Source organism: Klebsiella sp. MPUS7 (assembly GCF_009905335.1).
Classification (GTDB): domain Bacteria; phylum Pseudomonadota; class Gammaproteobacteria; order Enterobacterales; family Enterobacteriaceae; genus Klebsiella; species Klebsiella grimontii.
Window position 1 is genome coordinate 4,879,260 of sequence record NZ_CP047604.1, and the last position, 57,671, is coordinate 4,936,930.

Consider the following 57,671-nt stretch of genomic DNA (forward strand, 5'->3'; position numbering starts at 1 on the left):
ACCACTATCCGTAAAGGGGGGCTCGGTATTTCCCTGCGCAGCAAAGCGCCGATTTTCAATGACGCCGGCCGGGTGGTCGGTATTGTCTCCGTCGGCTATCTCACCAGCTATCTCGACAGCATCACGCTGGAAAAAGTCATCAACATCTTCGTCGCCGCGGTGCTGCTGCTTATCGCACTGTTTATCTTCTCCTGGTACTTCACCCGCAGCATTAAAAAGCAAATTTTCTCGCTGGAGCCGCGCGAAATCGGCCTGCTGGTGCGTCAGCAAAAAGCGATGATGGAGTCGATATACGAAGGGGTGATCGTGATTGACCATCACCGACGTATCGAAGTGATAAACCACGCCGCCCGCAGCCTGCTCGGCCTGAGCCAGCCCGCGCACCAGCTGCGCGGTAAGTCGATCGATAGCGTCATTACCCCGCAGCCGTTTTTCGCCAGCGGCGAGATGCTCGAAAACGATACCCACGATGAGCTATGCCGTTTTAATCAGCTTACCGTGCTCGCCAGCCGGGTGCGCATCATGCTGGAGAATTCGCTCCAGGGCTGGGTGATCACCTTCCGCGACCGCGATGAAATCAACTCGCTGAGCGCCCAGCTCAGCCAGGTGAAACGCTACGTCGATAATCTGCGCATCATGCGCCATGAACAGCTCAATCGGATGACCACCCTGTCCGGCCTGCTGCATATGGGCCACTATGATGAGGCGATTCGCTATATTCAGGCGCAGTCGGAGCATGCCCAGGAGCTACTGGACTTTATCTCATCGCACTTTAATTCGCCGACGCTGTGCGGCCTGCTGCTGGGCAAAGCCGCCCGCGCGCGGGAAAAAGGGGTCGAACTGAGCTTTGACCCGGCCTGCCGCATCGACCGTCCGCTGCCGTCGTTGATGGAGTCCGAGCTTATCTCTATCATCGGTAATCTGCTGGATAACGCCATTGAGGCCACCCAGCGCGCCGAACTGCCGCACGAACCGGTCGAGATCCTGATTCAGCTCAACGCCCGGGAATTAATGATTGAAGTCGCCGATCGCGGCGTCGGTATTCGCCCGGAGATCCGCGAGCATATCTTTGAGCGCGGCGTCACCACCAAAACTCGCGGCGATCACGGTATTGGACTGTATCTTATTGAACGCTATGTCACCCAGGCTGGCGGCACGATTGAAGTGGCCGACAACGCGCCGCGCGGGGCGATTTTCACGCTGTTTATTCCCGCCGACGGGCCAGCCCATCCGCAAGAAGAGAAGCACTATGCATCATGACCTGGTCGATGTTCTGATCGTTGAAGATGAAAGCGAACTGGCGCGGCTGCACGCCGAGCTTATCCAGAAACATCCGCGTATGCGGCTGGCGGGCACGGCGGCTTCTCTCGCCCAGGCGCGGCAGATACTCAACGCCAGGCCGCCGCAGCTGGTGCTGCTGGATAACTACCTGCCGGACGGCAAAGGGGTCACCTTGATGAACGACCCTATTATGGGCCACGCTGGCTGCTCGGTGATCTTTATCACCGCCGCCAGCGATATGGAAACCTGTAGCCAGGCAATTCGCAACGGCGCCTTCGACTACATTCTCAAACCGGTGTCGTGGAAGCGCCTGAGCCAGTCCCTTGAACGGTTCGTACAGTTCTACGACCAGCAGCGCGAATGGAAGATTGTCGACCAGCAGAACGTGGATTCGCTGTATCAGCTGCAGGCTAAAAACTACCGAGCCGATAGCGGCAGTAAAGGTATTGAAGAAAAAACGCTGGCGCTGGTGCAGAGTCTGTTTACCGGCGAAGATGAACGCTGCTTTTCGGTGGATGACGTGGTGAGCGAGGCTGGATTGAGCAAAACCACGGCCCGGCGCTATCTGGAGCACTGCGTGGAAATCGGTTTTCTGCAGGTGGAAATGCTGTACGGCAAGATAGGCCATCCGCGGCGCATGTACCGCCGCGCCGCCAGCGCATCGTGACGCCTCTCCCGTTCGGGAGAGGCCGGTCGTTTAGAAGCCGCGCTGCTCTTTAATCAGCTCCCAGGCTTTCTGGATCTCCTGCGCTTTCTGCTTAGCCATCTCCATCATTTCCGGCGGTAGCCCTTTCGCCACCAGCTTATCCGGATGGTGCTCGCTCATCAGCTTACGATAGGCGCGCTTGACGGTGGCGGCATCGTCGGTCGCTTTAACCCCCAGCACATTGCAGGCGTCTTCCAGGGTTGGCCCGCGCTGCGCCTGCTGCCAGCCGGCGTTACCGCCGCGCTGCCCGTAAGATTGCTGCTGCGAACCGCCGCCAAACTGCGCCCCGCCCTGCATCATGCGCAGGAACTGCTCGAACTGAGCGCGGGAGATGCCCAGCTCATCGGCAATCACAAACAGCACGTCGCGTTCGTTGGGATGCAGTTCGCCGTCGGCGAAAGCCGCCTGCAGCTGAATTTCCAGAAACATCCGAATTAAATCAAAACGCCCAAAACAGACGCTGCGCAGCTGGCGCATTTTCTCACGCAGCGGGTAATCATCTGATTTCCCTACCCGAAACGCGTGCTGCGCCGCGGTTCGCGCTTCGCCGTGCAGACTCATGCGATCCATCAGCAAATTGGCGACATGAATATCGGCTTCGGTGACGCGTCCTTTCGATTTGGTCAAATGCCCCATCACTTCAAAAGTGGTGGAGAAGAACAGCGACTGACGCTCCTGCTGGTTGGCGAAGACATTCAGCCGGCGACTGCGCGCACGATCAAACATATGCCCGACTAAGAACCCCAGCACCACGCCCCAGAAGCCGCCCCCCATCATCAACGCAACCGCAACGCCAATTATTTTACCCAAATACTGCATAGACTCCCCAATCTCTCTGCCGCCAGTTAAGCTATATCTGACCGCACGTTACAAAGCGTTTACGCCTCGGTCAATTGTGGGACATAGCCTATAATTTGCTTTATCATACTCGTCATTCTACACAGTGCCTAACGCTCGGGAAGTAAACGGGCAGGATTAACACTAGCGCGATTTAGACGAGTACGTTAGGCTCTGACCGTTTGCAAGCCGCTGCCACACGATGACGGAACAACAAATACAACGTATGAAAAAACGTATTCCCAGCCTCCTGGCCACTATGATTGCCAGCGCCTTGTATAGCCAACAGGGCCTCGCTGCCGATCTCGCCACGCAGTGTATGCTTGGCGTACCAAGCTACAATCGTCCTTTGGTTGAAGGGAAACCCAACGACCTGCCGGTGACGATCGATGCCGATCATGCGAAAGGCAACTATCCTGATAACGCCGTATTTACCGGCAACGTTGATATCAATCAGGGGAACAGCCGACTGCAGGCCGATGAAGTTCAGCTTCACCAGCAGCAGGCCGACGGCCAGCCGCAGCCGGTGCGTACGGTTGATGCCCTCGGCAACGTTCACTATGACGACAATCAGGTGATCCTCAAAGGGCCGAAAGCCTGGTCGAATCTGAACACCAAAGATACCAACGTCTGGCAGGGCGATTACCAAATGGTTGGCCGTCAGGGGCGCGGTACCGCTGACCTGATGAAACAGCGCGGCGAAAACCGCTACACCATTTTAGAAAACGGCAGCTTCACCTCGTGTCTGCCCGGCTCTGACACCTGGAGCGTGGTCGGCAGTGAAGTTATCCACGACCGCGAAGAACAGGTCGCTGAGATCTGGAACGCTCGCTTCAAGCTCGGTTCCGTACCGATTTTTTACAGTCCCTACCTGCAGCTGCCGGTGGGCGACAAGCGTCGTTCGGGCTTCCTGATCCCCAACGCCAAATACAGCACCAAAAACGGCGCAGAGTTCTATCTTCCTTACTACTGGAACATCGCTCCGAACTTCGACGCCACGCTGACCCCGCACTATATGAGCAAGCGCGGCGGCGTCATGTGGGAGAACGAATTCCGCTATCTGACCAAAGCAGGAACCGGCTTAATTGAGTTCGACTACCTGCCTTCGGATAAAATTTACCAGGACGATCACTCAGGCGACAGCAATAGCCGCCGCTGGCTGTTCTACTGGAACCATTCGGGCGTCGTAGACCAGGTGTGGCGCTTCAACGCCGACTACACCAAAGTCAGCGACCCGGACTACTTTAACGACTTCAGCTCGAAATACGGTTCCAGTACCGACGGCTACGCCACGCAGAAGCTCAGCGCCGGTTACGCTAATCAGAACTTTGATGCCACCGTATCGACCAAGCAGTTCCAGGTCTTTAACCGCGACTCAAGCAATGCCTATTCCGCCGAGCCGCAGCTGGACGTGAACTACTACCAGAACGATGTCGGCCCGTTTGATACCCATCTTTATGGCCAGGCGGTGCATTTTGTTAACTCGAACAGCAGAATGCCGGAAGCGACACGCGTTCACTTCGAGCCAACTATCAACCTGCCGCTGTCTAACGGTTGGGGAAGCATCAATACCGAGGCAAAACTGCTGGCAACCCATTACCAGCAAAGCAACCTTGATGACTACAACGCGGCCAACGGTACCGATTATAAAGACTCCGTTAACCGCGTGATGCCGCAGTTTAAAGTCGATGGCAAAATGGTTTTCGAGCGCGATATGCAGGAGAACTATACCCAGACGCTTGAACCGCGCATGCAGTACCTGTACATCCCGTATCGCGACCAGAGCAAAATCGGCACCTACGACTCAACGCTGCTGCAATCGGACTACAGCGGCCTGTTCCGCGACCGTTCGTACAGCGGTCTCGATCGCATTGCGTCCGCCAACCAGGTCTCCACCGGCATCACATCTCGCGTTTATGATGCCGCCGCCGTTGAACGTTTTAATATTTCCGTTGGTCAAATCTACTATTTCACCGAGGCGCGTACCGGTGACGACAACATCAACTGGGAGAACAACGACACGCGAGGTTCACTGGTATGGGCTGGCGATACCTACTGGCGCATCACCGACGACTGGGGTTTACGCGGGGGAATTCAGTACGATACGCGTCTGGATAACGTCGCTACCGGCAGCGGAACCGTGGAATACCGTCGCGACGAAAACCGTTTAGTACAACTTAACTATCGTTATGCGAGCCCGGAATACATTCAGGCGACCCTGCCGTCTTATTCCACCGCTAAGCAGTACAAAGATGGTATCTCGCAGGTGGGGATGACCGCCAGCTGGCCAATCGTCGATCGTTGGGCAGTCGTCGGCGCGTATTACTACGACACGAATACCAGAAAGTCAGCGAACCAGATGTTAGGGGTTCAGTATAGCTCCTGCTGCTACGCTATCCGCGTCGGCTATGAACGTAAGATCAACGGCTGGGATAACAGCAGCAGCGAAAGCAAATACGACAACACCTTCGGCTTTAACATTGAGCTGCGCGGCCTGAGCTCCAACTACGGTCTCGGCACCCAGCAGATGCTGCGTTCGAACATTTTACCGTACCAGAGCTCCCTGTGATGTGGCTGGTTTACACGTAATCCGCAATTGCGGTTAATTGAAATGGAAAAAGTATGAAGAACTGGAAAACGCTGCTTCTCGGTATCGCCATGATCGCGAATACCAGTTTCGCTGCCCCACAGGTTGTCGATAAAGTAGCGGCTGTCGTCAATAATGGCGTTGTTCTGGAAAGCGACGTCGATGGCTTGATGCAATCGGTAAAACTTAACGCCGGCCAGGCCGGGCAGCAGCTGCCGGATGACGCCACCCTGCGTCATCAGATCCTTGAGCGTCTGATCATGGACCAGATTGTCCTGCAGATGGGCCAGAAAATGGGCGTGAAGATCTCTGACGATCAGCTCGACCAGGCCATCGCCAACATTGCTAAACAAAACAACATGACCATGGATCAGATGCGCAGCCGTCTGGCCTATGACGGTATCAACTACAGCACCTACCGTAATCAGATTCGTAAAGAGATGCTGATTTCGGAAGTGCGTAACAACGAAGTTCGTCGTCGTATTACCGTTCTGCCCCAGGAAGTTGAAACCCTGGCCAAACAGATTGGCGATCAGAACGACGCCAGCACCGAGCTGAACCTCAGCCACATTCTGATCCCGCTGCCGGAAAACCCAACTTCCGAGCAGGTGGCAGAAGCGCAGGAGCAGGCGAACTCGGTGGTTGAGCAGGCGCGCGGCGGCGCGGACTTCGGCAAGCTGGCTATCACCTACTCTGCCGACCAGCAGGCGCTGAAAGGCGGCCAGATGGGCTGGGGCCGGATTCAGGAACTGCCGGGCATCTTCGCCCAGGCGCTGAGCACCGCGAAAAAAGGCGATATCGTCGGCCCGATACGTTCAGGCGTTGGCTTCCATATCCTGAAAATTAACGATATGCGCGGCGGCAGCCAGAACATCTCCGTGACCGAAGTTCACGCCCGCCATATCCTGCTGAAACCGTCGCCGATCATGAACGACGATCAGGCTCGGGCGAAGCTGGAGCAGATCGCGGCTGACATCAAGAGCGGGAAAACCACCTTTGCCAAAGCGGCGAAAGAGTTCTCTGAAGATCCGGGCTCTGCCAACCAGGGCGGCGATTTAGGTTGGGCGACGCCGGATATCTTTGATCCGGCCTTCCGTGACGCCATTCTGCGCCTCAATAAAGGCCAGACCAGCGCTCCGGTTCACTCCTCCTTCGGCTGGCACCTGATTGAGCTGCTGGATACCCGCAACGTCGACAGAACCGACGCCGCGCAGAAGGATCGCGCTTACCGCATGCTGATGAACCGCAAGTTCTCTGAGGAAGCGGCGACCTGGATGCAGGAACAGCGCGCCAGCGCCTACGTGAAGGTTCTGAGCAACTAATCGCATTAGCCTCATACACAACATCACGCAGGGTGTATCGAGGCGGCTGAGCAAATCGCCCCGGTCTCTGACGGGGGCGACGAAGCGCAGCCAGTAAGAGACCGCCTGAAGGATGAAGTGTATGAATCGAGTTGTTATCACTCCCGGTGAACCTGCCGGGATTGGCCCCGACCTCGTTGTGCAGCTTGCGCAGCGCGACTGGCCGGTAGAGCTGGTGATCTGCGCCGATGGCGCTCTGTTATCCGACCGGGCAAAGCTGCTCGGTCTTCCTTTATCGCTTCTGCCTTACGACCCCACTGCCCCCGCTACGCCACAGCGCGCAGGCACCCTGACGCTTCTCCCCGTCGCGCTCAACGCGCCGGTTGAACCGGGCGTGCTCAACGTCAGCAATGGCCGCTACGTGGTGGACACGCTGGCCCGCGCCTGCGATGGTTGCCTGAACGGCGAATTCGCCGCCCTGATTACCGGGCCGGTGCACAAAGGCATTATTAACGATGCCGGGATCGCGTTTACCGGTCATACCGAGTTCTTTGAAGAGCGCTCGCAGGCCAGTAAAGTGGTGATGATGCTGGCGACTGAAGCGCTGCGCGTGGCGCTGGTGACCACTCACCTGCCGTTAAAAGCAATAAGCGATGCGATTACGCCCGAGCTGCTGCGGGAAATCATCACCATCCTGGATCACGATCTGCGTACCAAATTTGGCATCAGCAACCCGCACGTGCTGGTTTGCGGCCTGAACCCGCACGCCGGCGAAGGCGGCCATATGGGTACGGAAGAGATCGATACCATCATTCCGGTGCTCGAAGAGATGCGCGCGAAGGGCATGAACCTCAGCGGCCCGCTGCCGGCGGATACCCTGTTTCAGCCGAAATATCTCGACCATGCCGATGCGGTGCTCGCGATGTATCACGATCAGGGCCTGCCCGTGCTAAAATACCAGGGCTTTGGCCGCGGCGTGAATATTACGCTCGGTTTACCATTTATTCGCACTTCCGTTGACCACGGCACCGCGCTTGAACTTGCGGGCCAGGGGAAAGCGGAAGTCGGCAGTTTTATCACGGCGCTTAATCTCGCCATTAAAATGATTGTTAATACTCAATGAATAATCGAGTCCATCAGGGTCACTTAGCCCGTAAACGCTTCGGGCAAAACTTTCTCAACGATCAATTTGTGATCGACAGCATTGTCTCGGCCATCAATCCACAAAAAGGTCAGGCGATTGTTGAAATCGGCCCCGGCCTCGCCGCGCTGACCGAACCGGTTGGCGAACGCCTCGACCAGCTCACCGTTATCGAGCTGGACCGCGACCTGGCCGCTCGTCTGCAAACGCATCCGTTCCTCGGACCTAAGCTGACGATTTATCAGCAGGATGCGATGACCATGAACTTTGGCGAGCTGTCGCAGAGCATGGGCCAGCCGCTGCGCGTCTTCGGCAACCTGCCGTACAATATCTCGACCCCGCTGATGTTCCATCTGTTCAGCTATACTGATGCCATTGCCGATATGCACTTTATGCTGCAAAAAGAGGTCGTCAATCGCCTGGTTGCCGGGCCGAACAGTAAGGCGTATGGTCGGTTAAGCGTAATGGCGCAGTACTACTGCCAGATCATCCCGGTGCTTGAAGTGCCGCCGAGCGCCTTTACGCCGCCGCCTAAAGTCGATTCCGCCGTAGTGCGTCTGGTGCCTTACCGCACGCTGCCGCATCCGGTGAAAGAAGTACGCGTACTGAGCCGTATCACGACAGAAGCGTTTAACCAGCGTCGGAAAACGATCCGCAACAGCCTCGGCAACCTGTTCAGCGTTGAGGTTCTGACCGAACTGGGTATCGACCCGGCGAAGCGCGCAGAGAATATTTCCGTGGCGCAGTACTGTCAGCTAGCTAACTGGTTATCTGAGAACGCGCCCACCAAGGAGAGCTAACCATGATTAATTCGCCCCGAGTATGTGTGCAGGTACAAAGCGTCTATATCGAATCGCAATCTTCTCCGGAAGAAGAGCGCTACGTCTTTGCTTATACTGTCACTATTCGCAATCTGGGGCGAACTCAGGTTCAGCTTCTTGGCCGCTACTGGCTTATCACCAACGGCCACGGTCGCGAGACCGAAGTCCAGGGTGAAGGGGTTGTCGGCGAGCAGCCGCATATTCCCGCTGGCGGTGAGTATCAATATACTAGCGGCGCGGTCATTGAAACGCCGCTGGGCACCATGCAGGGGCATTATGAGATGATCGATGTGAACGGCGCGCCGTTCTCCATTGAAGTCCCTGTTTTCCGTCTCGCAGTACCAACCCTCATCCATTAAAACAATGTCTACATACCTTATTGGCGACGTTCACGGTTGCTACGATGAACTGATCGCATTATTAGAGCAGGTGGAGTTTAACCCTGAGGTTGATACGCTGTGGCTCACGGGCGACCTGGTCGCGCGCGGCCCCGGTTCTCTGGAAGTGCTGCGTTTCGTGAAACAGCTTGGCGATAGCGTTCGCATCGTGCTGGGCAATCATGACCTGCACCTGCTGGCGGTCTTTGCGGGCATTAGCCGCAATAAACCCAAAGATCGGTTGAAATCGCTGCTTGAGGCGCCGGACGCCGACGATCTGCTCAACTGGCTGCGTCGTCAGCCGATGATGCAAATCGATGAAGAGAAAAAGCTGGTCATGGCCCACGCCGGGATCACTCCGCAGTGGGATCTGGAAACCGCCAAACAGTGCGCCCGCGATGTGGAAGCCGTGCTCGCCAGCGACTCCTATCCGTTCTTCCTCGACGCGATGTACGGCGACATGCCGAACAACTGGAGCAATGAGCTCAGTGGCCTGGCGCGCCTGCGCTTTATCTCCAACGCCTTTACCCGCATGCGCTACTGCTTCCCGAACGGGCAGCTGGATATGTACGCCAAAGAGGCGCCGGAAAACGCCCCCGCGCCGCTGAAACCGTGGTTTGCCATTCCCGGGCCGGTGGCCAACGAATACAGCATTGCCTTTGGTCATTGGGCTTCACTGGAAGGAAAAGGCACGCCGGAAGGCATTTACGCGCTGGATACCGGCTGCTGCTGGGGCGGCGATCTGACCTGTCTGCGCTGGGAAGATAAAACGTACTTCACCCAGCGATCGAACCGGCAGACAAATCTTGATGAAGGCGAGGCGATCGCCTCCTGAAGAGAGTCACCCCGGTGAACGAACGCCACCGGGGGAAACCTTAGCGACGCTCCAGGATCTCGAAGCAGTAGCTATGGGAATTCTGCGCATCGGCATCGTGGAACTCGCTGAATACCGACTCCCACTCGTCCGGGTCGTAATCCGGGAAATGAGTATCGCCCTCCACCTCCGCATCAATATGCGTCAGATAGAGCTTGTGCGCTTTCGGCAGGAACTGCTCATACACGCGACCGCCGCCGATCACCATCATCTCTTCCACATCGCCGCAGGCGGCAATCGCTTCATCAACCGACTTGACCCACTGCACGCGATCGTCGGTGCCGGGCTGGCTGCTAATCACGATATTTTTACGTCCCGGTAACGGGCGACCGATGGATTCCCAGGTAAGACGCCCCATCACTACCGGTTTGTTTAAGGTATTGCGCTTAAACCAGGCGAGATCGGCAGGCAGGTTCCATGGCATGGCGTTTTCCATACCAATGACGCGATCTACCGCTAACGCCGCAATCAGACTGATCATTAAATAATTCCCGAATGCAAAAAATTGTCGCCACTATACGGAAAGCGTAATACTTCGTCGACTGGGCGAAGGGTAAAGAATCAGAAAATTTTAAGTTTTGCTGGCGAGCCCACGTAAGCCCCGTGAGCCGCCAGAACAGGATTTAAATTGAAAACAAAATGTTACTTGTAAAGCTAACGTAACACCCTGAATTTACCCTATAGCGAGGGCTTATTCTCCGGCTCATCGGCGATGTCGCCGGTATGCCGTCCCTCTTCCGTCCCCTGCCAGCCGTGACGCTGAACCAGCGATAAATGATTGCGGTCCTCGTTAATAATGCCGGTCAGCATATCGCTGGTGCGCTTGAATACCGCCACCCGGGAAGCCGCGTCGTTTTCCGCCATCGCCACCATCTCTTCGACCATTTGCAGGTTGAAACGGCGGAACAGATCGGCGCGTTCGCGGGCCTCATACGCGCCGAGGCCCAGCGCCTCCAGCGTCATGCGCCCGGACTTCAGCGCCGCTTCGAAGGTTTCGCGCTCCGGCGCTTCGACCCCGGCCTGGCGCAGCTTAATATAATGATCGACATCGCGGGCGCGGGAGATGATCTGCAGATGCGGGAAATGCTCTTTTGCCAGCTCCGCCAACTGCAGATTCGTCTGCGGATCGTCGATGGCGTTAATCAGCACTTCCGCTTTTTCCGCCCCCGCCGACTCCAGCAGGTCTACCCGCGTCGCATCGCCGTAGAATACCTTCATATCAAACTTACGCAGGGTATCAACATGGTCGGGATCGTGATCGAGGATCACCATCTTCACGCCGCTGGAGAGCAGCACGCGGCCGGCAATCTGCCCGTAACGACCGAAGCCAGCGATAATCACCCGCGGCTGCTCTTCATCAATTTCATCGGCTTCGCGCTCCTGACCGCTGGCGGATTTCTCCAGCCGGGTCAGCAGCACCAGCAGGATCGGCGTCGCCGCCATCGATAGCGCCACGGCCAGGGTCAGCGCCTTCGCCCACTCGCTATCCAGGACATCGGCCATCTGCGCCGCGCCGAAAACCACGAAGGCGAATTCGCTTCCCTGCCCCAGCAGCACCGCAAACCAGCGGCGCTGGGCGCGCGGCACGCCTAACGGCCGGGCGATCAGCCACAGCATCAGGGATTTAATCACCAGGAATCCCACCAGCAAAATCAGGATCCGCAGCGGATGGGTGACCAGGGTACCGAAGTCGATAGACATGCCGACGCCGATAAAAAACAGCCCCAGCAGCAGGCCCTTAAACGGCTCAATATCGCTCTCCAGGGCGTGGCGGTACTCCGAGCTCGCCAGCAGCACCCCGGCAAGGAAGGCCCCCATCGCCATCGACAGCCCGACCTCTTCCAGCAGCAGACCGAAACCAAACACCAGGAACAGGGCCACGGCGCTGAAGACTTCGCGCAGGCCGGAGCGCGCGACAAAACGCAGCATCGGCCGGGTCAGATAGCGCCCGAGCGCCACTACCAGCGCCAGCGCGCCCGCCACTTTCAGCGCCGAGAGCGCAAACGCGCCCAGGGTCGTCGAGCCGCCGCTCGCCGCCAGTAGCGGGATCATCGCCACCAGAGGAATGGCCGCGATATCCTGAAACAGCAGCACCGCAAAAGCGCTGCGGCCCAGCTGCGTGACCGTCAGGTTACGTTCGTTCATCGCCTGCATGGCGATCGCCGTTGAGGAGAGCGCCAGAGTCATGCCAATCAGCTCGGCAACCTGCCAACGCAGACCAAGCGACATGCAGAACAGGCCGATCAGCACGCCGCAGACGACCATCTGCAGCGCCCCGCCGCCGAACACCGAGGCACGCAGTTTCCACAGCCGTTGGGGATCCAGCTCCAGGCCGATAACAAAAAGCATCAGCACCACGCCGATTTCGGCAAAATGCAGAATCGACTCGGCGTCGGTGACCAGCCGCAGCCCCCACGGGCCAATAATACAGCCGGCAATTAAATAGCCGAGTACCGACCCCAGCCCAAGACGTACGGCAATCGGCACAATCAGCGCGGCGGATCCTAAATAGATCAGCGCCTGTATCAACGTATGGCTATCCATTATTGTGCGCCTCCTGCCATTCGATTAAGCGTTGACGATAGCGGCGCGCCTGCGCCTGAAGGGTTTCGTCATCGCAGATAAAAGTGCAATGCATCGCGAACGGCGGCAACCATTTCATGCCGCAATACAGCGCGGTGGCCTGCAGCGGCTGCGCCAGCACGTCGAAACCGGGGAAGGAACCAATATCAAAGTGGCTTTCGCCGCCGCCGGTGGTGACCGCCCACATCAATGACTTACCGCGTAATGCGATACCGTTGTGCCCATACGCCCAGCCGTGCGCCAGTACCTTATCCAGCCACAGCTTCAGCAACGGCGGTACGCTGTACCATTGCATCGGATGCTGCCAGATGACCAGATCGGCACGGGCCAGCGCGGCCTGCTCGGCGGCGATATCGATATTGAAATCGGGATAAAGTTGATAGAGGGAGCGTATCTCTACGCCGTCAAGCGTCCCTGCCTGTTCAAGCATCCGCTTATTCGCATGCGAGTGCTGCGGATAAGGGTGCGCATAAATTATGAGGATCATTGATTAGCCTGCGTTAACTCTTGTTGTAATCAGCAAGAGTGTAGACAGTTAATGCTGATACTTACAGCTTCCGTTGGCGTAACCGCAGGAATTGGGGGTGTCTGACACCCCGCGAGTCATGGCCGCTTTGCCCGCAACAGGCGTCGGTCTTGCGCATTTGGATAGCTTAATGGCACGCTTTTTTAATTCCGCTAACCCGGCTTTTTACCGTCTCGTTATCATTTTTATCTAACGTATCAATATAGCGTAAAAACTGCGGCCCAATATCCGAATGGCAAATGGACCGTATCGCCTCATCATTAAATGTCTCGCCTGTATTGGGCCAGTGACTCCTATAAAAGTCATCAGCGGCGATATCCCACAATTGTCGATCAGGGATGTTCGGTTGGTTACGTAACTGCGTATTCAGCAAAAGGGTAAAAATCTCAACTGCGTCCTTATTTGTCTCCAGTGAGGCATTATAGAAAGCGTTCTTAACGCGCCGTGCCGCGTAGGCTAAAACAAGGCTATTACCTTTATTATAATGCAATTCAGGATCCTGCCAGTTTATGCGCGAAATGACCTGCTGAATGATATCTTTTTTGCCAAACATAACGACGTAGAATAATAAATTAGTACTGCCGGAATAATACTTACCAATATCAATTTGCTGACGTAATAAGGAAGGTTGTTTTTTAATATATCAACAAATTTCTCCATTTCTCCGCCAAGAACATAGCTCGCCGCAGTTAATATTTCTGAACCTGGTTGAAAATACTTTGCAAATAATCTCATAGCGCGAACATCCGCGTTTTGAATGGTACGATCAATAATAGCGGCACCCGTTTGGGTTTTAGCTAATTCAGGAAATGCGGAAAGCAGCAGTTCGGCTTGCTTAATAACGCTATCGGGGTGGGTGGGTCTTTTATAATAAACATCGATCGGCTGGGCAAAGGTATGCTCCAGTCCTGTCCATTGTGCAGGAGCAGCATAAACAATGTCCTGAGCCTGCTTGCGCTCTGCGGCAGATGAAGCCTGAATAGCGTCAATAAAAACCTGCAGCGCCGTTAAATTTTGAGAATGGATGGCCTCGAAAAAGGGAATGGTATAATAATCACTCTGATTCGCAACGTAATCAAAAGAGCCTTGCCGGTTTTTTAATGGGCTACCCAACTGCTGTACAAAATATTGATATAACTCTTTCGGCAATGATTTATCATAGATGGCAAATAAATAGATTTCGTATTGTTCCTGCTGAGATTTACTTTTAAACAAGCGGTCAAACTCGGGTAATTTTTGCACTGTAAACTTACCCAGCCTGAACTCAGCAATGCTGTTCGCGCGGTCCCGTTCGGCAAAAGACATGTCGACCTGTTCCATTGATGGGCCAATAAATTTATTGGCGATAAGCGCAAAGGTCAGCAAAGTCAACGCATGAATAAATCCCGCATTTTTTACGGAAAAAGTGCTAAAAAGTATTAACGCTAAAATCAACGCGGCGCCGGCAGCCCAACTAAAATAAATAAAATGGTCAAGTGTAAATGTATATAAAAAACCTAAATACTTATAAACCGCACACAATATTATCGCAGCAAAAAACAGAAAAACATAGGCTACTGACATGTTTTTCCCAATAACCCTACCTTTACTCCATAAAATAAGGAAAATCAGGAATCCCCCACCGATGAGCGCGGGGATAATAAAAACGCAGAAGATAACAAACAAAAAACCGTTACCATTCATTGAAACCATCCATATTTATCACCTGTTGTATATTCCATTTCCATTGTTTTTTATGCGTATCAGGAACATCGGTAACTTAAAACAGAACGAGTATAGAATTAAAAATAAAAAGAATAAATGGATTAGTCACGGGCTGGTTGCAGTTTGCGTAAGACGTTACTGATGGCAGGGCAACACACTATTTTAATCGGCGTTTTTGAAACAGAATAAACCATTGCCGAACCGGCCCCGCCGTACTCCTCGCGAGGCCAGAGATAACGCTTAGTTATCCAGTTCATCCATCGATTTAACCTGATCGCGATTGATCTGCTCGGTACGACCGGTTTCCGCATTTTTGTAGGACACCAGACCGGTGTCGTCATCTACCTGCGGTTTGCCGTCGGTCACAATGGTTCTGCCGTCGGTCGTTTTCAACGACTGATTAGATGAACAACCGGCCACGGTAAGAAGCGCGGCGGCGGCGAAAACAGCTGCGGTGAGGGGCTTATAGTGCATCGTGTTTCTCTCCCATTATTCAGTCATATTCATTATCACCCTAACCATCTTAGGCTAGCTGACTGACCGGGGAGAGAAAACCAGAACTCTCCGAAGTAGGCTGTTAACGCCGATCCCCCTGTTTTTGTTCGAAGTTCACCGCCGCGCCGATCAGGTTAGCCTCGTTGCGGTACTGGCAGAGCACCACGTGCGGGAGAAATTCCGTTAACGCTTTTTCATTGACCAGCTCGGCCAGGCGTTGCTTAATACCACCGAAAATCTTATCGCTGGCGGAGATACCGCCGCCGATAATCAGACAGTCTGGGTCATAGCACACCTGCAAATTCAGTAAGCCTACCGCCATCCAGTGGTAAAACTGCGCCACTTCCTGCTGCGCGATATTGTCGCCCTCCTCGGCCAGGCGAAAGACATCCTCTCCGGAGACGGAGTCAGCCGCCAGCGACATGCGCCGGGCATAACGACGCGCCGTAGCGACGGCGGTTGCCAGTTCGCTAAAGGTTTGCCCCTCGTGCAGGGTCATCATGCCAAATTCGCCGGCGTAGCGATGGCTGCCGTGGCGCAGGACTTTATTGTCGACAATCGCGCCACCGATACCTGAACCGGCAATCACAAACAGTACGCTGTCATACTCGCGGCCCGCGCCCAATGCCGCCTCTGCGATACCCGCCGAGTTGGCGTCGTTCTCAATGCATACCGGAAGTGAAAACAGCCCGGAAAGCTCTTCGACGATGGGAAAGTGATGAATATAGGGAATGGCGCTCAGGCCGCTAATGACCCCGCTCTGCGGATCCACACACCCGGGAGCACTAATTGAGATCCCATCAATGGCGTAGCGCGGCTGGAACTGTTGATATAGATCCAATAGCCGATTTTTCATCTCTTCCCAGCTATCAGGCGTCTCAACCGATGCGGTGTCCTTCAGCTCCCCCTGCTGCCAGACGCCATATTTAATCGATGTACCCCCCCAATCAAACAAAAGTATCGCCATGTAGTTATCCTTGCGTGCGTCATGAAATGGTTTTGTTCCATTAAGGATGAACCCTCCCGCCCCGTTTCGCTTTATCGCGACGCAAAAAAAAGCGCCTCCGGCGTTGGCCACCGGAGGCGCTTTTACTGGCAGATGAGATTACTTTTTAATCTGCGCGTGCATTTCCTGTACCGAGGTCACCTTCTCCATCGCGTTGGCATTCAGCGCCATTGCGGTAGCGAAACCGCCGTTCAGCGTGGTGTCGTAGTGCACCTTGTACTGCAGCGCGCTGCGGCGAATCAGCTTGGAGTCTTCAATCGCCTGACGGCCCGCGGTGGTGTTGATGATGTAGGTATATTCGCCATTCTTGATACGGTCCTGAATGTGCGGACGGCCTTCATGCACCTTGTTCACCAGACGCGGGTTGATGCCGGCTTCGCCCAGCACAATCGCGGTACCGTGGGTCGCATCCAGCTCGAAGCCAAACTTCAGCAGTTTTGCCGCCAGATCCACCACGCGCTCTTTGTCGCCTTCGCGAACGGAGAGCAGCGCGCGTCCCTGTTTCTTCATCGTCGAGTTGCTGCCCAGCTGCGCCTTGGCGAACGCTTCCGCGAAGGTGCGGCCTACGCCCATGACTTCACCGGTAGAGCGCATTTCCGGCCCTAACAGCGGGTCAACGCCCGGGAATTTGTTAAACGGCAGCACCACCTCTTTCACCGAGTAGTACGGCGGGATGATCTCTTTGGTTACGCCCTGCTGGGCCAGCGTTTGGCCGACCATTACGCGCGCCGCGACTTTTGCCAGCGGTACGCCGGTGGCTTTCGAGACGAACGGGACGGTACGCGCCGCGCGCGGGTTGACTTCAATCAGGTAGACTTCGTTGTTTTTAACCGCAAACTGCACGTTCATCAGGCCGCGAACCTGCAGCTCAAAGGCCAGCTTCTGCACCTGCTCGCGCATCACATCCTGAATTTCCTGGCTCAGGGTGTAGGCCGGCAGTGAACACGCGGAGTCGCCGGAGTGCACGCCCGCCTGCTCGATATGCTCCATGATGCCGCCAATCAGCACCATTTCGCCGTCGCAGATTGCATCGACGTCGACTTCAACCGCATCGTCAAGGAAGCGGTCCAGCAGCACCGGCGCATCGTTAGAGACGCTGACCGCGGTCTGGAAGTAGCGACGCAGGTCGATTTCATCGTAGACGATTTCCATGGCGCGGCCGCCAAGCACATAGGACGGGCGCACCACCAGCGGGTAGCCAATCTCTTTCGCCTTTTCGACCGCCATTTCGATCGCGGTCACGGTGGCGTTGGCCGGCTGCTTCAGCTTCAGGCGGTCAACCGCGTGCTGGAAGCGTTCGCGGTCTTCCGCGCGGTCGATAGCATCCGGGCTGGTGCCGATAACCGGCACGCCAGCCGCTTCCAGCGCGCGCGCCAGCTTCAGCGGAGTCTGGCCGCCGTACTGTACGATAACGCCTTTTGGCTTCTCGATACGCACGATTTCCAGCACGTCTTCCAGGGTTACCGGCTCGAAGTAGAGGCGGTCTGAGGTGTCGTAGTCGGTGGAGACGGTTTCCGGGTTACAGTTGACCATAATGGTCTCGTAGCCGTCTTCGCGCAGCGCCAGGGAGGCGTGGACGCAGCAGTAGTCGAATTCGATGCCCTGGCCGATACGGTTCGGGCCGCCGCCGAGCACCATGATCTTGTCGCGGTCAACGGACGGGTTCGCTTCGCACTCGTCTTCATAAGTGGAGTACATATAGGCGGTGTCGGTGGCGAATTCCGCCGCGCAGGTATCCACGCGCTTGTAGACCGGGTGCAGGTCGTACTGGTCGCGCAGCTTGCGGATTTCCGCTTCGCGTACGCCAGCCAGCTTCGCCAGACGCGCATCGGCAAAGCCTTTGCGCTTGAGCTGACGCAGGAAGTCGGCGTCGAGGCCGGTAATACCGACTTCAGCCACTTTCTCCTCCAGACGCACCAGCTCTTCAATCTGTACCAGGAACCAGCGGTCAATATTGGTCAGGTTGAACACGCCATCAACGGAGAGGCCCGCGCGGAAAGCGTCAGCGATGTACCAGATACGCTCTGCGCCAGCATCTTTCAGTTCGCGGCGAATCTTGGTCAGCGCTTCCGGGTCATCAAGGCTCACTTTCGGGTCGAAACCGGTGGCGCCCACTTCCAGGCCGCGCAGCGCTTTCTGCAGGGATTCCTGCTGGGTGCGACCAATCGCCATCACTTCGCCCACCGATTTCATCTGGGTGGTGAGGCGGTCGTTAGCGCCGACGAATTTTTCAAAGTTGAAGCGCGGGATTTTAGTCACGACGTAGTCGATGGACGGTTCAAACGACGCCGGGGTACGGCCGCCGGTGATATCGTTCATCAGCTCATCAAGGGTGTAACCTACAGCCAGCTTCGCCGCGACTTTGGCAATCGGGAAGCCGGTGGCTTTCGAGGCCAGCGCCGAGGAGCGGGAGACGCGCGGGTTCATTTCGATAACGATCAGGCGACCATCTTTCGGGTTCACCGAGAACTGAACGTTGGAACCGCCGGTTTCGACGCCGATTTCACGCAGTACCGCCATCGAGGCGTTACGCATGATTTGGTACTCTTTGTCGGTCAGGGTTTGCGCCGGCGCCACGGTGATGGAGTCGCCGGTATGGATGCCCATGGCGTCGAAGTTTTCGATAGAGCAGACGATGATGCAGTTGTCGTTTTTATCACGCACCACTTCCATCTCGTACTCTTTCCAGCCGATTAGCGATTCATCAATCAGCAGCTCGTTAGTCGGCGAGAGATCCAGGCCGCGTTCGCAGATTTCTTCGAACTCTTCACGGTTGTAGGCAATACCGCCGCCGGTGCCGCCCATGGTAAAGGAAGGACGGATGATGCACGGGAAGCCAACGTCAGCGGCAACCGCCAGCGCTTCTTCCATGGTATGGGCGATGCCGGAACGCGCGGTGTCGAGGCCGATTTTCTTCATCGCCACGTCGAAACGGCGGCGGTCTTCGGCTTTATCAATCGCATCGGCGGTGGCGCCAATCATGGTCACGCCGAACTCGGCCAGCACGCCCTGACGCTCCAGCTCCAGCGCGCAGTTCAGCGCCGTCTGGCCGCCCATAGTCGGCAGAACCGCATCCGGACGCTCTTTCTCAATAATCTTGCGCACCACTTCCCAGTGAATCGGCTCGATGTAGGTGGCATCGGCCATTTCCGGGTCGGTCATGATGGTAGCCGGGTTAGAGTTCACCAGAATGACGCGGTAACCCTCTTCGCGCAGCGCTTTACACGCCTGGGCGCCGGAGTAGTCAAACTCACACGCCTGACCGATAACAATCGGGCCCGCGCCCAGAATCAGGATGCTTTTTATATCTGTACGTTTTGGCATGGCTCTCTTAACTCCTGATTATTTCGCGGACTGACGGTACTGCTCAATTAATTCGATAAAATGGTCGAACAGCGGTGCGGCATCGTGCGGGCCAGGGCTCGCTTCCGGGTGCCCCTGGAAGCTGAACGCCGGTTTGTCGGTACGGTGAATGCCCTGCAGGGTGCCGTCGAACAGCGACTTGTGGGTCACGCGCAGGTTAGCGGGCATAGACGCTTCATCCACCGCAAAACCGTGGTTCTGCGCGGTGATCATCACCACGTTGTTATCCATATCTTTTACCGGATGGTTGCCGCCGTGGTGGCCGAACTTCATCTTCACGGTCTTCGCGCCGCTCGCCAGCGCCAGCAGCTGATGGCCGAGGCAGATGCCGAATACTGGAATGTCGGTTTCCAGGAACTTCGTAATCGCGTCGATAGCGTAATCACAAGGCGCCGGGTCGCCAGGGCCGTTGGACAGGAAAATACCGTCCGGATTCATCTTCAGCACCTCTTCGGCGGAGGTCTGCGCCGGAACCACCGTCAGACGGCAGCCGCGATCGACCAGCATGCGCAGAATGTTGCGCTTGGCGCCGAAATCGTAGGCCACCACGTGGAACGGCAGCTCGCTTTCCGCTTTGGCTTCCGGCAGGTCTCCCGCCAGCGTCCAGCTCCCCTGCGTCCAGCTGTAGGTTTCTGCGGTCGTCACTTCCTTCGCCAGATCCATACCGTTGAGGCCCGGGAACGCTTTCGCTTTTTCCAGCGCCAGCTGCGCGTCCGGACTGTCGCCGGCGATGATGCAGCCGTTCTGCGCGCCTTTTTCACGCAGCAGACGGGTCAGCTTACGCGTATCGATATCGGCAATCGCCACGATGTTATGGCGCTTCAGATAAGAAGAGAGGTCTTCGGTATTGCGGAAGTTGCTGGCAATCAGCGGCAGATCGCGAATGACCAGACCCTGAGCATGTACCTGAGAAGACTCTTCATCGGCGGCATTGGTGCCGACGTTGCCGATATGGGGATAGGTTAGAGTGACGATTTGGCGGGAATAGGAAGGATCAGTGAGGATTTCTTGATAACCGGTCATTGAAGTATTGAAAACGACTTCCCCAACCGCCGTGCCGGTAGCCCCTATGGCCCGACCGTGAAACTGGGTTCCGTCTTCCAGAACCAATAGCGCTGACTTAATCAAAACACCCTCCAGAGAATATCCACTCACTTTATTTGCATATTAATTCATAATGTAGATCTGAATCAATGCAAATCTGTTGCCCGCAGAATTTTGGCAAACGGCGGCATTCTGGAGAGATGGCCGGTAAAAGTCAACTTAAAGCGGATATTTTTAATCTTGTTTCAGGCGACTATTCAGCAATACCGGTCTTAACGGGCAAAAAGATCAACTAACTAGCCTGGGAAAACGCTTGCGGAGGTGGATGATTGTAAAATCTTAGCGCAGGGATTGAAAAAGTAGACCAGACGGTCAAAATTTACAATAAAACAACAAAAAATACGCAGATAACGTATTATTTTGTAGCTTTAACCATAAAAAATATCTAAAACCCCAAAAATAAAAAAGGGCAATAAAATATTGCCCCTTGCAATCAATTACTTATTGAATGCAATAACCACATCACGATGGGTAATAATCGTTATAAAGAGTTCAGTTCAAGCACATCACGCATATCAAAAAGACCGTTTTTCTTACCTTTCAACCATAAAGCAGAGCGTACGGCGCCATTAGCAAAAGTCATCCGGCTGGAGGCCTTGTGACTGATTTCAATGCGTTCACCGATATCCGCAAACATCGCCGTATGCTCGCCGACGATATCCCCGGCGCGGACGGTCGCAAAACCGATAGTGCCGGGAACGCGTTCGCCGGTGTAGCCTTCGCGACTGTAGACCGCACACGTTTTCAGATCTTTATCCAGGGCACCGGCAATCGCTTCGCCCATCGCCAGCGCCGTACCCGATGGCGCATCCACTTTGTGGCGATGATGCGCTTCGATAATCTCAATATCGGTATAGTCGCCCATCACCTTCGCTGCCTTCTCCAGCAACTTGAGCATCACGTTGACGCCAACGCTGAAGTTGGCGGCAAAGACGATGGCGATCTCCTGCGAAGCCTCGCGAATTGCCTGTTTGCCGGCGTCGTCAAAACCGGTGGTGCCGATAACCATTCCTTTACCGTGTTGACGGCAAAAGGCGAGATGGTTCAGCGTGCCTTCCGGGCGGGTAAAGTCGATGAAAACGTCGAAATCGTCTTTTACCGCCTCAAGGCTGCTTTGCACCACAACCCCCGCCTTGCCTGCGCCCGCCAGCTCGCCCGCGTCGCTACCGAGCAGCGACGAACCTTCGCGCTCCAGCGCCGCGCCAAGCGCCGCGCCGTCCATCTGCTGTACTGCCTGAATTAACTGGCGTCCCATCCGGCCGCCCGCGCCCGCGATGGCCACGCGGATTTGTGCATCATGCATAGCTATTCTCTTTTGTTAACACTACGTAAATTGTTTTCAGAGTAACCAGCCCATCGATGGGCCGCTACTCAAAAACACCGATAATTAGAAATTTATGACAAACTGCCGCCGATATCAGTAAAAACTATAAGATTGTGCCGGGAATTTGCCGTTGAGTAGTGAGGAGAGAGGAGCAAGCGCGGTCCGCAACCCCGGATCGGTCCTCTGCTGGCCAATCCGGGTAAACCGTCGAGATAAAAGCGAGCGATTAGTGCAGGAACAGCTCCCCGGCCGGGAAACCAGACAGGAACGAGGTGACCGCCAGCAGGTCGGCGCTGCCGCCGGGGCTAAGGTGACGGACAATCAGTTCATCATCCAGCTGGCGAAGCGCTTCCAGACCGCCGTCGGTCAGCACACCGCCTTCCCACAGCAGCCTTTGCGCCTGCTGCTGCACAAAATTCAGCCCTTCAAGCCCGCCGCGCGACACCAGGTTGGTGTCGTCATTCCAGGCCATCAGGTGCAGCAGGGTCTGCAATAACGCCAGATTGGTATCGCCGGTCTCCGCCATAACGCGATTGAATACCGGCATCGCCTGGGTGCGCACGGTGCGAAAGCCACTCTCCGCTTCGCCCCGGGCGCCGGAGAGCCCGTAGCGCAGGAAATGACCTTCGCCTTTACTCACCTTCTTTCCCGCGGCAGAGGAGAGCTCACGCCCGACCAGCCCCCGGCAGAAGCGGGCCACCTGATCGCAAACCCGGTGCTGCTCAACCGGCTCCCCTCTGGCCACCAACCTTCCCACCGCCGCGCTGAGCAGGCCAAAAGCGAAGATCGCGCCGCGATGGGTATTTACTCCGCCGGTGGCTGCCAGCATATCCGTCTCGCAGGCCATGCCCACCGGACGCAGCATCGTCAGCACCTTTTCCGGCATGATATTGGCGGTGTCGTGGCCCATAATGAAAAACTTCTCCATCCACGGGGCGACAACCGCCGTGCTGGCCTCAAAGGAGGCCAGATCCATATCCCGATGCGCGCCGGCGTTACGAATATCCACCAGCCCGGGCTTCGGCGTCAGGCGAACTTCGGTCAGCAGCGCCCGTTCCACACGTGAAACCATCTCCTCCGCCGCCACCGTTTGACGGCTCGATGGGCGATGCTGGCTCATCATCACTTCGCTCATGCCTTTCTCCTCAGCGCGTTTAACCGGCGCTTTTAACCTGATGAATGACGTCGATCACCGAACCGTCGCGATAGCGCACGACGGCCACCACCCGATCGGTAAATGCGATCGGCTCAGGCTTGCCGGTCAAAAGCTCGGCGCGCTGCTGTAGCGCTTCGATGGTCATCAGCGGGATATCCGCCTGACGCAGGCGATCGATCAGATCCTGACGCGCCGGGTTGACGGCGATACCGTGGTCGGTCACCAGCACATCCACGCTGGCGCCCGGCGTCACGCGGGTTAGCACCTTCTCGACCACGCACGGAATGCGTCCACGCACCAGCGGCGCGGTGATAATGGTTAAGTCAGCACCCGCCGCCGTATCGCAGTGGCCGCCGGATGCCCCGCGCAGCACGCCGTTAGAGCCGGTCATCACGTTAACGTTGAATCCGGTATCGATTTCCAGCGCGCTCAGCATCACCACGTTCAGGCGTTCGCAGGCGATGCCTTTCGAACCCGGATTGGCGTATTGATTAGCGGAAATTTCGATATGGTTAGGGTTATTGGCCAGCGAACGCGCGGCGTCGCCGTCGAAAGACTGGGTATCCAGCAGCGCTTTGATCAGGCCCTTTTCGTGCAGATCGACCATTGTGCCGGTAATCCCGCCCAGACCAAAGCTGGCGGTAATGTTGTGACGGCGCATCTTATCTTCGAGGAAGCGGGTCACCGCCAGCGAGGCGCCGCCGGTACCGGTTTGCAAAGAGAAGCCGTCTTTAAAATAACCGGAGTGCTCGATCACTTTCGCCGCCTGGCGGGCGATCAGCAGTTCGCGCGGGTTGCTGGTCAAACGGATCGCCCCGGCGGTGATTTTCGCCGGATCGCCGACCTCGTCGACCTGCACGATCAGATCGACCTGATCCTGGGCGATGCTGGCCGGATAGTTTGGATAATCCACCCACTCTTCGGTCAGCAGCACCACGCATTTGGCGGCATCGGCATCCACTTTGGCGTAGCCCAGCGATCCGCAGCGGGATTTACCGCTAAAGCCGTTGGCGTTGCCGTATTCATCGCAGCACGGCACGCCGAGGAACGCCACGTCAATGTTTAGCTCGCCGCTTTGTACTAAATACGCGCGGCCGCCGTGGGAGTGGATTTGGACCGGATTTTCCATCAGACCGGCGGAGATCTCTTCTCCCAGCTTACCGCGCAGGCCGGAGGTGTAAATCTGGCGGATCACGCCATTTTTAATATGTTCAATCAGCGGCCAGTGGGCGTCGATCAGCGAGCTTGAGGCCAGCGTCAGATCGCGAAAGCCCATTTCAGCCAGCTTCGCCACCACCATATTGACCACCTTGTCACCGCCGCGAAAGGCGTGGTGAAAAGAGATGGTCATGCCGTTTTGCAGGCCCGAACGGCGAATCGCCTCCTCCAGCGAGGCGCAGATTTTACGTTGGCGCTTTTCGCTTTCGCTGGCCAGCCACGGGCTTTTCGCCGTCACGCCCGCATAGGGCGCTAATCCTTCCGGCATCACGTACTGCTGATTAAGCATTGCTACGGTCTCTTTCATTATTTGCTCCTTAATCACGAATGCCGGAAGCCGACAGCGCCACGACTTTGCGCGCATGGTCGATAATCGGTCCATCTATCATCTTACCCTTCAGCGATACCACGCCCAGACCGCGCACTTCCGCCTCTTCCGCCGCCGCGATCACATCGCGCGCATGCTCAACGTCTTTCAGGGTTGGGGCATAAACCTGATGCAGCAGTTCAATCTGGCGCGGGTTGACCAGCGATTTGCCGTTAAAGCCGAGGTTTTTCGCCAGATTCGCTTCCGCGAGGAAACCTTCTTCATTGTTAATGTCCGACCACACCACGTCATAGGCCGCGATCCCGGCGACGCGCGCCGCGTGCAGCACCGCGCAGCGGGCATAAAACAGCTCGGTGCCGTCGCCGCGGCAGGTGCCCATATCCATCACGTAGTCAAAGGCCGCCAGCGCAATCGCCGACAGACGCGGGCTGGAGCGCGCGATCTCGACCGCGTTCACCACCCCCAGCGCCGACTCAATCGCCGCCATGAGCTTAGTGCTGCCCACTTCCCGTCCGCACTCGCGCTCAATACGCTCAACGTGCGCTTCCAGTTCGTGGATATCTTCTTTGCTATCGGTTTTCGGCAGGCGCACCATATCCACCCCCGCGCGCACTACCGCCTCCAGATCGGCGAGGCCAAACGGCGTATTGAGCGGGTTAATACGCACCACGGTTTCCACATCCCGATAGAGCGGATGCTGTAGCGCGTGATGCACCAGCAGGCGGGCGGTATCTTTTTCACGGAGCGAGACGGCATCTTCGAGGTCAAACATCACCGCGTCAGCGCCGTACACAAACGAGGTGCTTAACATCGCGGCGTTGGCGCCGGGGATAAACAGCATACTGCGACGAGGTTTCATAGCTGGCTCCATTGCAGTTGAGATTGTTGCGCCGCGCGCAGCGCCGCGGCCTGAACGCGAGCCTTCAGCACGCACTCCAGCGCGCCTTTATCATCGACGACCACATTCGCGCGGGTGACACCAAGCTGCGCCAGGGTCTCTCTGACCACCTGCTCAATCGCCGCGCCGAACTGCTGCTTCACAATACTGTCGATTTCAAGCTGAATACCCGGCTCATTGGCAGGCCCAATCCTGACCATGACATCGCTGGATTCCAGCGTGCCGGCCAGGGCGTCAATCATCATTTCCATAGAGGCTGATCCTTAGTTATGGAGGTAATATCTAGGCGGTTTGATGTTCGCTTTCCGCCAGCTGCATCAGAAAAGAGAGCGTTCCCGGCGGAACCAGCGGCGCAATAGCCGACCACTGGCGCTCCTTATAGAGTTTGCGCACCCGTGAAGCCGAAATCGGTGCGCCGTCTTTCTCGACCCGCTCCAGCTCCACCACCTGAATCGCGGGCGTCTCGCCGGGCGCTTCCAGCAGTTCCTTCATGCGCAGGTTGTAGTTACGGGTTAAAGAGCACAGCGGCTCGCTACCGACAAAACGGTGGGTAATCTGTAGCGCCGGGGCTAAATGTTCGCGGAAAAGCTGTAGGTCGATCTGGCAGTGGCAATCATCGACCACGCCTTTATCTTTGAGGAAATAGCCGGGGAAAGTCGCCCGGGAGATCAGATAAGCCGAACCTGGATGTAAGGTCACGTTGGCGATCCCGGCGATCCCCTGTTCAATCAGCGCCACGCGATCCTGATAGCTGAAAAATGAAGCGTCTTCTTTCACCACAAACAGATGCAGCCAGTCGCACTGGCGAGCGGCCTGCTCTACCAGCCAACGGTGTCCCAGGGTAAAGGGATTGGCGTTCATCACGATAGCGCCGATTTTTTCCCCGGGCTGGCGGTACATGGTCAGTTGGCGGCAATAGCGCGCCAGGCGTTCGCGGCTATTTTCCATTAACACCGCCTGGTCACCCGCGCGGGCGATAGGCCAGAATCCGGCGCTGGAAAATAGCGCCGCGTTATCGGGTTTAGTGAACAGGAACAGCTCGCTGCGGCCCAGCTCATACGCCAGGGTCATCAGCTCAGTCAGCAGCTTCAGGCTGAGCCCTTCTCCCTGCAACGACGGGTCGACGGCAATACACTTCAGGACGCATCCGGCAATCGCGCCGCAGCCGACAATGCGCCGCTGATCCTCGGCGACAATCACCCTTTCGCAATCCGCCTCCAGCGAGAGCTGATGCTGATGAAGAAAGAGGTCAACGGCCTCTCGCCGCCGGGGATCTTTTTGTACGGTGACGCGTTTTATTATCAGATTCATTTTTTAGCGCTTCATTAACCAAAAACGGACTGTATTTCGCCACCGTTCCCGCAGCGGTTCTTTTATTTAAATCACATTTTTCCGCGTACCTTAATTGGCTTTATGGTTTTTATGTTGTTAATTAATTCAGAAGAATAAAAACAATTAAATTAATTAAAAACACGGCCAATCAGTGAAGATAATCACATATCGCCGTGGAACATATTTATTATTATGCCGCCGTTCTATTATTGCTTGTTCTAACGCCATTATTCCTTTTTTTAACAGGGTGACGTCATATGACTAATATGAGCCAGGCTCCATCTGCGGAGAAAAAAGGCGTTAGCGATATTCTGGGGTTTAAAATCTTCGGCATGCCGCTACCGCTTTACGCCTTTGCGTTAATCACTTTACTACTTTCACATTTTTATAATGCCCTGCCGACCGACATTGTCGGCGGCTTCGCCATCATGTTTATTATTGGCGCTGTTTTTGGAGAAATTGGCAAACGCCTGCCAATCTTCAATAAATATATCGGCGGCGCGCCGGTGATGATCTTCCTCGTTGCCGCCTATTTCGTTTACGCTGGCATTTTTACCCAGAAAGAAATTGAGGCGATCACCAATGTGATGGATAAAAGTAATTTCCTGAATTTATTCATCGCCGTGTTGATTACCGGCGCCATTCTCTCGGTTAACCGTAAACTGCTGCTGAAATCTCTGCTCGGCTATATTCCAACCATCTTAATGGGGATCCTCGGCGCATCCATCTTCGGTATTCTTATCGGCTTGTGCTTCGGTATTTCCGTAGACCGCATCATGATGCTGTACGTCCTGCCGATTATGGGCGGCGGCAACGGCGCTGGCGCGGTGCCGCTGTCTGAAATTTATCACTCCGTTACCGGCCGTTCGCGTGAAGAGTACTACTCAACCGCGATCGCTATCCTGACCATCGCCAACATCTTTGCCATCGTCTTTGCCGCGCTGCTCGATATTATCGGTAAAAAACACACCTGGCTGAGCGGCGAAGGCGAGCTGGTACGCAAGGCCTCCTTCAAAGTAGAAGATGATGAAAAAGCGGGCCAGATTACCCATCGCGAAACGGCCGTCGGCCTTGTGCTCGCCACCACCTGCTTCCTGCTGGCCTACGTTATCGCCAAGAAAATTCTGCCCAGCATTGGCGGCGTGTCTATCCACTATTTTGCCTGGATGGTCCTGATTGTCGCAGCCCTGAACGCTTCAGGTCTCTGCTCGCCGGAAATCAAAGCTGGCGCCAAACGTCTGTCTGACTTCTTCTCTAAACAACTGCTGTGGGTGCTGATGGTCGGCGTCGGCGTGTGCTACACCGACCTGCAGGAAATTATCGACGCGATCACCTTCGCTAACGTGGTGATTGCCGCTGTGATTGTCGTCGGCGCCGTCGTCGGCGCCGCTGTCGGCGGCTGGCTGATTGGCTTCTTCCCGATTGAATCGGCGATTACCGCGGGCCTGTGCATGGCTAACCGCGGCGGTTCCGGCGACCTGGAAGTACTCTCTGCCTGTAACCGTATGAATCTTATCTCCTATGCGCAAATCTCTTCCCGTTTGGGCGGCGGAATTGTGCTGGTCATCGCGAGCATCGTGTTCGGCATGATGATGTAACCAACACGCACGATGGCGATATTTGAGCGTCAACCACAGAGGTGCAAATTAGGGTCCAGAGCCGGGGGCGGCTTCGGGAAATCCACCCTACTCCTTAGCCGGAAGCACCGATTGGTTAACCTTCAAAGGCGCCATCGTGCCCTTACTTTTGGATCGTTTCATGACTGATGCAGCACTGTTACTGGGTGAAGGCTTCACCCTGATGTTCCTCGGCATGGGGTTCGTGCTGGCGTTTCTGTTTGTGCTGATTTTCGCCATCCAGGGCATGTCCGCCGCCGTCAACCGCGTCTTCCCCGAACCGGCTCCGACGCCCAGAGCCGCTCCTGCCGCCGCCGCGCCCGCTGACGACTTCGCCCGCTTAAAGCCGGTGATTGCCGCCGCTATCCACCACCATCGCCGACTTAACCCTTAATTCACGGAGGAATCCATGACCGTTGCTATTACCGATGTCGTCCTGCGCGACGCCCACCAGTCCCTGTTCGCCACCCGCCTGCGCCTCGACGATATGCTCCCCGTCGCCGCGCAGCTCGACGACGTGGGCTACGGCTCCCTCGAGTGCTGGGGCGGCGCCACCTTTGACGCCTGCATCCGCTTTCTCGGCGAAGACCCGTGGGTCCGCCTGCGCGAGCTGAAAAAGGCCATGCCGAAGACCCCGCTGCAGATGCTGCTGCGCGGCCAGAACCTCCTCGGCTACCGCCACTACGCCGATGACGTGGTCGAACGCTTTGTTGAGCGCGCCGTCAAAAACGGCATGGACGTCTTCCGCGTCTTCGACGCCATGAACGACCCGCGCAATATGCAGGCCGCCCTGCGGGCGGTGCGCAGCCACGGGGCGCACGCCCAGGGGACTCTGAGTTACACCACCAGCCCGGCCCACTCCCTGCAGACCTGGCTCGATTTAACCGAACAGCTGCTGGAAACCGGCGTCGACTCCATCGCCATCAAGGACATGTCCGGTATCCTCACCCCGATGGCGGCGTATGAACTGGTCAGCGAAATCAAGAAGCGCTATGACGTCAGGCTGCACCTGCATGCTCATGCCACCACCGGGATGGCGGAGATGGCCCTGCTGAAGGCCATCGAGGCGGGCGTGGACGGCGTGGACACGGCCATCTCTTCCATGAGCGCCACCTACGGCCACCCGGCCACCGAGGCGCTGGTGGCGACGCTGGCCGGAACGGAACACGACACCGGGCTGGATATCCTGAAGCTGGAGAGCATCGCGGCGTACTTCCGCGAGGTGCGCAGGAAATATCACGCCTTTGAAGGCCAGCTGAAGGGCACCGACAGCCGTATCCTCGTGGCCCAGGTGCCGGGCGGGATGCTCACCAACCTCGAGGGCCAGCTGAAGCAGCAGAACGCGGCCGACAAACTCGACCAGGTGCTGGCGGAAATCCCCCGCGTGCGCGAGGACCTCGGCTTTATTCCTTTAGTCACCCCGACCTCGCAGATTGTCGGCACCCAGGCGGTGCTTAACGTCCTGACCGGGGAGCGCTACAAAACCATCGCCAAAGAGACCGCCGGGATTCTGAAAGGCGAGTACGGCCACACCCCGGTGCCGGTAAATGCCGCCCTGCAGGCGCGCGTGCTGGAGGGGGCCGCCCCGGTGACCTGCCGTCCGGCGGATTTACTCAAACCGGAGCTGGCAATGCTGGAAGCGGATGTGAAGCGCCAGGCGCAGGAGAAGGGCATCACGCTTGCCGATAACGCCATCGACGACGTGCTGACCGTGGCCCTGTTCCCGCAGATTGGCCTGAAGTTCCTTGAGAACCGCAATAACCCGGCGGCCTTTGAGCCGGTCCCGCAGGCGGAAGAGGCGAAACCTGCCGCTGCCCTGGTAAAACCTGCCGCCTCCGGCGTCTACACCGTGGAAGTGGAAGGCCAGGCCTTTGTGGTGAAGGTCAGCGACGGCGGCGATATCAGCCAGCTGACCGCTGCCGCACCGGTGGCTTCTGCGCCGGCCCCGGCAGGCGCCGGCGCCCCGGTGACCGCCCCGCTGGCGGGCAATATCTGGAAGGTGACTGCCACCGAGGGCCAGACGGTCGCCGAAGGCGACGTGCTGCTGATCCTCGAAGCCATGAAGATGGAAACCGAAATCCGCGCCGCGCAGGCCGGCACCGTGCGCGGTATCGCGGTGAAATCCGGCGACGCGGTCTCCGTGGGCGACACCCTGATGACGCTGGCGTAAGGAACAGGAACCATGGAAAGTCTGAACGCCCTGATTCAGGGCATGGGCCTGATGCACCTCGGCATCGGCCAGGCCATCATGCTGCTGGTGAGCCTGCTGCTGCTGTGGCTGGCGATTGCGAAGAAGTTCGAGCCGCTACTGCTGCTGCCGATTGGCTTCGGCGGCCTGCTGTCGAATATCCCGGAGGCCGGGCTGGCGCTGACCGCCCTGGAGAGCCTGCTGGCGCACCACGACGCCGGGCAGCTGGCGGTGATTGCCGCGAAGCTCAACTGCCCGCCGGACGTTCATGCCATCAAGGAGGCATTAGCCCTGGCCCTGCCGTCGGTACAGAGCCAGATGGAGCAGCAGGCGGTGGATATGGGCTACTCCGCCGGGGTGCTGGCGGTGTTCTATAAGGTCGCCATCGGGTCGGGTATCGCCCCGCTGGTGATATTTATGGGCGTCGGGGCGATGACCGACTTCGGTCCGCTGCTGGCCAACCCGCGCACCCTGCTGCTGGGGGCGGCGGCGCAGTTCGGCATCTTCGCCACGGTGCTCGGGGCGCTGACGCTGAACTATTTCGGGATTATCAGCTTCACCCTGCCGCAGGCGGCGGCGATAGGCATTATCGGCGGGGCGGACGGCCCGACGGCGATTTATCTCTCGGGCAAGCTGGCGCCGGAGCTGCTGGGGGCGATAGCGGTGGCGGCGTACTCGTATATGGCGCTGGTGCCGTTAATCCAGCCGCCGATTATGAAGGCGCTGACCACGGATAAGGAGCGGAAAATCCGCATGGTGCAGCTGCGCACGGTGAGTAAGCGGGAGAAAATCCTGTTCCCGGCGGTGCTGTTGCTGCTGGTGGCGCTGCTGCTGCCGGACGCGGCGCCGCTGCTGGGGATGTTCTGCTTCGGCAACCTGATGCGCGAGAGCGGCGTGGTGGAGCGCCTGAGCGACACGGTGCAGAACGCGCTGATAAATATCGTGACCATTTTCCTCGGGTTATCGGTGGGCGCGAAGCTGGTGGCGGACAAGTTCCTCCAGCCGCAGACGCTGGGGATTCTGGTGCTGGGGGTGATTGCGTTCTGTATCGGGACGGCGGCGGGGGTGCTGATGGCGAAGCTGCTGAACCTGTTCAGTCAGAACAAAATCAACCCGCTGATTGGCTCGGCCGGGGTGTCGGCGGTGCCGATGGCGGCGCGGGTATCGAACAAGGTGGGGCTGGAGTCGGACGCGCAGAACTTCCTGCTGATGCACGCGATGGGCCCGAACGTGGCGGGAGTGATTGGCTCGGCGATAGCCGCCGGGGTGATGCTCAAGTACGTGCTGGCGATGTAAATCGTTACCTTTCCCGGATTGCGGCTGACGCCTTATCCGGGCTACCGGCGCGATCGGGTAGCCCGGACAGGCGCTACGCGCCGCCTCCGGGAAATACCCCAGGCGACGGTGCCAAAGCCCAAACCGAAGGTACGTAAAACGTCGTATTCCGACTAAGCGAGTTCTGAAATCAGTCAATCTGTGGGCCGATTCCGCGCCGACGGCCACTAAAAAAGAGAAAATAACCTTTTGATGTCAATTCGCCCAATGTTTGCCCGAAAAATCACGCACTGGTTTGCCCGACGTTCGTTTCAGAACCGCATCTTCCTGCTGATCCTGTTTACCTCGACAATCGTGATGCTGGCGATGTCATGGTATCTCACCAACATTACCGAGGAGCGCCTGCATTACCAGGTCGGGCAGCGCGCGCTGATTCAGGCGATGCAGATCTCCGCCATGCCCGAACTGGTTGACGCGGTGGAAAAGCACGATTTACCGCGCATTAAAGCACTTATCGACCCGATGCGTTCGTTTTCCGACGCCACCTATATCACCGTCGGCGACGCGAAAGGCCAGCGCCTGTATCACGTGAATCCTGAGGAGATCGGTAAATACATGGAGGGCGGAGACAGCGACGAGGCGCTATATAACGCCAAAAGCTACGTGTCGGTGCGTAAGGGATCGCTGGGTTCTTCACTACGCGGCAAGTCGCCGATCCAGGACAGCACCGGGAAAGTGATCGGCATCGTATCGGTGGGATACACCATCGAACAATTAGAGAACTGGCTGAGCCTGCAAATCGGATCGCTGATGATCCCGATGGCGATTATGCTGCTCCTGCTGCTTTACTGCGCGCGGCGCTTCTCGCTGCATATTAAAAAGCAGATGCTAAATATGGAACCTCAGCAGCTATCACAGCTGCTCATCCAGCAGAGCGTCCTGTTTGAATCGGTCTTTGAGGGGCTGATAGCCATTGACTCTCATTACAGAATTACCGCCATCAATCAGACCGCGCGGAGGCTATTAAACCTGAGCCAGCCGGAAACCATCCTGATTGGCAAAAGCATCAATAGCGTGATCTCTCAGGAGGCATTCTTCTATGACGCGCCGCAGACCAATAAAAAAGACGAAATCGTCACCTTTAACCAGATTAAAGTGATCGCCAGCCGCATGGCCGTCACGCTCAATAGCGAGCCTCAGGGCTGGGTCATTAGCTTTCGCAGTAAAGACGATATCAACACCCTGAGCCTGCAGCTTAGCCAGGTTCAGCAGTACGCGGATAATCTGCGGGCCGTGCAGCACGAGCATCGCAATCTGATCTCCACCATCGCCGGGCTGCTGTTTTTAAAACGCTATGACAACGCGCTGGATCTTATTCAGCAGCAGTCTGAAAGCCACCAGAAGGTGCTCGATTTTATTGCCCGTAACTTTAAAGTGAATCACCTTGCCGGGCTGCTGATCGGCAAGTATTACCGCGCCAAAGAGCTCGGAATAGAGCTGGTATTCGATCCCGCCTGCCACGTTGAGACCTTACCCTCGTCGCTTTCGCATAATGAGTGGATCTCGATCGTCGGTAATTTGCTGGACAATGCCTACAACGCCACCTTGCGCCAGCCGACAGGTTCAAGGCAGATCGAATGCCTGATCAACAGCGAGGGCGACGAAGCGATCGTCGAGATCGCCGACCAGGGCTGCGGAATTGACGAATCACTGCGCGATCGTATTTTTGAACGCGGCGTCACCAGCAGCGACAGCGGCGATCACGGCATCGGACTCTGGCTGGTTCGCAGCTACGTTGAGCAAGCCGGCGGCAATATCGTCGTCGATAACAACATTCCTTTTGGCACCATTTTTACCCTTTATATCCCCCTGACCAGAGATGAACATCATGGATAGCATTACAACTCTTATCGTTGAAGACGAACCTATGCTGGCGGAAATCCTGGTGGATACGATCAAGCAATTTCCCCAGTTCGAAGTCATTGGCATTGCCGATAAACTGGAAAGCGCGAAAAAGCTGCTTCGCCTCTATCAGCCCCAGCTCACTCTGCTGGATAACTTCTTGCCCGATGGTAAAGGGCTCGATTTGATCCGCCACGCCGTCAACACGCATTATCAAGGGCGTATCATTTTCATCACCGCCGATAACCATATGGATACCATCAGCGAAGCCCTGCGGATGGGCGTTTTTGATTACCTGATTAAACCGGTTCATTATCAGCGATTGCAGCATACCCTTGAGCGTTTTGCCCGCTATCGCAGCTCTCTGCGCTCAAGCGAACAGGCAAGCCAAACCCATGTTGACGCCCTGTTCAATATCCAGGCAAAAGAGCATACGGAAGCCGCAGGCTCTCCGCTGCGCGGTATTGATGAGAGCACCTTTAACCGGGTATTGCAGCTCTTCGCCGACCCGGAAACGGTCCATACCGCAGACACGCTCGCCCGTATTCTCGGCAGCAGTAAAACCACCGCCCGCCGTTACCTTGAGCAAGGGGTTAAAAATGATTTTCTTGAAGCTGAAATCAGCTATGGCAAAGTCGGCAGACCGGAGCGGATTTATCACGGTAAACATCCTGCGCCTCTTTAAGCCCCAGGAGATGCCCTGTTTATCGCGCATCTCCTTTCATGCGCTTATTCCACGGTGTAGCTGACAATAATTTGGCCTTTTTTCATCTTCACCTGGCTAATGACGATTTTCCCCAGCTCGGACAGGCTGGCAACGTGCGTACCGCCGCAGGGATAGCTCTGCATATCGCCGAACCCAATCTGGCGCAGGCCATCGGCAAAAGCGACCTGACGCGGTAAATTTCCTGCCTGCCAGGCGGCGACTTTTTCCAGCAGCGCGCTGGCTTCGGGCAGCCCGCCGTTAGCCCCGGCGGCAAAAATGATACGGCTTTCTCCCGGCCAGTGATGTCCTTTCATCGGCTGCCAGCCTGACTGCTCGCCAGCCTGGGCAAGCACGTGCCCGGCGGAGTGCAGGCGCGCGTGAAGCCGTCGGCTTTCCGCATCGATACGGATCGTGACCTCGCCTGACGGCAGCGGCTGTGAAACGATATGCGCTACGCTATCGCCGCGCGAAACCACGCCTTCGACCGCCAGATCGGCAATCCAGCCGCGATCCGCCGGCTGACCGCCGCCCTGCGGGTGAAATAGCGTACGGTCCAGCTCAATGGCATAGCGGCCATCGGCTTCGCTCAGGCAGTTGACGACTCGCGCCAGGCATTCAGTGGCGTCGCTGGTGTAATAAAGGCGTTCTGTCATGGTTGTTCTCCTCTCTGTCAGGACAGTATATTGATATTACTGGTGGCGATAATCCCGCCTGACATCAATGCAATTTTGCCCTGGAAGCACAAATGAATCTAAGCCTACTGCCCGACCTCGCCCTGTTTGTGCAGATTGTTGAACAGGGCAGCTTTTCCGCCGTCGCGCGCCAGACGGGCGCGACGCCCTCGGCTATCAGCCGCAGCGTTTCTCGCCTTGAACAGGAGATGGGCTGCAAGCTGCTGCATCGCACAACGCGCAAGCTACGCCTCAGCGAGTCCGGTAAGACGGTGTATGAACATGCGCTGGAGATGCTGGAGTCGGCGCGTCTGGCTATGGATTCCGCCAGCAGTACCCAGGCGGTGGCGCAGGGCAAGCTCACGCTAAGCGTGCCGAAAGCCGTGGGCCGGTTTGCCATTCACCCGCTGATGCTGGAATTTTTTACCCGCTATCCGCAGGTCGACGTCTGTCTGCGGCTTGAGGATCGGGTTCTCGATTTTATCGATGACGGTATTGACCTGGCGCTGCGTATCACCCACACCCCTTCCCCGGGTCTGCACGGTAAACCGTTGATGACGATAAGCCACCTCGTCTGCGCGACGCCCGGCTACCTGGAACAACATGGAACGCCGCGAACGCCGCAGGACCTGCGCGCTCATAGCTGTATCAGCCTTGGCGAAACGCCCGCCGATGCGCGCTGGAAATTCCGCCGTGCGGGGAAAACGGAGACGATCCAGACCCACGGCCGCTACGCCGCCAACCACACCGCCGTGCGCCTCGATGCCGTGAAGCAGAATCTGGGGATCGGCAGCCTGCCGCTGTTTACCGCCCGTGAGGCGCTGGCGCGCGGCGAAATTGTGCAGGTTTTACCGGAATGGGAGTTTATCAGCAGCTATTCCGGCCAGCTGTGGCTACTGTGGTCGGGCAACAAGCATATGCCCGCCAGAATGCGGGCGATGATTGATTATCTCAGCGAGAAGATGCAGCCGGCTTCAGGCAGCACAGCCATAGCGCGACGATCAAAAACCATGGAATAATAAGGCACAGGGCGAACCACCATCCTGAACGACCGATATCGTGCATCCTGCGGCAGCCAACGGCCAGCAGCGGAACAATCATCGGCAGCGAAAGAAGACCGCTGAGCGGTGCAGCGAAAAAAATGAAAACGCCGTACTGAGTGTTATGCTGCATCGCCAAAAACCAGGTCGCCAGCGGCAGGGCAAGAATCAACAGGTTGATGAGCAAAAAAGACCAAAACTCCTGCCTGCTGGCCACTCCGCTAAAATCGAGGCCCTTTTTCCATCCGTTAAAATACGCTTGTCCATTCGTCATTTTTCTCTCCCTGTTCATAGCCCAATCCAGTATTGGCTGCGTACCGGAGAGATTACGCCAGAATAACCCATCATGCGATAGCGCAAAACGGCGAGAGTTTTGAACGTGAGTTATTTTGCCTCGGCTATGAATAAAACGGGGATGATATATCATCCCCATTTATTCATCTTGCCGATGAAGATCATTTAATGTTGGTGGGTTGTTAAGCGTAATTTATTATAATTAATTAAGCTCCCCGCTTTAATAATCTCCCGCTCTGATGCGGTTAATCCCTCCATATAAAGCGAGATCTCTTTAACGGGATGCTGAGGGCTAATCACGAAGGCGGTAATTTGACTCAGATGGGTTTCCAAAGCGGACTTGATTCCCGGGATATAGATGAAGTCGCCCACTTCAAATTCCGGCAGCGCCTCCATCTGCAGCGGCAGCATCCCCCAGTTGATAACGTTTGAACGATAGCGCTTGGTCGCATACTGCTGGGCAATATTCGCCAGGCCGCCGAGGACTCTCTGGCAGCTGGCGGCCTGCTCGCGCGCGGAACCATCGCCGGGTTTTACCGCATACACCATACTGCCTATCTCCGTCTGCTCGAGGGTGACATTTTCCTGTCCCGGCAGCTGTCGGATCCGGGAAAAAACCGCCTCAAGCTCCGGCTCCAGACGACAAGGGTTGTCGCCTGTCATCCGCCTTGTTTCCAGAGCGGCAATCTTCTTACTGCGGCCAACGTAGCCCGGGTCGCGTCGTGAAAGGGTAAACTCGGCCAGCCCTAAAGGATTGGAGCGGAATGAAGAGGTTTCTCCTGATGGAATAAGTTCATCGGTGGTGGTCACCGGATCCATTATCTTTGAGGTCACGTTTAACAGAATATTTTCCGTTAGCGCACTCATCTCCGGCCAGTCTTTAATATTCGGACCATAAATCAGCGATTGTTGCGTCGCCCCCTTAATAAAGCCTTGATAAACGCGATTTTTATAAGGCGAAGCATCAAATTCATACTGCGGAATGTTTTCCCAGCAATCGAGTTCGCAAGCCGATGTCAGCACGCCCCCATTGGCTGCCGTCGCCGCAATGGAGCGGGCATCCATCAGCGCGACAGCCGACATTTGCCCATTCCCCGGTTTTGACCCTTCCCGGTTTGGAAAATTACGCGTCGTGTGGCGAATGCTTAAACCGTTATGCATGGGCGTATCGCCTGCGCCAAAACAGGGTCCACAAAATGCGGTGCGCATAATCGCGCCGGCGCTCAACAGCGCGCTGGTCATGCCTTTTTTAGTCAGGTCCATCAATACCGGTTGGGAGGAGGGATATATCGACAGAGAGAAATCGTTGTCACCACAGGAGCGGTTTTTTAAGGCATGCGCCGCTTCGACCACGTTAACATAATTTCCGCCGGCGCAACCGGCGATAATTCCCTGCTGAATCCGCAGTTTGCCATTTTCGATTTTATCCCGCAGGGTGAGCGCTGCGCGTCCCTGGGAAATTTTATCGGCCGCCGTTTCGACCTCATGCAAAATATCCTGCAAATTGTCATTAAGCGTATCAATTTCATATACGTTGGCGGGATGAAAGGGCAAGGCGATCATCGGCTTGATGCTGCTTAAATCCACTTCTATGCAGCCATCATAGTAAGCCATCTCTTTTGCCGAGAGCGGACAATAGTCCTGCTCCCTGCCATGAAGGCGTAAGTAGTGTTTGGTCTCTTCATCGGTTTGCCAGATAGAGGATAAACACGTGGTCTCCGTTGTCATCACATCCACGCTATTTCTGAAGTCGGTAGACATCGTCGCCACGCCCGGGCCAACAAACTCCATAATTTTATTTTTCACGTAACCGCGCTCAAACACCGCGCCAATGATCGCCAGGGCAATATCCTGAGGGCCAACGCCGGGAGAGGGTTTACCCGTCAGATACACCGCAACTACCTCTGGATAATCAATATCCCAGGTCTCACCGAGCAGCTGCTTAACTAATTCTCCGCCCCCCTCGCCAACCGCCATCGTTCCCAAAGCGCCATAGCGGGTATGGCTGTCTGAGCCCAGGATCATTTTCCCGCTGCCGGCCATCATCTCACGCATATATTGATGAATAACGGAAATATGGGGCGGGACATAAATGCCGCCGTACTTTTTCGCTGATGACAAGCCAAATATATGGTCATCGCTATTGATCGTGCCGCCGACTGCGCAAAGGGAGTTATGACAATTCGTTAAAACATATGGCAATGGAAAACGCTCCATGCCTGATGCCTTAGCGGTCTGGATGATGCCCACAAAAGTAATATCGTGGGAAGCCATTGAATCAAATTTAATTTTTAACTTATGATCATCCCCTGACGTATTATGGGCGGAGAGAATCGACCATGAGATCGTTCTCTTGCGCGCCTCCTCCTTCTCCTCTACCGCGGCTGAACGATTATCAGCACAAATAATACCATGCTGATGCGAGATATAGACTCCATGGTCATATAATTTAATCATGACATATATCCTTAGATGTAGAAAAAATCACGCCTGAGCGATTAGCCCTAATTTTTAAAAGATCGCTGGCCGCGATTAATAAAATGGAAAGAAAATGGGCAGCAAAACAAAGCTAACAATTACCGATATCAAAATAAGCGGCAAACCAACTTTTACATAATCGACAAACTTATATCCGCCGGCGGAAAAAATCATCATATTGGCAGGCGTTCCCACTGGCGTCGCATAAGCGCATGAACAGCCGATAACAATCGCCATTAACACCGCCCGGGGATCGGCGCCCATCGAATGGGCAATAGACAGGCCAATCGGCATTAATAAAGCCGCCGTTGCCGTATTCGACATAAAATTGGTTAAAATACAGGAGATGATTAATACGGCGCTTAAAAGTAAGAAAGGCGAGGCCTGGTGCCCGAGCAAGTCTATTATTGAGCGCGCCATGATCGCGCCAGCGCCGGTGGTTTCCAGTGCCTTTGCTAATGCCAGAGTGCCGCCGAACAGGAAAATCGTCTGCGAGTCGATGGCCTGGTAGGCCTGTTTTTCAGTAATCACCCGGGTAATAACCAACGATAAAGCGCCAATTGAACCAATAATCGCGATCGGCAAACCAATGCGCTTTTCGAAGATCATGCCCAATACCGTCGCGATCAATACCGACAGCGCAATCACCTGCTTATACGTCGGGCAATCGACCGTCCTGATGCTTTCTGCGCCGTGCTTCTGAAGCGTATTTTTGCCGGGTAATATCCGGTAGCCGATAGTCACAAAATAGAGAATACCGCAGGCTAACATGGGAATACCTAACTTAGCGTATTCAAAAAAACCGAAACTTTGGCCAACCTGTTCCAGCGCCGATTGCGCGATCAGGTTGCCGGGTGAACCGATCAGCGAAAGATTTCCGCCCAACGCCGAGGCAAACGCCAGCGGCATAAGAAGCCGGGAGCGGGCGTACCCTGATTTAATCGCTGCGCCTATTACCACAGGAATTAAAACCGCCGCCGTGCCGGTATTGGACAAGACTCCGGAAAGAAGCCCACAGACTAACATAATGATGACAATGAGCTGCTTTTCGCTCCGCGCATAACGCGTCACAATACCGCCAATCTTATCCGTTACGCCGGTTTCAAATAAGGCGCCGCCGACCACAAACATTGCCACAAACAAAATGACATTTTGATTAATAAAACCGGAAAAAGCCGTTTGCACATCAAAAACGCCGGTAACCACCAGAGTAATACAAACAATCATGGCCGTTACAGCCAGCGGGATTTTTTCCCATACAAACATTACTATAGAAAAAACTAATAGCGACAATGTAATCGTAACTGGAGACATAAATATATCACACCTCACCTTATCAAAGGCCATATAATCATATTTGAAATCAGGTAACTTCACCCACACTTAAACGCTCAAATAAAAAGAGCAGATAAGTCACATGCCGCTCTGAATAATAAACCTTGCCCCTGGGCACCCTGTGATGCCCAGTTAAGCTATCATTTCCTCAAAAAATTTTTAAATTACCTTCCAGGCGATTAATATTTCCCACCACCATACTCCTAGCGTGATTTGCAGGAGGAAAGTAAGTAACGCTAATATTCCACCGATAATCCACCATGATTTAATATCATTATAGCCAACGCCAAAAATAACTGGCCCTGCCGCCCCGCCGTAGTGGGTTACCATGCCACCATAAGAGTTGCTGAAGAGTAAGGCGAGCGCAGTTAGCATGACCGGTGCGCCAGAAACGTTCGCCAGCATAGCAAAAACGGGAACCATCGCCACAATATAAGCGCTGCCTGACGCAAAGAAGTAACGCACTAAAATGCTTAAGGCAACAATAACGATGAAAGCGACATTACCATGACCGTTAAATGAAATATTATTTTTTAATAAATCAGCCAACCATAAGAAAAAGCCAACTTTGGAGAGCAGGGAACTTAAACCAATAATACCGCCGTACCATATGAGCGTATTCCATCCCCCCTTATTCTTAATCACGTCATCCCAGGTGACGATTCTCAACACCAGCATTAACGCCATAACGCCGATCGCCACGGTAGACTCATTCACTCCCAGCGATTGACTAAATACCCAACCGCCAAGCGCAAGAACAAAGAGGCAGGACAGCATCTTTTCACGTAGCGTCATTGGCCCCAAAGCTTCCATACCGGCTTTGGCGATCTTTTTGTTATCGACTTTCTTCAGTTCTGGCGGGTAAAGCTTGTAGGTAATCAGCGGCGTCAACAGTAACATGATAATTCCGGGTAATCCGGCCGCCAGCGCCCATCCTCCCCAGCTCAATTTTATATGGCAAATATCTTCGATCATTTTTAGCGCAAGTATATTTCCGGCCATCGCGGTGAAGAACATATAGCTGGTCGTTTTGGTCACCATATAGACGTTCAGCATGAGATAATGACCAACGCGTTTTGCGCTGCGCTCCGGCTCGGACCCAAGAGCGACGGCAACACTGTTAATAATCGGCAGTACAATTCCGCCTGCACGCGCTGTATTTGAAGGCGTCGCGGGCGCCAGGATCAGGTCAAGGAAGGCGGTAACGTAGCCCAGACCCAACGTCGTACTGCCAATTTTGCCGATCAGAATATATGCAATTCTTTTACCCAATCCGGTAATGACAAATGCCGCGCTCAGGGTAAATGCAGAAAACACCAACCAGGTGGTACCTGATGAATATCCGCTTAACACGCTGGCCGCTTTTATCGAACCGTCGCCTAAATTTCCCACAACCACCATTGATGCGGCCACCGCGATCAGCAGGACCACGGGCTCAGCAAAAGGTTTAATGACTAACCCGACAATCGCGGCCAGATAGATACCGGATAATACCCAGGCAAGTTTTGATAACCCTTCTGGCGCTGGGAATAAACTGATGAGTAACGGTATTGCTATTATAACAAGCAGTTTCCATAATTTATTCTTTTGCATTTCCATTCCTTCCCTGCAATCAATATGTAAGGATGCTGGTGAAACGTATTCACATCACTCCCTCCCCGATTCCGGGTATTTTTATAGATACTCAGAGAGTGGGTATTTATTCGGGAATGTAAACCGTTCCTGAAAGGATCTTCCGCGCAGTACGAATAACCGAAGCCCGGATATCTTCTGGGCGTTCAGTCGTCTGGCTTAAGTCGACTTCAATACCGCCGCTGGGGTGTTCGACTTTAATGATTCCGTCGCCTGATAGCTTCGTCAGTTCATTAGCAATGGTTTTCGGAATAATACATGCGCTTGCCAGACCGATAGCACCGGTAATCGCCAGCGATTTATGGCAATTATGCGGCATAAAATAGCGTACGTTTATACTTCCGCCGCTTAATGCAGGAGAAATCAGAACCGGTTTTGGGATAACCATATTCGTTACATCCCCAAACCCCATCGCCTTACCGGCCTGGATACGAATAGATTCAAGCGATTTTAATAACCCGCTATCCCGATCTAATTCACTCGCAGATTCATATCCGGTTTTGCCCAGACTCTGAGCCGGGATCACCACCATGGGCATCGCCATATCAATACAGGTCACTCGTACATCATCGAATACGTCCATACGATTACCCGTCGGGAAAAGGCGTCCGGATTTGGCCCCCGCCGCATTCAAAAAAGTCAATGCAACCGGCGCGGCGCGCCCCGGAACGCCATCGATTTGGCTATCCCCTTCATAGATAACCTTGCCGTCAGGTGTTTGAACGTCAGCGTCAATAAAAGTATTGGTGTTCACGTTTCTTATACGCACTCGCGTAACCGGAGACGCCGCCTCAACTAACCCATGTTCAATCGCAAACCCGCCTACCGCACACAGCATATTGCCGCAGTTTGGCGTTGTATCCACCCGCCGTTCATTAACGATGACCTGAACAAACAGATAATCGATATCCGCTTCTTCGCTAAGCGATTGACTGATAATCGCCACCTTACTGGTTTGTGGGCTCCCTCCGCCAATGCCGTCAATTTCCAGCTCATGACCCGAACCCATGATGGCTAATAAGCAGTCATCACGTTTCTGAATATCCTTGGGTAAATCATCTGCTAAAAGAAAGGCGCCTTTCGATGTCCCACCACGCATTAATACACAGGGAATGCTCTTCATAGCATGTTCCTTATTCGCTAAGAAATAGAAGAATGGTGTAAAACGGCTCCGTGAATTTAATTGGTTTTATGTTTTTTAAGATTTTTATTTACTTAATTAACGGCCAATATCAATCACCTCAGGCATTTTACAAATTCATTCTACTTGCCAGAATCTCACCGGTTGATAAAATTTTGCCATAACAGTTATTCCTGCTGAGTATTAATAAAAAGCATTCCCGCTTAATAATGACTAGTCATCTACTTAGAGAAACGCTTATTAACCCCTACGGAGCAATAATGAAAAATGAACTATCCGGTATGAAAGCTTTTGTCACGGTTGCGGAGCTAGGCTCATTTAGTAAAGCAGCCGAGCAGCTCAACCTCACGCAACCCGCGCTGACTAAAAAGATAAAAAAAATAGAGGATAATCTGAATATTGCGCTGTTCGAACGAACCACGCGAAAAATTGCGCTTACTCAGGCCGGAAAAATGCTTCTCCCAAAGGCCAAAGCGTTGATTGCCAGCCTTGATGCGGCAATATTTAACCTCAACGATTTAACGTCTCAAATACATGATACGGTAACGCTATCTTGCATTCCGACCGCCGTATTTTACTTTTTACCGCGTGCTATCGTGCAATTTAACCAAAGCTATCCCAACATCAAAGTACGAATTTATGAACAAGGTATAGAAACGTGCATGAACTCGGTACGCAAAGGCGATGTTGATTTTGGAATAAACATGAACTTCATCACATATCCAGACATCGATTTTATCCCTCTGGTGAATGAACCTTTTGTTCTGGCGTGTCGGCAAGACCATCCGCTGGCGGGGAGACAATTAGTTGAATGGCGGGAACTGGTGAGCCAAACCTTAATCGGGGTAAGGAAATCAAGCGGCAACAGACAGTTAATCGAGAAATGCCTGGCTGATAAGCCCTGGCGACTGGATTGGTTTTATGAAGTCCGACACTTGTCGACCTCGCTCGGTCTTGTCGAAGCCGGGTTGGGCGTCTCGGCGCTCCCCTGCCTGGCGATGCCCCATAGCGGCAACAGCACCGTCGTGAGCGTTCCGCTTGTCGAGCCGGTGATCCGGCGCACGCTGGGTATGATCCGCGTAAAGAACCGGCCCCTTTCCGCGGCGGCAGAACGATTAGCGTCGCTATTACTGCTGATGTGGACCGATGAAGCGGGCACGCTATGGCGCAACGTCGTCGACCCCATTCAGAGCACCTGAGCGCCATGCCCGGCCGCTTCGTTACCGGGCTAGGGCGCCAGCGCAATCACCTCGGCCGCCCAGCGCTGAAATCCTTCGACATCCAGCCCCAGCGCCACCTGCGCATTTGCCGGTTGGCCCAGTTTGCCTTCGATATCCACCACCGTGGTGCCTGAGGTCCATATGCCCTGGGTTTCTACCGCCACAAAGCACGGTGCAAGGGTAAACAGCTGCGGACGGACCAGCCAGGCAATCGCGCACAGGTCGTGCATACGCAGCCCGCTGCTCATGCTCCCGCTACGGTAGTGGCTAAACAGCGCGTGCAGCATCTTTCCGGTCTGATTAAGCGTCGGCAGAGTGGCGAGATACGCCGGCGCCAGCATCGCCTGATTGGTGACATCCAGCCCGCACATAACGATCTCCAGCCCGCTGCTGAACACTTTAGCCGCCGCTTCCGGGTCGATGGCGATGTTAAATTCCGCGTTCGGCGTAAAGTTACCGCGCCCGGCGGAGCCGCCCATAATCACCAGACGACGGATGTTAAAACGGCATTCAGGGTACTGGGTCAGCAATAGCGCGATGTTGGTTAACGGGCCAATCGCCACCAGCGTCATCGGCTCCGGAGCGTGCATCAGCGCGTCGCGGATCGCCTGAAACGCCGGTTTCGCCAGCGGCTGACGGTGATGTTCAACAAAATCGTAGCCTTCCATCCCGGATTCGCCGTGCACGGAAGCGGCGTCGCGCAGCGGGCGAACCAGCGGCATCGACGCCCCCTGGGCCAGCGGGACACCAGCGTTCCAAAAATGCAGAAGCTGCAGGGCGTTGCGGGTCGTTTTCTCCACCGATACATTCCCCGCGACCGTGGTCATCAGCTGCAGATCCAGCTCGGGGGCGAACAGCGCGGCGGCAATCGCCGCGGCGTCATCAATGCCGGGATCGGTATCCAGAATGATAGGTAAGCGCATAGTTTCTCCATAAAAAATGCCAGACGTTAAGCCTGGCATCTTCTCATACTGCGGCGGAAAAGAACTTACTCTACTTCACGGACGTCTACGCGCAGCTCTTTCGGCACCTCGAAAACGATGTTCTCTTCGCGCCCTTCCAGCGGCACCGCTTCGCCGCCGCCCAGCTCCTGCAAACGCGTAATCACGTTCTGGACCAGAATATCCGGCGCCGAAGCGCCCGCGGTGACGCCGACGCACTGCGCTTCTTTCACCCACGCTTCCTGGATATCGGTCGCGTCGTCGATCAGATAGGCCGCTTTCCCCATCCGCTGAGCCAGCTCGGCCAGACGGTTAGAGTTAGAGGAGTTCTTCGACCCTACCACCAGCACCACATCGGCCTGCCCGGCCAGCGCGCGGACGGCTTCCTGACGGTTAGTCGTGGCATAGCAGATATCATCTTTGCGCGGCCCGACGATTTTCGGGAAACGCTCGCGCAGAGCGTCAATCACGTCGGAGGTATCGTCGACGGAGAGCGTCGTCTGGGTCATAAACGACAGCTTAGCGTCGTTTTTCACGTCCAGCGTCCAGACATCGTCCGGCGATTCCACCAGGTACATTCCCCCCTGCGGGTTGCTGTACTGGCCCATGGTACCTTCGACTTCCGGATGACCGGCGTGACCAATCAAAATGGATTCTTCGCCGCGACGGCTGGCGCGGGCGACTTCCATATGCACTTTGGTGACCAGCGGACAGGTGGCGTCAAACACCGTCAGATCGCGGCTTTTCGCCTCGTTGCGAACGGCCTGAGAGACCCCGTGGGCGGAGAAGATCAGGATTGCGCCGTCCGGCACTTCGCTAATCTGCTCAATAAAAATCGCGCCGCGCTGCCGTAGGCTATCGACAACATAGCGGTTGTGCACGACTTCATGACGCACGTAGATCGGCGCGCCGTATAGCGTCAGCGCGTTTTCAACAATGCTGATAGCGCGGTCAACGCCTGCGCAGAAGCCGCGCGGGTTAGCCAACAGAATCTGCATCTTACCCCTCCAGCGCCGGATCGATCTCCAGCACTTCAACATCAAAATGAACGGTACGCCCGGCCAGCGGATGGTTGAAATCAACGGTGATCGAATCGCCGTTCACTTCGCGGATCACGCCGGGCATTTCGCTGCCATCCATTGCGGTAAAGAGCATAATCGCGCCGATTGAAGGCTCGCCCGCGTCGATAAATTCCCGGCGCGAGAAGTATTGGATCAGGTCCGGGCTCGGTACGCCAAACGCGGCGTCCGGCTCCAGCGAAAAGGTGGTTTTATCCCCTTCTTTCAGCCCCAGCAGATGCTGTTCAAGACCTTCAGAAAGCGAGGTATCGCCCAGGCGAAACAGCGCGGGTTTACCGTTATTGCGGGTTGACTCTGCGGTGGAGCCATCGTCGAGCTTTAAGGTGAAGTGCACCAGCACCGCACTGTTGCTCTGTACTGATTTAGACATGCAGGTTGCTCACTAGTTTTGCCCGGCGGCGATGGCGCCGCCGGGCGAGTTTTGTTACGCCTGTTTCTTCGCAGCCGCGTTCGGTAAGAAGCCTTCCAGCACGATCAGCGCCGCGCCGATACAGATAGCGGTATCGGCAAGGTTGAAGGTGGCGAAGTGCCAGTCCCCGACGTAGAAATCGATCATATCGACGACAAAACCATGCCACAGCCTGTCGAATAAATTCCCCAGCGCGCCGCCAATAATCAGCGCATAGGCAATGTTATTCAGCTTTTGCGTCGCCTTAGAACGATACATCAGCACCGCGAGGATCACGCAGATACCGATAGCGATACCGGCGAAGAACCAGCGCTGCCAGCCGCCGCTGTCGGCGAGGAAGCTAAAAGCCGCGCCATAGTTGCGCGCATAGTGCAGATTAAGCGATGGGAACAGCGATACCGTATCCCCCAGAACGAAGTTCTGGAGGATCAGGAATTTACTGCCTAAATCGATAATCAGCACGGCTACGACGACCCACAGCCAGCGTAGCCCCGTTGAACAAATCGGTTTACTCATCAGGCAAACTTACGTTTTTCGCCGTCACCGGCGATGTTGCTGACACAGCGTCCGCAGATATCCGCGTGTTCCGCCACCTTGCCGATATCCGTGGTGTAATGCCAGCAGCGCGGGCACTTGTCACCTTCGGCTTTGCTCAGCACGACTTTCAGGCCTTTCAGCAGCTCACTCTGCCAGGCGTCGGCCGGAGCCTGCGCATAATCGGCAACTTTCGCCCCTGAGGTCAACAGGACAAATCGTAATTCGTCGCCCAGCGCGTTGAGCTTCGCCGCCAGATCGGCATCGGCGTACAGGGTCACCGCCGCCTCCAGCGAGCCGCCAACCTGCTTATCCGTACGCGCCTGTTCGATAACCTTGTTGACTTCGCCGCGCACCTTCAGCAGCGCGTCCCAGAAACCGTCATTCATCGCTTCGTCAGCGTCCAGGCCAAACAGGCCGGTATACCATTCGCCGGTAAAGACGTATTTCTCGCGGTCGCCCGGCAGGTAACCCCAGATTTCGTCAGCGGTGAAGGACATGATCGGCGCCATCCAGCGCACCAGCGCTTCGGCAATATGGTACAGCGCAGTCTGGCAGCTACGACGCGCGATGCTGTCGGCCTTGGTGGTGTACTGGCGGTCTTTAATGATATCGAGCCAGAACGAGCCCATTTCGATGGAGCAGAAGCGCATCAGGCGCTGCACCACTTCGTGGAAATCGTAAGATTCGTAGGCTTTGACGATATCGTCCTGAGCCGCTTGCGCGCAGCCTACAGCCCAGCGGTCCAGTACGACCATCTCTTCCGGTTTCACCATGTCTTTTGCCGGGTCGAAGCCGTTGAGGTTCGCCAGCAGGAAGCGCGCGGTGTTACGGATACGACGATAGCTGTCGGCGGCGCGTTTGAGGATCTCGTCGGAGACGGCCATTTCGCCGGTATAGTCGGTGGAAGCCACCCACAGGCGCAAAATATCCGCACCCAGCTTGTTCATCACGTCCTGCGGCGAAACGGTGTTGCCGATGGATTTGGACATCTTGCGGCCCTGACCATCAACGGTAAAGCCGTGGGTCAGTACCTGGCGGTAAGGCGCTTTGCCCTTCATCGCGGTAGAGATCATCAGCGAGGACATAAACCAGCCGCGGTGCTGGTCGGAACCTTCCAGATACATGTCGGCGGCGTGACCGGTAAATTCCGGACGCACGTCAACAACGGAGGAGTGGGTCGACCCGGAGTCAAACCACACGTCCAGCGTATCCGGCACCTTCTCGTAGCTATCCGCATCGGCGCCGAGGATATCGCGGGAATCGAGATCCCACCACGCCTGGATGCCGTCAACTTCTACGCGTTTGGCGACTTCTTCCATCAGCTCCAGCGTACGCGGGTGCAGCTCTTGCGTCTCTTTATGCACGAACAGCGACATCGGTACGCCCCAGGTGCGCTGACGAGAGATACACCAGTCAGGACGGTTGGCGACCATCGATTCGATACGCGCCTGGCCCCAGTCCGGGATCCACTGCACGCCTTTGATTTCGGAAAGCGACTGCGCGCGCAGGCCTTTTTGATCCATGCTCACGAACCACTGCGGCGTGGCGCGGAAGATGATCGGCGTTTTGTGGCGCCAGCAGCACGGGTAGCTGTGCTGCATTTTTTCAACGTGCAGCAGCGCGCCTTTTTCTGACAGCAGCGCAACGACAACATCGTTAGCTTTGAAGACGTTTACGCCGTCCAGCGTCGGGTAAGTTCCCGGCAGGTAGGCGCCGTCCGGACCAACCGGGTTAGCGACTTCCAGACCATATTTTTGACCGATGACATAGTCATCCGGACCGTGGCCTGGCGCGGTATGTACCGCACCGGTACCCGCGTCCAGCGTGACGTGATCGCCCAGGATCGCCGGGACGTCGAAATCGAGGAACGGATGCTTAAAGCGCATCAGCTCCAGCTCGGCGCCGTTCACCACCGCCAGGATGGTGTAATCAGCAATGCCGGCGCGCTTCATCACGCTTTCGACCAGGTCTTTCGCCAGGATCAGCGCCTGATCGTCAACCTGCACCAGCGCATAGTCAAACGCCGGGGAGAGGGAGATGGCGCGGTTCGCCGGCAGGGTCCACGGGGTGGTGGTCCAGATAACCAGAGAAACCGGGCCGTTAACGTCGGCCACGCCGAATTTCGCCAGCACCGCCGCTTTATCGGCCGCGTGGAACGCCACGTCGATGGACGGGGAGGTTTTGTCGTAATACTCGACTTCCGCTTCCGCCAGCGCTGAGCGGCAGTCTACGCACCAGTGCACCGGCTTAGCGCCTTTGTGCAGGTGGCCGTTGCCGATGATTTTACCCAGCGCGCGGATGATGTTGGCTTCGGTTTTGAAGTCCATGGTCAGGTACGGGTGCGACCAGTCGCCGAGCACGCCCAGACGGATAAAGTCTTTACGCTGTCCGTCAACCTGGGTGGCGGCGTATTCGCGGCACTTGGCGCGGAACTCGGCGGCGGTGAATTTCTCGCCCGGCTTGCCGTACTCCTGCTCCACTTTCAGCTCGATCGGCAGACCGTGACAGTCCCAGCCCGGTACGTACGGGGAGTCATAGCCCGCCAGCCCTTTGGACTTAACGATAATGTCTTTCAGAATCTTGTTAACCGAGTGACCAATATGAATGCTGCCATTCGCATAAGGAGGGCCATCATGCAGAATGAAGGTTTTTTTGCCTTTTTTGGCTGCACGAATGATGCCGTACAGGTCATCATCGGTCCAACGCGCCAGCATTCCCGGTTCACGCTTGGCGAGATCGCCGCGCATCGGGAACCCTGTTTCCGGCAAATTCAGGGTCGATTTATAGTCACTCATCAGATTCTCGGTTCCGTATTTCGGTTTGATAAACACCGTCAGGGTTATGCCTGCCCGGTTAGCCCAAAGAAGTCGCGGGCCGTTAACTCATCACGTGCGATTTGCGTTTTTAGTTCATCAAGCGACGCAAATCGCTGCTCGTTACGTATTTTTTTACGCAGTATTACATCTATATGGCGACCGTAGAGGTCCATTACAACATCCAGGAGATGAACTTCCAGCTGCTGACGCACGCCGGATACCGTTGGACGAGTACCAATGTTGGCGACGCCCATAAACGGTTTGTCGCCAAGCCCTGTCACTTCTACCGCATAGACCCCTTTTACCGGGGAAACCTGACGGCGCAGCGGTAAATTCGCCGTCGGGAAGCCTATTGTGCGCCCGAGCTCATCGCCGTGCACTACGCGCCCGGAGATGGTAAACGGATGCCCCAGCAGCGTCTCCGCGAGGGGCAGATCGTCGTCAGCCAGCGCCTGGCGCACCGCCGTGCTGCTGATGCGCACGCCGCCTTCACAGAAGGTTTGGGTGCTGGTGACGTCAAAGCCATACTCCACGCCGGCTTTTTGTAATAACAAGAAATCCCCCTGGCGACCCGCGCCAAAGCGGAAATCATCGCCAACGGCGAGGAACTGGACGCCCAGCCGGCGGACCAGCAGTTCGCTGATAAAGTCCTGGGCGGTCAATGCGGCAAAGCGCCGATCGAAGCGCACGCACAGGACGTAATCGACGCCGCTTTCGGCCAGATAGTTCAGCTTCTCACGCAGGCGCGTTAATCGCGCTGGCGCTTTATCGGCGGCAAAAAGCTCAAGCGGCTGTGGTTCAAAAATCATCACCACCACCGGTAAGCCACGCTGGCGACCTTCTGCGCGCAAACGCTGCAATAATGCCTGGTGCCCGCGATGCACGCCGTCAAAATTTCCAATGGTCAGCACGCACCCGTGCGGGGCCTGACTGAGATTATGTATGCCGCGTATCAGCTTCATGTCTGGCTCAAAACAGTGAAAATCGTCCGAGTATACCTTGTACAACTGGCGACGTTAACCAGCGATTGCACCTCTTCACTGAAAGATCCCGGTAATTCATTCACTCAGCGCGAGATTGCGGGAAAATCTCTCCGGCATCGTCGATTTTTATGGTCGAAAGGCTGTATTCGCCAGCAACAAGCTGGTAGAATCTTGCGCCATCACTACGTAATGAAGCGTTGTTAGTTTGAACGACGCTTATTTGCACAAATCCATTGACAAAAGAAGGCTAAACGGGCATTCTCCTCGGCCTTTGAATTGTCCATATAGAACACATTTGGGAGTTGGACCTTGGCTAATATCAAATCAGCTAAGAAGCGCGCCGTTCAGTCTGAAAAGGCCCGCAAGCACAACGCTAGCCGTCGCTCTATGATGCGTACTTTCATCAAGAAAGTATACGCAGCTATCGAAGCTGGCGACAAAGCTACTGCACTGAAAGCATTTAACGAAATGCAACCAATCGTGGACCGTCAGGCTGCTAAAGGTCTGATCCACAAAAACAAAGCTGCGCGTCATAAAGCAAACCTGACCGCTCAGATCAACAAACTGGCTTAATCGCCAGCGCGTTGTCGCTTTGAAAAAAACCCGCGAAAGCGGGTTTTTTTATGTCTGCCATTTATGACGCTGGAGCCTGGACCCGGCCTCGGCATTGTCCTCGTGCAGCCCTACGCCTGAGGTGGCGTAAAAAGCGCCGAATAGTCACGGTTACAAATCCGCTGCACCGCCGGATGCTGGATCATTCGTTCCGCAAAGATGGCGTGATACTCTTCCATGACGTTGTCCATGCGCCCGATCTCAACTATCGATTCATCGCTATAGAAATCATGCGCATATAGCGTCGGCGCAACGAAAATCGCATTGTGCGCCGCGCCGAAGGCCTTCATCAACGCCGCATCGTCAAACTCGCCCAGAATTTCCACCTGCAGCCCCTGCGAGTTAAACCAGTTGAGCAGCTTGCGCCCTAACATGGAACGACGGCCGGGGATCAGCAGACGACGTTCTTCCAGGCAGCCCGGGAAGGGTTTTTCCGGCGGCGGATTCATGCACCAGAAGCTCACGCTGCACTCGCCGATTTTTACCGAAAATAGCCCTTCCTGCTGAGTGGAGTCGATGGGGCAGTCGGAGATGATCATATCAAGCTTATGCTGGCTTAGCTGCTCAAGCAGCATTTCGTGGGTCGACTCGAAACAGCGTAAATGGATCTGTTCGTTATCGACGACGGCGGCATCCAGTACACCGCTAACCAACCGTTTCGACAGCGCGTCCGCGACGCCAACATCAAACAGCAGATTCGACTCTTTACGATAGTTAACGATGTCGAGCATTTCCTGGCTTAGCGTAAACATACGATCCGCGTAGCGGAACACAAGCTCGCCGAGTTCGCTGGGCTCCAGTCCTCTTCCTTTGCGCTTGAACAGCTTCCCCTGCAGGCGCTCTTCCAGGGCTTTAATTTGCCCGGTAATGGTCTGCGGAGTCAGGAACAGCGCTTCCGCGGCGCCGACAACGGAGCCTTCTTTGTAGACGTGCCAGAAGTAGTACAGGTGATTGTAGTTGATATGCGACATGCTTCTCTCCCTGATAATGTCCTGGAGAGCCGTAGCCGGCTCTCCGTGAGATGTTAAGCCGCGTAGCCCGAATCCGTTACGCGCTTACGCAATATGATGTATCCCGTGACGGCCGATAGTATCGATCCAATCAGGATGCCAAGCTTAGCCCAGTTGATCAATCCGGGGTCTACGCTGCCGAAGGCCAGAGTGGCAATAAAAATCGACATCGTGAAGCCAATACCACACAAAATGCCGACCGCCATAATCTGCTTACAGGTAGTCCCTTCAGGCAACGAGGCCCATTTCAGCTTCAGCGCCAGCCAGCAGAACACGCTAATGCCCAATGGCTTACCGATAAACAGCCCGGCAATAATACCCAACGGCAGCAGCGAGGTCAGCCCTTCCAGCGTGACGCCTTGCAAAGACACACCCGCGTTAGCGAAGGCGAACAGCGGCAGGATCAGGAACGCTACCCATGGATGCAGAACGTGCTCAAGCTGCTTCGCCGGTGATTTACCGTTCTGCTCTTTTAGCGGGATCATAAAGCCGACGATGACGCCAGCCAGCGTGGCATGAACCCCCGATTTCAGCACCGCGGTCCACAGTATGGCGCCGACCAGGATATAGATACCGGTCCGCCTTACGCCACACAGATTTAACGCCGCCAGCACAATAATGGCTCCGGCAGCGACAACCAATGACACCACGGAAAGATCGTGCGTATAGAACAGCGCAATAATAATGATGGCGCCCAGATCGTCGATGATAGCCAGCGCCATCAGAAAAATCTTCAGCGCAGCGGGAACCCGATTACCCAACAACGCCAGTACGCCAAGCGCGAAGGCAATATCGGTCGCCGCCGGAATCGCCCAACCCTCTCTGGCAATCGGATCCTGGCCGTTAAACGCGAGGTAGACCAGCGCCGGAACCACCATTCCGCCCAACGCCGCGACGACCGGAAACACAGCCTGTCGACGGCTGGCCAGCGCCCCTTGATTCATTTCACGCTTCACTTCAAGGCCGATAAGCAGGAAAAATACCGCCATCAGCGCGTCGTTAATCCACAACAGCATGTTCTTGTTGATCTCAAGCGCGCCAACCTTTAGCTGAACCGGCGTCTCAAGGAAAGCATGATACCAACCGCTGGTCAGGCCGACGTTAGCCATCAGCATAGCCAGCGCCGCGGCGATGATAAGAATGATGCCCCCGGAGGCATCACTACTAAAAAAACGATGCAGATGTTTCACTTTTTATAATCTCTTTCTGGGGAATACTTCGTAATTACTATCCTACTCCGCCTGAATCATCGTTAAAATTAGATTATACATGATAAATGGATCGGTTTTTACGAACTATAAAGCCCACAACTGGTGATGTCATAGCGATAACCTGCGCCATTAGTTATCTCATTTTTGTAATAACCTGAGATCATCGTCGCTTCAAAAGCACGGTTTTCGTTTCAGGTTCAATCTCCTGCAAGATCAGATATGGAGATTAACGATAAGATGCACAATCCAGCTGTCGTTATCCGCTGGCAGCAGGATTTTGTTATCATCCCGGGAGCGGAAATTACCGTTATCAAGGACCATCAACTCAACGATTCCCGAACTGTCGTTCGCGAGCTCCACAACCTGGTGCTGCCGGCCGTTTCCATCTCACGGTCCGCAGCGTATCCAGCGACATGAACAGTTTTGCATGCGGGTTATACCGGTACATTTCCAGCGTAATACGCGGAAAGATAATAGTTTTCGGCAATGCCAGTGCTTCCACCGTCGGGATCAGCCCGTCTTTATCCCTGACGAAAAGTTGCTCATTATAAAAAAGCTGTAGCCTGGTTAGCGCGATGGAAACAGCCGCCGACGTTTCGGATAATCGTTTTGATGCTTTTGTCACATTCCCTGCCGATATAACGGCATCCAGCACTTTCACCAGATTATAATCAACCTCTTTTTAAAATTTCCTGAATTCCCCCCTGAAATAAATACAATACAAATAATTATTTAAGCAATGCACATCATATATATAAAGGTATTTTGAGCACTATATCGCTCGTCTTGCATGCATTTTTTCAAGGTGTTTACGGTAGATAAAATAAAATCAAAGATGACCCAGGAAAAAGAAAATTACCATAAAAAACAAAGAATAACATTACCACCAAAAAATCGAATATTTATTACCGAGGAAACACTTTTTATTGCCAATACGTAAGATATAAAAAAACCCGAAATAAATTTCGGGTTTTTTTATATAAAGTGATGATTAACGCGTCAAATCATCGAAAAATTTCTTCACACCGTCGAAGAAACTTTTGGAGCGTGGACTGTTCTTCTCGCCCGTCGGCCCGCCAAAGCTTTCCTGAAGATCTTTCAGCAGCTGCTTTTGTTTATCGTTAAGACCAACCGGCGTTTCGACCACCACGCGGCACAGCAGATCGCCCTGCGCGCCGCCGCGCACGGACTTCACGCCTTTGCCACGCATCCGGAACAGCTTCCCTGTCTGCGTCTCGCCAGGCACCTTAAGGTTCACGCGACCGTCCAGCGTCGGGACCTCAATCTCGCCGCCGAGAGCGGCCATGGTGAAGTTAATCGGTACTTCACAGTACAGGTTGTTGCCTTCACGCTCGAAAATGGCGTGCTGCTTAACCTGAACCTGAACATACAGATCGCCTGCTGGCGCGCCGTGCTCACCGGCTTCACCTTCGCCAGCCAGACGAATACGGTCACCGGTATCGACGCCCGCCGGAATTTTAACCGACAGCGTTTTGGTTTTCTCTACGCGACCATGACCATGGCATTTATTGCACGGATCTTTGATCAGCGTACCGCGTCCCTGACAATGCGGACAGGTCTGCTGAACGGCGAAGAAGCCCTGGCGCATCTGCACCTGACCCGCACCGTGGCAGGTAGGACAAGTCTGCGGCTGGCTTCCTGCTTTGGCGCCGCTGCCGTGACAAACGTCGCACTCTTCTAGCGTCGGGATGCGGATCTCTTTAGTGACTCCGCGAACCGCCTCTTCTAAGGTCAGATCCATGTTGTAGCGCAGGTCTGCGCCGCGCGATGCGCGCTGGCGACCACGACCGCCGCCAAAGATATCGCCGAAAACATCGCCAAAGATATCGCTGAAATCCGCGCCGCCGCCAAAACCGCCGCCGCCGCCGCCCATACCGCCTTGCTCAAAGGCGGCGTGGCCGTACTGATCGTAGGCTGCGCGCTTCTGGGCATCGGTCAGGACTTCATACGCTTCTTTGATTTCTTTGAATTTAGCTTCAGCCTCTTTATCGCCCTGGTTACGGTCCGGGTGATACTTCATGGCCAGGCGCTTATACGCCTTTTTGATTTCACGCTCTTCCGCCGATCTGGAAACGCCTAAAATCTCGTAATAGTCTTGCTTTGCCATTGGTGTTTTTCAGCCCCTTAACATGCGTGCACGGGCGGAGAGGAAACCTCTTCGCCCGTGCCAGTGTTTTACCCGTTCAAAGGGCGATTATTTTTTGTCTTTCACTTCTTCGAACTCAGCGTCAACAACATCGTCGTCCTTCGCGTTGCTCTCGGAAGCGTCAGCGCCGCCAGCCTGCTGCTGAGCGTGCTGCTGCTGCGCGATTTCCATCAGCTTCTGAGAAGCCTGAGCCAGCGCCTGCATTTTCGCTTCAATATCAGCTTTATCTTCACCTTTCAGCGAAGTTTCCAGCGCGGTCAACGCAGACTCGATAGCGGTTTTATCGTCAGCCGGCAGCTTGTCGCCTGCTTCCTCAACCTGCTTACGCGTGCTGTGCAGCAGGTGGTCACCCTGGTTACGGGTCTGTACCAGCTCTTCAAACTTACGGTCAGCTTCCGCGTTCGCTTCAGCATCGCGAACCATTTTCTGTATCTCTTCTTCGTTCAGACCAGAAGACGCTTTAATGGTAATCTTCTGCTCTTTACCGCTGTTTTTGTCTTTCGCGGAAACGTGCAGGATACCGTCAGCATCGATATCGAAGGTCACTTCGATCTGCGGCATACCGCGCGGCGCCGGGTTGATACCATCCAGGTTGAACTGACCCAGTGATTTGTTATCAGAGGCGCGTTTACGCTCACCCTGAATAACATGGATGGTTACCGCGGACTGGTTGTCTTCAGCGGTAGAGAACACCTGGCTGTGCTTGGTCGGGATCGTGGTGTTCTTATTGATCAACGCAGTCATCACGCCGCCCATGGTTTCGATACCCAGAGACAGCGGGGTAACGTCCAGCAGCAGTACGTCTTTCACTTCACCGGTCAGGACACCGCCCTGTACGGCTGCGCCAATGGCGACGGCTTCGTCCGGGTTAACGTCTTTACGCGGTTCTTTACCGAAGAACTCAGCGACTTTTTTCTGCACCATCGGCATACGGGTCTGACCACCGACCAGGATAACGTCCTGGATATCGGATACGGACAGGCCAGCATCCTGCAGAGCAACTTTCAGCGGCTCGATAGAACGGTTAACCAGATCTTCAACCAGGCTTTCCAGTTTCGCACGGGTCACTTTGATGTTCATGTGTTTCGGACCGGTGGCATCCGCGGTGATGTACGGCAGATTGACGTCGGTCTGCTGAGCGGAAGAGAGTTCAATCTTCGCTTTCTCAGCGGCTTCTTTCAGGCGCTGCATAGCCAGCGGGTCGTTACGCAGGTCAATGCCCTGATCTTTCTTAAACTCGTCAACGAGGTAGTTGATCAGACGAGTATCGAAGTCTTCACCGCCCAGGTGGGTATCACCGTTGGTCGCCAGAACTTCAAAGGTTTTTTCGCCATCAACTTCGTCGATTTCGATAATGGAGATATCGAAGGTACCACCACCGAGGTCGTATACCGCGATGGTGCGGTTGCCGACTTCTTTATCCAGACCGTAAGCCAGCGCGGCGGC

The 57,671-nt window shown here is 55.3% G+C and carries 49 protein-coding genes and 2 pseudogenes (2 of these 51 cut by a window edge); 17 read left to right on the forward strand and 34 right to left on the reverse strand.

The annotated features are described in order from the left end of the window. Together GUC22_RS22760 and GUC22_RS22765 are read left to right on the forward strand one after the other, a co-directional pair. On the forward strand, positions 1–1,260 hold the 3' portion of the coding sequence (locus tag GUC22_RS22760; protein WP_004872236.1) for a sensor histidine kinase. The gene continues 366 nt to the left of window position 1, outside the view; only the last 1,260 of its 1,626 coding nucleotides appear in the window; the start codon falls outside the window, past its left edge; the stop codon is at positions 1,258–1,260. Continuing rightward, entirely contained in the window at positions 1,250–1,948 is a 699-nt protein-coding gene (locus GUC22_RS22765; protein ID WP_024360293.1) for a response regulator, read from the forward strand. Before GUC22_RS22760 ends, GUC22_RS22765 begins: the two co-directional genes overlap by 11 nt. 30 nt (positions 1,949–1,978) lie before the next feature. On the opposite strand, the gene djlA is transcribed toward GUC22_RS22765, so the two are convergent. Then, positions 1,979–2,806: a co-chaperone DjlA gene (gene djlA, locus GUC22_RS22770; protein WP_024360292.1), complete on the reverse strand. Its 828-nt coding sequence runs from the start codon at positions 2,804–2,806 to the stop codon at positions 1,979–1,981. A 244-nt stretch (positions 2,807–3,050) separates the two neighbouring features. Between djlA and lptD the strand changes: the two genes are divergently transcribed. The 6 genes from lptD to apaH all read left to right on the forward strand — a co-directional run bounded on the left by lptD (position 3,051) and on the right by apaH (position 9,886). Beyond that, the gene (gene lptD, locus GUC22_RS22775; protein WP_024360291.1) at positions 3,051–5,393 is read left to right on the forward strand and encodes an LPS assembly protein LptD; all 2,343 of its coding nucleotides are present in this window, start codon (positions 3,051–3,053) and stop codon (positions 5,391–5,393) included. Between the two features lie 53 nt (positions 5,394–5,446). Beyond that, positions 5,447–6,733 carry a peptidylprolyl isomerase SurA gene (gene surA / locus GUC22_RS22780; RefSeq protein WP_004872241.1) on the forward strand — a complete coding sequence of 429 codons (1,287 nt, stop codon included), beginning with the start codon at positions 5,447–5,449 and terminating at the stop codon, positions 6,731–6,733. A 121-nt stretch (positions 6,734–6,854) separates the two neighbouring features. After that, positions 6,855–7,835: a 4-hydroxythreonine-4-phosphate dehydrogenase PdxA gene (pdxA, locus tag GUC22_RS22785; protein WP_098067388.1), complete on the forward strand. Its 981-nt coding sequence runs from the start codon at positions 6,855–6,857 to the stop codon at positions 7,833–7,835. After that, positions 7,832–8,653 carry a 16S rRNA (adenine(1518)-N(6)/adenine(1519)-N(6))-dimethyltransferase RsmA gene (gene rsmA, locus GUC22_RS22790; RefSeq protein WP_004098527.1) on the forward strand — a complete coding sequence of 274 codons (822 nt, stop codon included), beginning with the start codon at positions 7,832–7,834 and terminating at the stop codon, positions 8,651–8,653. The genes pdxA and rsmA overlap by 4 nt, the downstream gene beginning before the upstream one ends. Before the next feature lie 2 nt (positions 8,654–8,655). Beyond that, positions 8,656–9,033 (forward strand): Co2+/Mg2+ efflux protein ApaG, encoded by a 378-nt coding sequence (gene apaG, locus GUC22_RS22795; protein ID WP_004128828.1) that lies wholly within the window; start codon positions 8,656–8,658, stop codon positions 9,031–9,033. 4 nt (positions 9,034–9,037) lie between these two features. Next, entirely contained in the window at positions 9,038–9,886 is an 849-nt protein-coding gene (gene apaH / locus GUC22_RS22800; RefSeq protein ID WP_049085644.1) for a bis(5'-nucleosyl)-tetraphosphatase (symmetrical) ApaH, read from the forward strand. Positions 9,887–9,926: 40 nt separating this feature from the next. Here the strand turns inward: apaH and folA are convergent, their stop codons facing one another. From folA to citC, 15 genes are all read right to left on the reverse strand, one after another. Continuing rightward, entirely contained in the window at positions 9,927–10,406 is a 480-nt protein-coding gene (folA, locus tag GUC22_RS22805) for a type 3 dihydrofolate reductase (RefSeq protein ID WP_004098524.1), read from the reverse strand. Between the two features lie 197 nt (positions 10,407–10,603). Then, the gene (kefC, locus tag GUC22_RS22810) at positions 10,604–12,469 is read right to left on the reverse strand and encodes a glutathione-regulated potassium-efflux system protein KefC (protein ID WP_004872245.1); all 1,866 of its coding nucleotides are present in this window, start codon (positions 12,467–12,469) and stop codon (positions 10,604–10,606) included. Continuing rightward, complete coding sequence (gene kefF, locus GUC22_RS22815; RefSeq protein WP_004872246.1) at positions 12,462–12,995, reverse strand: glutathione-regulated potassium-efflux system oxidoreductase KefF; 534 nt, start codon at positions 12,993–12,995, stop codon at positions 12,462–12,464. Before kefF ends, kefC begins: the two co-directional genes overlap by 8 nt. A gap of 166 nt (positions 12,996–13,161) precedes the next feature. Then, the gene (locus GUC22_RS22820; protein ID WP_160183781.1) at positions 13,162–13,524 is read right to left on the reverse strand and encodes a hypothetical protein; all 363 of its coding nucleotides are present in this window, start codon (positions 13,522–13,524) and stop codon (positions 13,162–13,164) included. Between the two features lie 17 nt (positions 13,525–13,541). Then, positions 13,542–14,717 (reverse strand): hypothetical protein, encoded by a 1,176-nt coding sequence (locus tag GUC22_RS22825; RefSeq protein WP_160183782.1) that lies wholly within the window; start codon positions 14,715–14,717, stop codon positions 13,542–13,544. A 261-nt stretch (positions 14,718–14,978) separates the two neighbouring features. Next, positions 14,979–15,212 (reverse strand): YgdI/YgdR family lipoprotein, encoded by a 234-nt coding sequence (locus GUC22_RS22830; RefSeq protein WP_004872248.1) that lies wholly within the window; start codon positions 15,210–15,212, stop codon positions 14,979–14,981. Positions 15,213–15,315: 103 nt separating this feature from the next. After that, positions 15,316–16,200 carry an ROK family protein gene (locus GUC22_RS22835; RefSeq protein ID WP_004872251.1) on the reverse strand — a complete coding sequence of 295 codons (885 nt, stop codon included), beginning with the start codon at positions 16,198–16,200 and terminating at the stop codon, positions 15,316–15,318. Positions 16,201–16,338: 138 nt separating this feature from the next. After that, entirely contained in the window at positions 16,339–19,563 is a 3,225-nt protein-coding gene (gene carB / locus GUC22_RS22840; RefSeq protein WP_024360287.1) for a carbamoyl-phosphate synthase large subunit, read from the reverse strand. A gap of 18 nt (positions 19,564–19,581) precedes the next feature. Beyond that, positions 19,582–20,730, reverse strand: a complete 1,149-nt coding sequence (carA, locus tag GUC22_RS22845) for a glutamine-hydrolyzing carbamoyl-phosphate synthase small subunit (RefSeq protein ID WP_004128821.1) — start codon at positions 20,728–20,730, stop codon at positions 19,582–19,584. Between the two features lie 457 nt (positions 20,731–21,187). Continuing rightward, positions 21,188–22,009, reverse strand: a complete 822-nt coding sequence (dapB, locus tag GUC22_RS22850; protein WP_049085640.1) for a 4-hydroxy-tetrahydrodipicolinate reductase — start codon at positions 22,007–22,009, stop codon at positions 21,188–21,190. A 247-nt stretch (positions 22,010–22,256) separates the two neighbouring features. Next, a complete protein-coding gene (gene citG / locus GUC22_RS22855) occupies positions 22,257–23,150 on the reverse strand; it encodes a triphosphoribosyl-dephospho-CoA synthase CitG (protein ID WP_370512068.1) in 894 nt (297 codons plus the stop codon). A 34-nt stretch (positions 23,151–23,184) separates the two neighbouring features. Further along, complete coding sequence (citF, locus tag GUC22_RS22860; protein ID WP_024360284.1) at positions 23,185–24,711, reverse strand: citrate lyase subunit alpha; 1,527 nt, start codon at positions 24,709–24,711, stop codon at positions 23,185–23,187. A 10-nt stretch (positions 24,712–24,721) separates the two neighbouring features. Then, entirely contained in the window at positions 24,722–25,591 is an 870-nt protein-coding gene (gene citE, locus GUC22_RS22865) for a citrate (pro-3S)-lyase subunit beta (protein ID WP_154932801.1), read from the reverse strand. Beyond that, on the reverse strand, positions 25,588–25,881 hold the full coding sequence (gene citD, locus GUC22_RS22870) for a citrate lyase acyl carrier protein (protein ID WP_004872262.1): 294 nt from the start codon (positions 25,879–25,881) through the stop codon (positions 25,588–25,590). The genes citE and citD overlap by 4 nt, the downstream gene beginning before the upstream one ends. A 31-nt stretch (positions 25,882–25,912) precedes the next feature. Beyond that, complete coding sequence (gene citC, locus GUC22_RS22875; protein WP_004872264.1) at positions 25,913–26,941, reverse strand: [citrate (pro-3S)-lyase] ligase; 1,029 nt, start codon at positions 26,939–26,941, stop codon at positions 25,913–25,915. Positions 26,942–27,219: 278 nt separating this feature from the next. Here citC and citS point away from each other — a divergent pair, with 278 nt between their 5' ends. The 6 genes from citS to GUC22_RS22905 all read left to right on the forward strand — a co-directional run bounded on the left by citS (position 27,220) and on the right by GUC22_RS22905 (position 34,628). Then, complete coding sequence (gene citS, locus GUC22_RS22880) at positions 27,220–28,560, forward strand: citrate/sodium symporter CitS (RefSeq protein ID WP_004872267.1); 1,341 nt, start codon at positions 27,220–27,222, stop codon at positions 28,558–28,560. Positions 28,561–28,720: 160 nt separating this feature from the next. Continuing rightward, positions 28,721–28,972 (forward strand): oxaloacetate decarboxylase subunit gamma, encoded by a 252-nt coding sequence (locus GUC22_RS22885; protein ID WP_004872269.1) that lies wholly within the window; start codon positions 28,721–28,723, stop codon positions 28,970–28,972. Between the two features lie 15 nt (positions 28,973–28,987). Continuing rightward, positions 28,988–30,748 carry a sodium-extruding oxaloacetate decarboxylase subunit alpha gene (gene oadA / locus GUC22_RS22890; RefSeq protein ID WP_160183783.1) on the forward strand — a complete coding sequence of 587 codons (1,761 nt, stop codon included), beginning with the start codon at positions 28,988–28,990 and terminating at the stop codon, positions 30,746–30,748. 12 nt (positions 30,749–30,760) lie between these two features. Then, a complete protein-coding gene (locus GUC22_RS22895; RefSeq protein WP_160183784.1) occupies positions 30,761–32,062 on the forward strand; it encodes an oxaloacetate decarboxylase subunit beta in 1,302 nt (433 codons plus the stop codon). 246 nt (positions 32,063–32,308) lie between these two features. Then, the gene (locus GUC22_RS22900) at positions 32,309–33,937 is read left to right on the forward strand and encodes a sensor histidine kinase (RefSeq protein WP_004872278.1); all 1,629 of its coding nucleotides are present in this window, start codon (positions 32,309–32,311) and stop codon (positions 33,935–33,937) included. Then, complete coding sequence (locus GUC22_RS22905; protein ID WP_049130048.1) at positions 33,930–34,628, forward strand: response regulator; 699 nt, start codon at positions 33,930–33,932, stop codon at positions 34,626–34,628. Before GUC22_RS22900 ends, GUC22_RS22905 begins: the two co-directional genes overlap by 8 nt. Positions 34,629–34,672: 44 nt before the next feature. Here GUC22_RS22905 and GUC22_RS22910 read toward each other — a convergent pair whose 3' ends face one another. After that, positions 34,673–35,302 (reverse strand): alanyl-tRNA synthetase, encoded by a 630-nt coding sequence (locus GUC22_RS22910; RefSeq protein WP_049088265.1) that lies wholly within the window; start codon positions 35,300–35,302, stop codon positions 34,673–34,675. A gap of 92 nt (positions 35,303–35,394) precedes the next feature. Between GUC22_RS22910 and GUC22_RS22915 the strand changes: the two genes are divergently transcribed. Further along, positions 35,395–36,339, forward strand: a complete 945-nt coding sequence (locus GUC22_RS22915; RefSeq protein WP_024360370.1) for a LysR family transcriptional regulator — start codon at positions 35,395–35,397, stop codon at positions 36,337–36,339. On the opposite strand, the gene GUC22_RS22920 is transcribed toward GUC22_RS22915, so the two are convergent. The 5 genes from GUC22_RS22920 to GUC22_RS22940 form a co-directional block, all read right to left on the reverse strand. Beyond that, positions 36,272–36,634 (reverse strand): DUF805 domain-containing protein, encoded by a 363-nt coding sequence (locus GUC22_RS22920; RefSeq protein WP_160183785.1) that lies wholly within the window; start codon positions 36,632–36,634, stop codon positions 36,272–36,274. The two genes, GUC22_RS22915 and GUC22_RS22920, sit on opposite strands and share 68 nt — an antisense overlap. Positions 36,635–36,819: 185 nt before the next feature. Continuing rightward, entirely contained in the window at positions 36,820–39,111 is a 2,292-nt protein-coding gene (locus GUC22_RS22925; protein ID WP_154930552.1) for a hydratase, read from the reverse strand. A gap of 75 nt (positions 39,112–39,186) precedes the next feature. Continuing rightward, positions 39,187–40,479, reverse strand: a complete 1,293-nt coding sequence (locus GUC22_RS22930; RefSeq protein WP_370512084.1) for an SLC13 family permease — start codon at positions 40,477–40,479, stop codon at positions 39,187–39,189. 147 nt (positions 40,480–40,626) lie between these two features. Further along, on the reverse strand, positions 40,627–42,060 hold the full coding sequence (locus tag GUC22_RS22935; RefSeq protein WP_004872289.1) for an anion permease: 1,434 nt from the start codon (positions 42,058–42,060) through the stop codon (positions 40,627–40,629). Positions 42,061–42,166: 106 nt separating this feature from the next. Then, positions 42,167–43,222 carry a 4-oxalomesaconate tautomerase gene (locus GUC22_RS22940; RefSeq protein ID WP_004872291.1) on the reverse strand — a complete coding sequence of 352 codons (1,056 nt, stop codon included), beginning with the start codon at positions 43,220–43,222 and terminating at the stop codon, positions 42,167–42,169. A 278-nt stretch (positions 43,223–43,500) separates the two neighbouring features. On the opposite strand from GUC22_RS22940, the gene GUC22_RS22945 reads away from it, so the two are divergent. Continuing rightward, positions 43,501–44,439 (forward strand): LysR family transcriptional regulator, encoded by a 939-nt coding sequence (locus GUC22_RS22945; RefSeq protein WP_049086844.1) that lies wholly within the window; start codon positions 43,501–43,503, stop codon positions 44,437–44,439. 29 nt (positions 44,440–44,468) lie between these two features. Here GUC22_RS22945 and rihC read toward each other — a convergent pair whose 3' ends face one another. From rihC to ribF, 6 genes are all read right to left on the reverse strand, one after another. After that, on the reverse strand, positions 44,469–45,383 hold the full coding sequence (gene rihC / locus GUC22_RS22950) for a ribonucleoside hydrolase RihC (RefSeq protein ID WP_049088261.1): 915 nt from the start codon (positions 45,381–45,383) through the stop codon (positions 44,469–44,471). Between the two features lie 65 nt (positions 45,384–45,448). Next, positions 45,449–46,399, reverse strand: a complete 951-nt coding sequence (ispH, locus tag GUC22_RS22955) for a 4-hydroxy-3-methylbut-2-enyl diphosphate reductase (protein ID WP_049086835.1) — start codon at positions 46,397–46,399, stop codon at positions 45,449–45,451. A gap of 1 nt (position 46,400) precedes the next feature. Then, positions 46,401–46,850 (reverse strand): FKBP-type peptidyl-prolyl cis-trans isomerase, encoded by a 450-nt coding sequence (fkpB, locus tag GUC22_RS22960; protein WP_004872298.1) that lies wholly within the window; start codon positions 46,848–46,850, stop codon positions 46,401–46,403. A 54-nt stretch (positions 46,851–46,904) separates the two neighbouring features. Further along, complete coding sequence (gene lspA / locus GUC22_RS22965) at positions 46,905–47,405, reverse strand: signal peptidase II (protein ID WP_064411445.1); 501 nt, start codon at positions 47,403–47,405, stop codon at positions 46,905–46,907. Beyond that, a complete protein-coding gene (ileS, locus tag GUC22_RS22970; protein ID WP_024360377.1) occupies positions 47,405–50,221 on the reverse strand; it encodes an isoleucine--tRNA ligase in 2,817 nt (938 codons plus the stop codon). The genes lspA and ileS overlap by 1 nt, the downstream gene beginning before the upstream one ends. 44 nt (positions 50,222–50,265) lie before the next feature. Then, positions 50,266–51,204 (reverse strand): bifunctional riboflavin kinase/FAD synthetase, encoded by a 939-nt coding sequence (gene ribF, locus GUC22_RS22975; RefSeq protein WP_004872305.1) that lies wholly within the window; start codon positions 51,202–51,204, stop codon positions 50,266–50,268. Positions 51,205–51,534: 330 nt separating this feature from the next. Between ribF and rpsT the strand changes: the two genes are divergently transcribed. Next, positions 51,535–51,798: a 30S ribosomal protein S20 gene (gene rpsT, locus GUC22_RS22985; RefSeq protein WP_003018940.1), complete on the forward strand. Its 264-nt coding sequence runs from the start codon at positions 51,535–51,537 to the stop codon at positions 51,796–51,798. A 110-nt stretch (positions 51,799–51,908) separates the two neighbouring features. Here the strand turns inward: rpsT and nhaR are convergent, their stop codons facing one another. The 6 genes and pseudogenes from nhaR to dnaK all read right to left on the reverse strand — a co-directional run. Beyond that, positions 51,909–52,808, reverse strand: coding sequence for a transcriptional activator NhaR (gene nhaR, locus GUC22_RS22990; RefSeq protein WP_004872310.1), 900 nt, complete (start codon positions 52,806–52,808; stop codon positions 51,909–51,911). A gap of 53 nt (positions 52,809–52,861) precedes the next feature. Continuing rightward, positions 52,862–54,037, reverse strand: a complete 1,176-nt coding sequence (nhaA, locus tag GUC22_RS22995) for a Na+/H+ antiporter NhaA (protein ID WP_024360379.1) — start codon at positions 54,035–54,037, stop codon at positions 52,862–52,864. Between the two features lie 98 nt (positions 54,038–54,135). Further along, a pseudogene (locus GUC22_RS27570) lies at positions 54,136–54,430 on the reverse strand (hypothetical protein); the annotation flags it as partial. Positions 54,431–54,548: 118 nt separating this feature from the next. Continuing rightward, positions 54,549–54,722 (reverse strand): annotated as a pseudogene (locus GUC22_RS27575) (LysR family transcriptional regulator); the annotation flags it as partial. Between the two features lie 327 nt (positions 54,723–55,049). Beyond that, positions 55,050–56,186, reverse strand: coding sequence for a molecular chaperone DnaJ (dnaJ, locus tag GUC22_RS23010; protein WP_024360381.1), 1,137 nt, complete (start codon positions 56,184–56,186; stop codon positions 55,050–55,052). Between the two features lie 87 nt (positions 56,187–56,273). Continuing rightward, positions 56,274–57,671 carry the 3' portion of a molecular chaperone DnaK gene (gene dnaK, locus GUC22_RS23015; protein WP_004128758.1) on the reverse strand. It continues 519 nt past the right edge of the window, so the window shows 1,398 of its 1,917 coding nt (coding positions 520–1,917); its start codon lies beyond the right edge, outside the window — the gene reads right to left on this strand; it ends in the stop codon at positions 56,274–56,276.

Excerpts from the sequence above, each read along its gene's own strand:
- GUC22_RS22765 (WP_024360293.1), top strand. The coding sequence starts at position 1,250 with ATGCATCATGACCTGGTCGATGTTCTGATCGTTGAAGATGAAAGCGAA.
- djlA (WP_024360292.1), bottom strand. The coding sequence starts at position 2,806 with ATGCAGTATTTGGGTAAAATAATTGGCGTTGCGGTTGCGTTGATGATG.
- lptD (WP_024360291.1), top strand. The coding sequence starts at position 3,051 with ATGAAAAAACGTATTCCCAGCCTCCTGGCCACTATGATTGCCAGCGCC.
- surA (WP_004872241.1), top strand. The coding sequence starts at position 5,447 with ATGAAGAACTGGAAAACGCTGCTTCTCGGTATCGCCATGATCGCGAAT.
- pdxA (WP_098067388.1), top strand. The coding sequence starts at position 6,855 with ATGAATCGAGTTGTTATCACTCCCGGTGAACCTGCCGGGATTGGCCCC.
- rsmA (WP_004098527.1), top strand. The coding sequence starts at position 7,832 with ATGAATAATCGAGTCCATCAGGGTCACTTAGCCCGTAAACGCTTCGGG.
- apaG (WP_004128828.1), top strand. The coding sequence starts at position 8,656 with ATGATTAATTCGCCCCGAGTATGTGTGCAGGTACAAAGCGTCTATATC.
- apaH (WP_049085644.1), top strand. The coding sequence starts at position 9,038 with ATGTCTACATACCTTATTGGCGACGTTCACGGTTGCTACGATGAACTG.
- folA (WP_004098524.1), bottom strand. The coding sequence starts at position 10,406 with ATGATCAGTCTGATTGCGGCGTTAGCGGTAGATCGCGTCATTGGTATG.
- kefC (WP_004872245.1), bottom strand. The coding sequence starts at position 12,469 with ATGGATAGCCATACGTTGATACAGGCGCTGATCTATTTAGGATCCGCC.
- kefF (WP_004872246.1), bottom strand. The coding sequence starts at position 12,995 with ATGATCCTCATAATTTATGCGCACCCTTATCCGCAGCACTCGCATGCG.
- GUC22_RS22825 (WP_160183782.1), bottom strand. The coding sequence starts at position 14,717 with ATGAATGGTAACGGTTTTTTGTTTGTTATCTTCTGCGTTTTTATTATC.
- GUC22_RS22830 (WP_004872248.1), bottom strand. The coding sequence starts at position 15,212 with ATGCACTATAAGCCCCTCACCGCAGCTGTTTTCGCCGCCGCCGCGCTT.
- GUC22_RS22835 (WP_004872251.1), bottom strand. The coding sequence starts at position 16,200 with ATGGCGATACTTTTGTTTGATTGGGGGGGTACATCGATTAAATATGGC.
- carB (WP_024360287.1), bottom strand. The coding sequence starts at position 19,563 with ATGCCAAAACGTACAGATATAAAAAGCATCCTGATTCTGGGCGCGGGC.
- dapB (WP_049085640.1), bottom strand. The coding sequence starts at position 22,009 with ATGCATGATGCACAAATCCGCGTGGCCATCGCGGGCGCGGGCGGCCGG.
- citG (WP_370512068.1), bottom strand. The coding sequence starts at position 23,150 with ATGAGCCAGCATCGCCCATCGAGCCGTCAAACGGTGGCGGCGGAGGAG.
- citF (WP_024360284.1), bottom strand. The coding sequence starts at position 24,711 with ATGAAAGAGACCGTAGCAATGCTTAATCAGCAGTACGTGATGCCGGAA.
- citE (WP_154932801.1), bottom strand. The coding sequence starts at position 25,591 with ATGAAACCTCGTCGCAGTATGCTGTTTATCCCCGGCGCCAACGCCGCG.
- citD (WP_004872262.1), bottom strand. The coding sequence starts at position 25,881 with ATGGAAATGATGATTGACGCCCTGGCCGGCACGCTGGAATCCAGCGAT.
- citC (WP_004872264.1), bottom strand. The coding sequence starts at position 26,941 with ATGAATCTGATAATAAAACGCGTCACCGTACAAAAAGATCCCCGGCGG.
- citS (WP_004872267.1), top strand. The coding sequence starts at position 27,220 with ATGACTAATATGAGCCAGGCTCCATCTGCGGAGAAAAAAGGCGTTAGC.
- GUC22_RS22885 (WP_004872269.1), top strand. The coding sequence starts at position 28,721 with ATGACTGATGCAGCACTGTTACTGGGTGAAGGCTTCACCCTGATGTTC.
- oadA (WP_160183783.1), top strand. The coding sequence starts at position 28,988 with ATGACCGTTGCTATTACCGATGTCGTCCTGCGCGACGCCCACCAGTCC.
- GUC22_RS22895 (WP_160183784.1), top strand. The coding sequence starts at position 30,761 with ATGGAAAGTCTGAACGCCCTGATTCAGGGCATGGGCCTGATGCACCTC.
- GUC22_RS22900 (WP_004872278.1), top strand. The coding sequence starts at position 32,309 with ATGTTTGCCCGAAAAATCACGCACTGGTTTGCCCGACGTTCGTTTCAG.
- GUC22_RS22905 (WP_049130048.1), top strand. The coding sequence starts at position 33,930 with ATGGATAGCATTACAACTCTTATCGTTGAAGACGAACCTATGCTGGCG.
- GUC22_RS22910 (WP_049088265.1), bottom strand. The coding sequence starts at position 35,302 with ATGACAGAACGCCTTTATTACACCAGCGACGCCACTGAATGCCTGGCG.
- GUC22_RS22915 (WP_024360370.1), top strand. The coding sequence starts at position 35,395 with ATGAATCTAAGCCTACTGCCCGACCTCGCCCTGTTTGTGCAGATTGTT.
- GUC22_RS22920 (WP_160183785.1), bottom strand. The coding sequence starts at position 36,634 with ATGACGAATGGACAAGCGTATTTTAACGGATGGAAAAAGGGCCTCGAT.
- GUC22_RS22925 (WP_154930552.1), bottom strand. The coding sequence starts at position 39,111 with ATGATTAAATTATATGACCATGGAGTCTATATCTCGCATCAGCATGGT.
- GUC22_RS22930 (WP_370512084.1), bottom strand. The coding sequence starts at position 40,479 with ATGGCCTTTGATAAGGTGAGGTGTGATATATTTATGTCTCCAGTTACG.
- GUC22_RS22935 (WP_004872289.1), bottom strand. The coding sequence starts at position 42,060 with ATGCAAAAGAATAAATTATGGAAACTGCTTGTTATAATAGCAATACCG.
- GUC22_RS22940 (WP_004872291.1), bottom strand. The coding sequence starts at position 43,222 with ATGAAGAGCATTCCCTGTGTATTAATGCGTGGTGGGACATCGAAAGGC.
- GUC22_RS22945 (WP_049086844.1), top strand. The coding sequence starts at position 43,501 with ATGAAAAATGAACTATCCGGTATGAAAGCTTTTGTCACGGTTGCGGAG.
- rihC (WP_049088261.1), bottom strand. The coding sequence starts at position 45,383 with ATGCGCTTACCTATCATTCTGGATACCGATCCCGGCATTGATGACGCC.
- ispH (WP_049086835.1), bottom strand. The coding sequence starts at position 46,399 with ATGCAGATTCTGTTGGCTAACCCGCGCGGCTTCTGCGCAGGCGTTGAC.
- fkpB (WP_004872298.1), bottom strand. The coding sequence starts at position 46,850 with ATGTCTAAATCAGTACAGAGCAACAGTGCGGTGCTGGTGCACTTCACC.
- lspA (WP_064411445.1), bottom strand. The coding sequence starts at position 47,405 with ATGAGTAAACCGATTTGTTCAACGGGGCTACGCTGGCTGTGGGTCGTC.
- ileS (WP_024360377.1), bottom strand. The coding sequence starts at position 50,221 with ATGAGTGACTATAAATCGACCCTGAATTTGCCGGAAACAGGGTTCCCG.
- ribF (WP_004872305.1), bottom strand. The coding sequence starts at position 51,204 with ATGAAGCTGATACGCGGCATACATAATCTCAGTCAGGCCCCGCACGGG.
- nhaR (WP_004872310.1), bottom strand. The coding sequence starts at position 52,808 with ATGTCGCATATCAACTACAATCACCTGTACTACTTCTGGCACGTCTAC.
- dnaJ (WP_024360381.1), bottom strand. The coding sequence starts at position 56,186 with ATGGCAAAGCAAGACTATTACGAGATTTTAGGCGTTTCCAGATCGGCG.